Source organism: Terrabacter sp. NPDC000476, from assembly GCF_040300125.1.
Lineage (GTDB): Bacteria > Actinomycetota > Actinomycetes > Actinomycetales > Dermatophilaceae > Terrabacter.
The window spans coordinates 167,083-223,211 of record NZ_JBEPDF010000002.1 but is presented as its reverse complement, the minus strand read 5'-3'; the positions used below and the strand labels follow the sequence as shown (position 1 = coordinate 223,211).

The window sequence follows — 56,129 nt, the reverse complement described above, 5'->3', positions numbered from 1 at the left end:
GTTGGCCTCGAGGTCTGCGGCCATGCGCTCGGGCACGGCATCGAGCCCGGCGAGGCCGCGGGCGACGTTGTCGAGCGCGAGCATCGAGTGGCCGAAGGCGGTGCCGATGTTGCGCTGCATGCTCGAGTCGGTGAGGTCGCGCTGGAGGCGGCTCTGCACGAGGGTGCCGCCGAGCACGTCGAGCAGCGCGTTGCTCACCTCGAGGTTGGCCTCGGCGTTCTCGAAGCGGATCGGGTTGACCTTGTGCGGCATCGTGCTCGACCCGACGGTGCCCTGGCCGCGCACCTGCGCGAAGTAGCCCATCGAGATGTAGGTCCACACGTCGGTGCAGAGGTTGTGCAGGATGCGGTTGAAGCGCGCGACGTCGGCGTAGAGCTCGGCCTGCCAGTCGTGGCTCTCGATCTGCGTCGTGAGCGGGTTCCACGTGAGGCCGAGGCCCTCGACGAAGGCGCGCGACACGGCGGGCCAGTCGACGTCGGGCAGGGCGAGCGCGTGCGCCCCGAACGTGCCCGTGGCGCCGTTGAACTTGCCGAGGTACTCCTGCCCCTCGATGCGGCGCAGCTGGCGGCCGAGGCGGTGCGCGAGCACCGCGAGCTCCTTGCCCATCGTCGTCGGCGTCGCCGGCTGGCCGTGGGTGTGCGCGAGCAGCGGCACGTCCTTGAGGTCGCGGGCCATCTCGGAGACCTGGTCGACGAGCGCCCGGGCCTTGGGCAGCCACACCTGCTCGACCGCGCCCTTGACCATGAGGGCGTAGGAGAGGTTGTTGACGTCCTCGCTCGTGCAGCCGAAGTGGATGAGCTCGGCCAGCCCCCGGTCCTCGTCCGTCGGGGCGATGGCGCCGAGGCGCTTCTTGAGGAAGTACTCGACGGCCTTGACGTCGTGCACCGTGACGCGCTCGATCTCGCCGAGCTCGGCCACCTCGTCGGTGCCGAAGTCCTCGACGACGGCCCGCAGCGCCGCGACCTCGTCGTCGGTGAGCGGCCGCACGCCGGGCACGACGCCGTGCTGCGTCTGGTGCACGAGCCACTCGACCTCGACGTGCACGCGCTGCCGGTTGAGCGCCGCCTCCGACAGGTGGTCGACGAGGGGCGCGACCGCGCCGCGGTAGCGGCCGTCGAGCGCCCCGAGCGCGATGGGCGGGGTTGCGTCAGCGAGCGAAGCCATGCGCCCATCCTCCCAGAGCCGCGCACCGCGCCCGTATGCCGTCCCGCCCCCGTTGTGACGCCGTGCTGACGCGCCCCCGTCACGGTGTCCTCGTCACCGCGACCGCGGACCGACGCCACCGGCGGCCACCCGGCCGCCCCGCACTGGGGGATCCAGCAATGAACACTCGCATCTCGAAGAAGTCCGTCCTCGCCGTCCTCGCCGTCGGGCTCGCCCCGATTGCACTGGCCGGGCCGGCGCAGGCCGCGACCGTCGTCACGCACGACGGCTGCACGATCACCGTCGACGCGCCGCTCTTCACCAACCACTTCAACGCGGGCGGCGCCAAGCTGTTCGACTACGTCTACCACCTGACCTGTGCGGCCTCGCCGGGCGGCGTCTCCGTCGAGGTCAAGCAGGACCGCGACGAGAGCGACCTCGTCGGGCGCGCCGGCGACCCCGACGCGCCGGACGAGCTCACCGGCTCCTCGACGCAGAACCTGTCGTTCGCCGCGGCGGGCCAGACGCGCAACGTCACCGTTCGGGCGGTGCTGCCCGCGGTCAACGACGACACCGACGTGCCGCTCGAGATGTACCAGGCCACGAAGATCCGCGTCACGAGCGGCGCGGTGCAGGGCAGCTGGTCGGTGCAGGCCATCTCGGCCTCACGCGCCCTCACACCCTGACGCGTCGGGACGGACGTGGACGGCGGCACCCGCGGGCCGGGTGCCGCCGTCCACGGCGTCCGACCCCGCGCCCCCCGGGTGCGGGCGCGTTCGGGGTTGTGGCGTATCAGCGTCCGCGGCCGGCGCACCTAGACCCATGGCTGCCGCCTCCCCTTCCATGGGTTCCCGCGTGCTCGTCGTCGCCGCCGCCGGCTACGGCGTGACGACCCTGCTCGAGCGGCTCCGGCCCGACGACGGGCTCTCCACGACGGCCGCCGCCGTCGCGGCCTCCGGGCTGCCGCCGGGTGGCTGGGTGGGCATCGACCGGCTCGACGAGCTGACCGCCGACGCGCGCCGCGCGGTGCTCGAGCAGGTGGCGCTCGCGCCGGGGCGTCCCGTTGCGCTGGCCTCGCGGCACCCGCTCGCGCCGCACGAGCGCGCCCTGCTGACCGGCGTCCTGCACGAGCGGGGCCCCGGCGACCTCGCGCTGACCCCTTTCGCCGTCGCGACCTGCCTCGCGCAGGAGCACGGCCTCCACGACTCCGAGACCGCCGTCGAGGTCGCCCGCCTGACCGCCGGCTGGCCCGCTCTCGTGCACCTGGCCGGCGACCTCCTCGCGCGCGAGGCCGCCTCCGGCGCGGCCTTCGCGAGCCCCGCCCTCGCCGACCGGCTCGCGGCGCCCGGCACCGCTGCGGCGGCGTGGCTCGCCGGCGACGTGCTCGCGGGCCTGCCCGAAGGGGTGCGGTGGGCCCTCACGGCCGTCGTGGGGCTCGGGCCCGTCACCCAGGCGCTGTGCGACGCCGTCGCGGTGGCGTGCGGGCGCGATCCCGGCTCGGTCGCCGGGGCGGTCGACCACGCGGCCCGCACCGGCCTGCTCGTCGCGCACCCCGCGACCGGGCGGTCCGTGCTCGTGCCGCTGCTCCACCGCGTCCTCGCCGACCGGGCCCACTCCTGCCCCGATCGTCCGCCCGGTGCCCGGATGCCGGGTGGCGCGGACCGTGCCGCCCCCGACCCGGCGGCCGTGCTCCGGGCGGCCGCCCGGGTGCACATCCGCGACGGCGCGTGGCTCGCCGCGGCCGAGGCGTACCGAGCCGCGGGAGGCGCCGCGGACGTCGCGGCCGCCACCGCACTCGTCGAGTCGCACGGCGAGGACATGCTGCGGGCCGGTGACGCCGCCACCGTGGTGCGCCTCGTCGACGCGCTCGTCGCGTCAGGAGGTCCGGACCGCGGCCGCGGCCAGGGGTGTGGCCGGGGGTGCGGTCAGAGGTGCGGCCGGGGGTGTGGCCGGGGGTGTGGCCGGGGGTGTGGCCGGGGGTGTGGCCGGGGGTGCGGCCAGGGGTGCGGCCGGGGCACGTGCGAGGGGGCCCGTCCGGCATACGGCAGCGGGCTGCCCGAGCGCGTGCAGCTCGTGCTCGCCGACGGGCGGCGGCGCGCCGGTGACCTTGGCGGTGCGGGACGGGGGCTGGCGGCCCTCGTCGAGAGCGCGGGGCGCGCGGGCTGGACCGCGGGGCTCGTCGCGCGACTCGCCCAGCTGCACTACACGCGCGGTGAGTTCGACGACGCGCTGGCCGTGCTCGACCGCCCGACGCGGCCGGGCGCGCCGCCGGAGGACGTCGTCGACGTGCTGGCCTGCCGGGTGCACGTGCTCGCTGTGCTCGGGAGGGTCGACGAGGCGGCGGGTGCGGCGGACGAGGCGTTGCGCCTCGCCGAGCGCGACGGCGGCCCCAGACTGCTGGCCACGGCGCACCTCGCCGCGGCCCGGGTCACGCGCGGCGCGCGTGCCGAGGCCCACCACGACGCGGCCCTGCGCGCCGGCACGGCTGCGGGTGACGCGGCGACGACGGCCCGGGTGCTCGCCGCGCAGACCCATCTGCTGCTCGCGGGGGCGCGGTACACGGAGGCCGGCCCAGTGGCCCGGCGGTCGGTCGAGCTCGCCGACGTCGCGAGCCCACCGGGCCTGCGCGCGGTGGCGCTGCACAACCTCGGCGAGGCGCTCGCCCGGGTCGGGGAGCTCGACGAGGCCCAGTGGCAGCTGCAACGGTCGGTGGCGCTGTGCCGGCGCCTCGGCCCGGCGCGCGCGGCGCTCGGCCTCGTCGGCCTCGGCGACCTGCACCGCGAGCTGGGTCGGCCCGAGCAGAGCCGGGCGGCCTACGACGAGGCCGTGCACCTGGCTCGCGGCTCGGGCGACGCGCAGGTCATCGTCGCGGCGCTCTGCGGGCTGGCGCGGCTCAGCGTGCTGCGGCCGACGGGGCACGGGCCGGGGCAGCAGGCCGAGCTCGACGACGGTGCAGGAGCCGTGGAGGTCGTCGCCGCGCTCGACGAGGCGGAGGCCCTCGCACCGGCCGCGCTGCTGCCGGTCGTGCTCATGGCGCGAGGACGCGTGGAGCTCGCCGGCCCCCGCCCGCTCGAGGCGGCCACCACCGCGGCCCGGGCCCTCGAGGCCGCGCGCCGCGTGGGGGCGGCCGACCTGCTCGCCGAGGCCCTCGAGCTGGCTGCGGCGACCGAGACCGACCCGCTGGCGGCCCGGACCCTGCTGACGGAGGCGCGCTCCGTGTGGGCGGCCGGGGGCGCGGTGCCGGCGCTTGCCCGGGTCGAGGTACGGCTCGGCGCGCTGACGTGCGCCGACGGCGCCGAGCGCTCGCGGGGCCGAGCGGCCGCGCGCGTTCTCACGGCGCTCGGCATCGCCCATCCCGACGGGCACCCGCTCGCCGGGCCCGGCCGCCCCGGCAACGGCGCGGACGGGGGCGACGGCACCGTGTCCGTCGACGTGCTCGGCGGGTTCACCGTGCGGGTCGGCGGCACCGAGGTGCACCTGCCGGCCTGGCGGTCGCGGCAGGCCCGCACGCTGGTCAAGGTGCTCGTGGCCGCCCGGGGCCGGGTGGTCTCGCGCGGCCTGCTCTGCGAGCTGCTCTGGCCCGACGACGACCCGGCGCGCACGGGTCACCGGCTCTCCGTCCTCCTCGCCACGGTGCGCGCGGTGCTCGACCCCGGCCGGGGATGGCCCCCCGACCGCTTCGTCTGCGCCGACCAGCACGGTGTGCGGATCGACCCGCGCCACGTCGCGGTCGACGCCGAGGCGCTGCTGCTCGACGCCGCGCACGGTGCGGCCGCGATGGAGGCGGGCGACGGCGAGGTCGCGCGCGAGGTGCTCGCCCACGTAGATGCGCGCTACCGCGGCGACGCCTTCGAGGAGGAGGACTCCGAGGAGTGGGCGCAGCCGCTGCGCGAGCTGGCCCGCTCAGCCTGGTTGCGCTCGGTGCGCCGACTCGCCACGCTCGAGGCGCGTGCCGGTCACGTGCCCGAGGCGCTCGGGCTGCTGACCCGCCTGCTCGCCGTCGACCCGCTCGACGAGCAGGTGCACCGCCGTCTCGTGCTGAGCCTCGTGCGGTCGGGCCGCCACGGCGAGGCCCGCCGCGCCTGGGATCGCTGGGCGCAGGCCATGCGTGCGATCGACGCCCCGCCCCCTGATCCTGCCCTCCTCGCGGAGCGCCGCCCCGTTCTGACGTCGCGCTGACACGCCCGCGCCATCCTTCCCGCATCCCGGCCACCCGGACCTCCGGACCGCCGGACCTGTTCCGCACCACCGACGCCACCTCGCCCGAGGGGCGTCACACCGAAAAGGAATTCCCATGTCACGCAGCACGGCTCGCCACGCCACCCTACGGTTCTCCGCCGTCCGCCTCACCGCGGCCGCCGCCCTCGCAGCAGGGACGGCGCTGGGCCTCGGCTTCGTCGGCACGGCCCCCGCCGTGGCCGTGCCGGTCGACCCGGCGGTTCCCGGCATCGTCTACACGGTGCCGTGCGGCATCCCGTGGACCCACGTCATCCTCGGCACTCCGGGACCCGACGACATCGCCGGCACCCCGGGCAACGACCTCATCGTCACCTTCGGCGGCGCCGACACGATCGACGGCCGCGGCGGGCGCGACTCGATCTACGCCGGCCCCGGTGACGACGTCGTCGTCGGTGGACCGGGCGACGACTGCATCATCGGCGGCGACGACCACGACACGACGTGGCGCTTCTCGTTCTACGACAATGGCACCGACACCGACCAGTCGGTCGAGGCGCGCTACGAGTACTGAGCGGGGTCGGCCTTCCCACCCCCTCCGGCCTGCAGCACGCTGAAGGTCTCGCCCTGCGGGCCGGCCACGAGCGCGATGCGGCCGTAGGGCGAGTCGAACGGCTCGCGCACGAGCGACCCGCCGAGCGCCACGACCCGGGCGACCGCGGCGTCGCAGTCCGCGACCGCGAAGTAGGCCATCCAGTGCGACGGCACGTCGGCCGGCGCCTCCGTGGGGATCGCCCCCACACCGGCGACGGCAGGCCCGTCGCCCGCGCTGTCGGTGCCGTCCTCGGAGGCGTCGCGGGTGGTGGTCGCCGCGGAGTAGCGGAAGCCGCCCGACCCGATCTCGCGCCAGCGGTAGCCGAGCACCGCGGCGTAGAAGTCGAGGCTCGCGGCGTAGTCGCGGCTCATCGACTCGGCCCAGCAGAGGGTGCCGGGCTCCGGGAGGCGGGGGGCGTCCGCGGGGTCGGAGTCGGCGTGGTCGGCGGCGTCGGCGGTCCGCTCGGCGCCGTCGGCCGGCGCGGGGACCTGCAGCAGCCCGTATGCCGCACCGGCCGGGTCCGCGCCGACGCAGAGGCGGCCGATGCCGGGCACGTCGGCCGGGCCGAGGAAGAGCACGCCCCCGGCGTCCGTCGCGCGGGCGGCCGCGGCGTCGACGTCGTCGGTCGCGAGGTGGACGGTCCACGCCGTCCGCTGCCCCGGGTCGCCGGGGTCCTTGGCGAGGACCGCCGCCACCGGGCGTCCACCGAGGCGGGCCACGACCGGTGCGCCCTCCGTGCGGGCATCGTCGAAGCTCCAGCCGAGCAGCGACCCGTAGAAGTCGCGGGCGCGCGGCAGGTCGTCGACGAGCAGGTCGGCCCAGCAAGGGGTTCCGCGCTCGAGCGGGCCGTCGACGACGGGCATGGTGGCCTCCGGTGGTGAGGTGGTGGTGCGGGTGGGATGGGGGTCGGCCGGATCGTCGGCCGCGGCGTCAGTCCAGGTCGGGCACGAGCACCGAGAAGACCTCGCCCTCGGGGCCGCTCAGCACGGCGCCGAGGCCGTAGGGACCGTCGAAGGGTGGCTGGAGCACGCCGGCGCCGAGGTCGACGGCCCGGGCCACGGTGCCCTCGAGGTCGTGGGTCGCGAACGAGGCGACCCAGTGCGCAGGGATGTCACGGGGCCAGTCGTCCTCGATCTCGGCCAGGCCGAAGGCGGGGTTGCCGTCGCCGGTGTGCGCGGTCGCCCAGCGGGGGCCGTCGGGCTCGGTCTCGTCGGTGAACACGTGGCCGAAGACGCCGACGGCGAAGCTCTGCACGCCGGCGTAGTCGCGGGTCAGCAGCTCGTTCCAGGTGAGCGACCCGGGGGCGTCGAGCACGCCGCTGCCGGCGAGGTCGCCCGGCTCCCACACCCCGAAGTAGGCACCGCCGGGGTCGACGGCGATGCTCGTCGTGGCGAGCGCGCCGAGGCGCACCGGCTGCCCGAGGGGCCGGCCGCCGTGGCTCGCGATGGCCGAGCGGGCGATCTCGATGTCGCCGACCCGGAGGTAGGTCGTCCACTGGCTCCGCACGGCGGCTGCGGCCGGGCGGTGGCTGAGGCCCGCGACGGGACGGCCGTCGAGCAGGGCCATGGTGTAGCCGCCGGTGGCCGGGTCGCCGGCCACCCACCGCCAGTCGAAGAGGGAGCCGTAGAAGGCCTTGGCGCGCACGTGGTCGTGCGCGAGCAGGTCGACCCAGCAGGGGGCGCCGTAGGGGTAGTCGGGCACGGTGAGGACCAGGTCTCGCATCGGGTCAGGGCCGCTCCGAGTCGAGCTGACCGGCCAGCCTTCCGTCCAGCTGGTCCCTGACGTGGTGCAGGATGCCATGGCAGGCCGCCTCGACCTCCGCGAAACACCGCGTGAAGTGCTCCTCGCCGCCGTACCAGGGGTCGCCGGTCTCGAGCGTGCCCGCCGCGACGGCCTCGGGGTCGAACTCGCGCACGAGCCGGATCTTGCTGCGGTCGTGCGCCGAGGGGGCGAGCCGGTGCAGGGTGCGCACGTGGCCCTCGTCGGAGGCGAGCACGAGGTCGATGTCGTCGAACTCCGCCGGGTCGAACTCGCGCGCACGGTGCCGGGAGCCGTCGTAGCCGTGCTGCGCGAGCACCGCGACCGTGCGCGGGTCGGCGTGCTCGCCCACGTGCCAGTCGCCCGTGCCGCTCGAGCTCACCCGGACGCGGTCGCCCAGCCCGGCGTCGTCGACCATCCGCTCGAGGATGACGTGCCCCATGGGGGACCGGCAGATGTTGCCGCTGCACACGAAGGAGACGTGGAGGGGGCGCGACGACATGATCCCCATTCAACACCCCGCATCGCACCGGGATCGGTCGAAGACGGCAGCGGATCCGACGCTGTCGGTGGTCGGTGCCACGGTGGGCGCATGACGACGACCGAGACGCCGACCGGAGGGGCCACGGGCAGCCCCGAGGCCCCCGACGGGCCCGAGGCCCTCGAGGCGCGCTTCGCCGAGCTCGTCGCCGCCGGTGACCTCGACGGGCTCGTGGGGCTGTATGCCGTCGACGCGGTCGTCAGCCTGCCGCACGGCCGCGAGGCAGCCGGGCACGCGGCGATCCGCTCGGCGCTGGCCGCGGCGCTCGCCGCCGGGGCGCTGGGTCCGGCGGGCCGTGCGGTGACCACCCGGGCCATCGTCACGGGCGACCTCGCGCTGACGACGTCGACGACCGCCGACGGCGAGGTGCGCACGCAGGTCGCGCGGCGCTCGGCCGAGGGGCGGTGGGCCTGGGTGTGCGACGGCTGGCGGCTGCGCGGGGTGCAGGCCTGCCTGCCCGCGAGCACCGGCCTGCCCGCGAGCACCGTCCTGCCCGCGAGCACCGCGTCGCGTGCCGTGGCGTAGTTTCGCTCCGTGACAGAGCCACCCCCGGGTCACGGCGCGCCGGCCCTCGCGGCGCCGACACGACGCTCGCACCTCGTCGACCCCACCCCGCTGCGGGTCAGCCCGGCCTTCGCGCGCCTCTGGTTCGGCAACACCCTCGCGGGCGTCGGCACCTTCGTCACGAACACGGCCGTCGGCCTGCACATCTTCGACCTCACCCGCTCGACCTTCATGGTCTCGCTCGTCGCGTGGTTCTCGCTCGCGCCGATGGTCGTGGCCGGGCTCTACGGCGGGGCGATCGCCGACCGCTTCGACCGCCGGTCGGTGGCGCTCGTGGCCGGCACCGTGGCCTGGGGCTCGACGGTGGCGCTCGCGTCGATCGCGTGGGCCGACGTGCGGGCGGTCTGGGCCTTCTACGTCATCACGACCGTCAACGCGGTGGCCGCGACGATCGCGTCGGCCACCCGGCAGGCCATCACCCCGCGCCTGCTGCCGGCCGCGATGCTGCCCAAGGCCGCGGCCCTGATGGGCATCTCGGGCGGGATCATGGTCACGGTGGGGCCCGGCGTCGCCGGGGTGCTCGTGGCGCAGGTCGGCTACGCGTGGACCTACACGGTCGACGTCGTCCTCTTCTTCGCCGGCTTCTTCGGCCTCTGGACCCTCCCGCGCATCCGCCCGGAGGGCGGCGCACCGACGACCGGCGGCTTCCGGTCCGTGGTCGACGGCCTCGCGCACCTGCGGCGGGCGCCGAACGTCCGGATGAGCTTCGTCGTCGACATCATCGCCATGACCTTCGGGCAGCCGATGGTGCTCTTCCCGGCCGTCGGGGCGCTCGTCATCGGCGGGGGCTCCGTGACCGCCGGCGCCCTGCTCGCCGCGTACGCCGTCGGCGGCATCGTCTCGAGCCTCGGCTCGGGCCGCGTGACCGGGCTGCGCTGGCAGGGGATCGCCATCCGCAACGCCATCGTCGTCTACGGGCTGGCCGTCCTCGGCTTCGGCGCGGTGCTCGCCGCTGTCCAGCTGACGGACAGTGCGGTCCGGTCCATGGACATCGCCGACGTCAACCGCTGGGCCCTCGCCGCCGGTCTCCTCTGCCTCGCCGTGGCGGGCGGCGCCGACAACATCAGCGCGATCTTCCGCCAGTCGATCCTGCAGTCGGCCGTGCCCGACCACCTGCGCGGGCGCACCCAGGGCGTCTTCACGGTCGTCGTGACGGGCGGCCCGCGGCTCGGGCAGATGTTCGCCGGCACGCTCGCGACGGTCACGGCCACGTGGGTGCCGCCGGTCGTCGGTGGGGTGCTCGTCGTCGTGCTCGTCGTCGTCGCGGTGGCGCGGGTGCCCTCGTTCCGGGCCTACGACGCGCTCCACCCCCAGCCCTGACCGGGGCCCTCGAGCAGGCCTTGAGCAGGCCTTGAGCAGGCCCTGAGCAGGCCCTGAGCGGTCAGGCGTCGGGGTAGCCGGTGGGGTTGGCCTGCTGCCAGCGCCACGTGTCGACGCACATGTCGTCGATCGTGCGCGTCGCGCGCCAGCCGAGCTCCTCGTGCGCCTTCGTCGGGTCGGCGAACGAGGTCGCCACGTCGCCGGCGCGGCGGGCGACGACGCGGTAGGGCAGCTCGCGCCCGACGGCCCGCTCGAAGGCGTGCAGCATCTCGAGCACCGTCGTGCCCTGGCCGGTGCCGAGGTTCCAGATGCCGACCGGCTCGTCGGTCGAGGCGAGCTTCGTCAGGGCCGCGAGGTGCCCGGCCGCGAGGTCCTCGACGTGGATGTAGTCGCGGGCCCCGGTGCCGTCCTTCGTCGGGTAGTCGTCGCCGTAGACCTGGAGGTACTCGCGCCGGCCGACCGCGACCTGCGAGATGTAGGGCACGAGGTTGTTCGGGATGCCCTGCGGGTCCTCGCCCATCGTGCCGCTGACGTGCGCGCCGACCGGGTTGAAGTAGCGCAGGAGGGCGAAGCGCATGCTCGGGTGGGCGACGGCGACGTCGCGCAGGATCTGCTCCTGCATGACCTTGGTCCAGCCGTAGGGGTTGGTCGCCGACGTGGCGCGGTCCTCGGTCGCGGCCTCCTGGTCGGTGCCGTAGACCGTGGCGGACGAGCTGAAGACGAGCTTGTCGACGCCGTGCCGGCGCATCGCCCGCACGAGCGAGAAGGTGGAGCCGAGGTTGTTCTCGTAGTACTCGAGCGGCAGCTCGACGCTCTCGCCGACGGCCTTGAGCCCGGCGAAGTGGATGACCGCGTCGATCTTCTCGTTGGCGAAGAGGTGCTCGGTCTTGTCGTGGTCGGTGAGGTCGAACGCGTGCACCGGCAGGTGGGTGCCGGTCAGTGCCTCGAGGCGGTTGACGACCGCCGGCTTGCTGTTGGCGAAGTTGTCGACGATGAGCACGTCGTGCCCTGCCGCGACGAGCTGGACCACGGTGTGGGAGCCGATGTAGCCGGCGCCGCCGCTCACGAGTACGCGCATGTCGCCACCCTACCGAGCACCCCGCCGGCGGCGGGGCGCCGCTCAGAAGAGGGTCAGCCCGGCCACGGCGAGGGCGAAGAGCGTGAGCGGCGCGACCACGAGCAGGGCCGACACGGCATACATCCCCGCGGCCGCCACCGCGACGGGCAGACCGGCCACGGTGCGCGCGTCGAGCAGGTCGATGCGCGCCCGCGCGGCCGACGTGCTCTCGCGCATCGCCATGGTGCCGGCCGGCTTGGGGCCGCCGGCCATGGCGACGATGGCCCGGCCGGTGCTGACCGCGCCGGCGTCGCGCACCGCGGCCCGGTCGGCGAGCACCTCGATGAGCAGGTTGACCTCGCGCAGCGCCGCGTCGCAGCGCAGCACGGGCGGCACGGCCTCGTGGACCACCGTGAAGAACTCAAGCACGAGGTCGTGGCGCGCGGCGAGGTGGGCGCGCTCGTGCGCGAGCACCGCGCCGAGCTCGCCGGGGGCGAGCCGGGCGAGCGTCCCCTGGGTGACGACGACCCGGCGGTGCACGCCGGGCACGCAGTACGCCGTGGGGGTCGTGTGCTCGAGCACGCGCGTGTCGCGGCCCTGCCCGGCGGCGGGCTCGCCGAGCAGGTCGACGAGGTCGCGGTGCCGTCGTCGCACGAGCCGCAGGTTGCGCCCGACCCGGTCGCCCGCGACGAGGAGCCGCACGGCGACGACGAGGCTGAGCGCCGCCGCGACCACCAGGGTCGGCACGTGCTCCGAGACGCGCACCTCGCGGCCCGCGACGGCCGGCACCGCCGCCGGGGCGGCGAGGAGGGCGGCGAGCACGGAGGCGACCGCCGTCGACTGCCACAGCACGAGGGCGGCGCGCGGCGCCCGCCGCAGGCTCGTGGCGCGGGCCAGCAGGCGCGGCACCGGCCAGGCGAGCAGCACCGCGAGGGCGACGAGCGCGAGGACGGGCAGCATGGCGCGGTCGGCGGTTCGGCTCAGGTGGTGCCGGCGGCGTCGGGCTGACGGGCCTCGAGCTCGGCGAGGGCGGCCTTGAGCTCGTCGAGCTCCTCCGGGGTGGACTCGCCGAGGAAGTGCAGGAGCGCGCTGCGGCGGGTGTCGCCGGCCAGCTCGCCGAGGGTGTGGTGCAGCGTCTCGGACGTCAGCTCGGCCCGAGTCGAGCTGGGCGTGTAGCGCCAGGCGCGCCCGTCGCGCTCGCGGTCGACGAGCCCCTTCTTCGCCATCCGGTCGAGCACCGTCATGAGGGTCGTGTAGGCGAGCCCGCGCTCGACGCCGATGACGTCGTGCACCTCCCGGACCGTGCGCCCACCGGGGTGCGTGTCGGAGGTGGCCCAGAGTACGTCCATGACGGCGCGTTCGAGGTCACCGAGGCGGTTGCGGGGTGTGCTGGGCATGAGGCGTCCAATCTACCGGCCTGGCTGGTCGGCTCCGTGCGGGTGTCCGGGGTGTCCGGGGTGCGCAGGGTGGTCGTTCTCCGGACGGCGCAGCTCGACCACCCGGTCGAAGAGGTCGGCCCCGTCGTCGCGGTGCGTCACGAGGACGATCGTCGGCGTGGCCTGCCCCCTGCCGTCGACCGGGTCCGTACCCATCCGGGTGAGGTCCTCGACGACGGCGCGAGCCGTGGGCGGGTCGAGGTGCGCGACCGGCTCGTCGAGCAGCACGACGGGTCGTCGGCTGAGGTGGGCGCGGGCGATGCCGAGACGGGCGCGCTCGCCTCCCGAGAGGCCGCGGCCACCCGCCCCGAGCACCGTGTCGAGGCCGTCGGGGAGGGCGTCCACGAGCGCCGCGAGACCCGCGGCGGTGAGCGCGCGACCCACGTCGTCGTCGTCCGCGTCGGGCCGCGCGAGGGCCAGGTTGGCCCGCAGGCTCGTGCCGAAGACGTGCGTCTCGTCGTCGACGACCGCGACGCGGCACCGCGTCTGCTCGACCGGGCGCTCGAGCACGTCGGCCCCGCCGAGGCGGTAGGTGCCGCCCGAGGGGTCGAGGTGGCGGGCCAGCACGGCGAGCAGGGTGGACTTGCCGCACCCGTTCGGCCCGGTCACGACCACGCGGCTGCCGGCCGGCACGACGAGGTCGAGCGGTCCGAGGTCGGTGCGGCCGCCCGTCCACGAGGCCGTGAGCGCATGGGTCGCCACCTCGCCGCCGGATGCCGGGTGGCCCTCGTGCGTGCCGGTGGCGCCGTCGGTCGTGGGGTGGTCGGTGACGGCTGGGGTGAGGTCGAGGAGGTTGTCGATTCGCTGCTCGCTGCCGCGGGCCCGGGCGAGCGCGCGCATCGCGTCGACGAGGGTCGTGATGGCGTCGGTCACCGCGACGGGGGTCAGCACGAGCAGCGCCTTGACCGGTGTCGCGACGTCGAGGCCGCTGACGATCGAGGCCGTCACCGCGACGGCCGCGCCGACCACGACGAGGAACAGGGCGGCGGCGCTCGCGCGGCCGGCGCTGATCCGCCGGGTCGCGCGCTCGAGGGCGACGTGCGCCTCGTCGAGCCAGCCGATGGCGGTCGCCCAGCCGCCGACGGCCTGCAGCTCACCGGCCTGGCTCGCCATGAGCTCGCTGACGCGGTTCACCTCGGCCCGGGCCGCGAGCACCTCGGGCAGGGCGCGCGCCTCGAGCCGGACGGCGAGCGCGCTGACGAGGGCGACGACGACCGCGAGCGCGAGCATCACGAGGCCGACGGGTGGCGCGATCGTCGCCGTCAGCGCCACCGCGAGCCCGCCGGCGACCACGGTGGAGATGACCGGCACGCTGACGCGCACCTGCGCGTCGACGGCGTCGGTGAGGTCGTCGACGACGCCGGTCAGCACGTCGGAGCGCCGGCGCCGGCCGAGGCGGGCGGGGGTCAGCGGGACGAGCGCCTCGTACGTCGCGGTGCGCCGCGCCGCGAGGAGGCCGAGCGCGGCGTCGTGGCTCGTCAGCCGCTCCCAGTAGCGGAAGACGGGGCGGGCGATGCCGAAGGCGCGCACCGCGACGATGGCCGTCAGGAGGGTGAGGATGACGGGTCGCTCCGCCGCGCGGACGATGAGCCAGCCCGACGTCGCCGTCAGGGCCATGCCCGAGGCGGTGGCCAGGCCGCCGAGCAGGCCGCCGCGGACGGTGCCGGCGGACGGCCACCACACCCGTCGTCCGGGCCGGGCCCCGACCGGGCGGGCGTGGACGCGAGGGGCGCGGGCAGCGGTGGAGGTCACGGGCTCGTCTCCTCGGTGGTGGGGCGGTGGGCAGCGGCGGTGACCGTGCCGGCGGTGACGACGACGTGCCGGTCCGCGTGCCCGAGCAGCTCGTCGCGGTGGGTGACGGCGACGACGACGCGGCGCTCGGCGAGCTCTGCCACGACGGCGGCGAGCTGGGCGGCTCCCTCGGGGTCGAGGTGCGCGGTGGGCTCGTCGAGCAGGAGCAGCGTCTCGGGCGAGAGCCAGGCCCGGGCGAGGGCCAGTCGCTGGCGCTGTCCGGCGGACAGCCCGAAGCCGTCGTCGCCGAGGTCGGCGGAGAGACCGCCGGGCAGGCTCGCGACGACGCCGTCGACGCCGACCGCGCGCAGGGCCTCCCACAGCCGGTCGTCGGGGGCCGGGTGGCCGATGGTCAGCGCGGCGCGTACCGAGCCCGCGGCGAGGAAGGGTCGCTGCGTCACGTAGTGGCTGGGCGGTGCCTCGACCGCCCCGGCGCTCGGGGTGCGCAGCCCCGCGAGCAGGTCGAGCAGCGTCGACTTGCCGGCGCCCGAGGGGCCGGTCACGACGGTGAGGCCCGGGCCCGCCTCGAGGTCGAGGGCGCGGAGGACGGGACCGGGCGACCCGGCATACGCGTAGTCGACACCGCGCAGGCGCACCCGCGCGGCGTGGCCGGCGGCCCGGCCGGGCGTCGCGTCCGGGGAGGTGGGCGCGGTGAGGTGCGCGAGCAGCTCGTCCAGCGCGACGGCTCCGTCGGCGGCCGCGTGGTACTCCGCGCCGACGCGCCGCACCGGCCAGTAGGCCTCGGGGGCGAGCAGGATCGCGACGAGGCCGGCCCCGAGCGCCATCGAGCCGTGCGAGAGGCGCAGCCCGACGGTGACCGCGACGATGGCGACCGAGATCGTCGCGAGCAGCTCGAGCGCGGCCGAGGAGAGGAATGCGATGCGGAGGGTCTCCATCGTGGCGCGACGGTGTCGCTCGCTCACCTCGCGCACGGTCTGCGCCTGGCGCCGCGCCCGGCCGTAGGTGACGAGGGTCGGCAGTCCGCGCACGACGTCGAGGAAGTGGCCCGAGAGCGAGGCCAGCGCCGCCCACCGGCGCTGCGTCGACTCTGCGGTCGCCTGGCCGATGAGGGCGGCGAAGACGGGCAGGAGGGGGAGGGTGAGCGCGACGACGAGCGCGCTCGGCCAGTCGACGACGACGAGCGTGCCGATGGCGAGGGCGGGGACGACGGCGGCCGTCACGAGCGTCGGGAGGAAGCGGGCGGCATACGGCTCCACGGCCGCGGCACCCGAGGTGGCGAGCGACACGGCGGCGCCCGGCTCGAGGCGGGCGTCGGCAGGCACCGTGCCCCACCGGCGGAGCAGGGCCGCGCGCAGGGCCGACGAGACGCGCACCCCGGCCCAGGCGGCGACGCGTTCCGTCACGGCGGCGAGCCCCGCGCGCACGGCGAAGAGGGCGAGCAGCCAACCGAGCGGGCCCGTGAGGTCGGTGCCGTCGACGACGGCGACCACGACGGCCGAGAGGGCGAAGGCCGAGGCGATCGTCGCGATCCCGCCCGCGATGCCGGTGGCGGCCAGGACCGCGACCGGCCTCCGGGCGGCAGGCGCCGCCCGGAGGAGTCGCGGGTCGAAGGGCTTCACGACGAGACGGTCTCGCGGGGGGCGTCCTCGGGGATGTGGTGCACGGTGAGGCGCTTGCGGAAGACCCAGTAGGTCCAGCCCTGGTAGAGCAGGACGATCGGGGTGAAGACGAGCGCGACGATCGTCATGACCTTGAGCGTGTAGTCGGTGCTCGACGCGTTGTCGACCGTGAGGCTCCACGCCGGGTTGGTCGTGCTCGGCATGACGTTCGGGAAGAGCACGAGGAAGTACGTCGCGACCGCCATGGCGATCGTGACGGCGGTGCCGAGGAAGGCCCAGCCCTCGCGGCCGGCCCGGTTGGCGGCGAGTCCGCCGAGGAGCGCCGCGGCGGCGACCACGGTCGTCACCCACGAGGCGAGCTTGCCGTCGGTGAGGCCGATCCAGACGAGGAGCACGACCGCGAGCACCGCCGCGACGACCCCGACGCGCTCGGCGATGCGGCGCGCCTCGTGCCGGATCGTCCCGTCCGTCTTGAGCGCGATGAAGATCGCGCCGTGGGTGAGGAAGAGGGCGACGAAGACGAGCCCGCCGAGCAGACCGGCCGGGTTGAGCAGGGTGAGGACGTTGCCCGTGAACTCCTTGTCCGCGTCGATCGGCACACCGCGCACGATGTTCGTCAGGGCGACGCCCCAGAGCAGGGCCGGCACGAGGGAGCCCCAGAAGATGGCCTGGTCCCAGCGGGCCTTCCACTGCGCCTCCGGCCGCTTGTGGCGGTACTCGAAGCCGAGGTTGCGCACGATGAGCGCGACGAGGATGAGCAGCAGCGGCAGGTAGAAGCCGCTGAACAGCGTTGCGTACCAGTGCGGGAAGGCCGCGAAGGTGGCGCCGCCGGCGGTGAGCACCCACACCTCGTTGCCGTCCCAGACCGGGCCGATCGTGTTGAGCAGCACGCGGCGTCGCTTCTCGGCGTCGGCCGCGTCGGCGGCGTAGCGCCGGCCACCGAGGACCGGCAGCAGCATGCCGACCCCGAAGTCGAAGCCCTCGAGCACGAGGTAGCCGGTCCACAGCACGCCGAGGAGGATGAACCAGACGGTTGCGAGATCCATTGCAGCTCAGTCCTTCTCAGTAGGCGAAGACGAGGGGTGCGTCCTCGTCCCGGTCGGCGGGGTCCTGCGGCTGCTCGAAGGGCTCGGCGCCCTTGCGCACGTAGTGCAGGAAGAGCTTGATCTCGACGACGGCGAGCGCGCCGTAGAGGAGCGTGAAGACGACCATCGAGGTGATCACCTCGCCCATGGAGACGCTCGGCGAGACGCCGTTGGCCGTGGTCATGAGCCCGAAGACGAGCCAGGGCTGGCGGCCCACCTCGGTGAAGATCCACCCGAAGCTGTTGGCGAAGACGGGCAGCAGCGGGGCGGCGATCGCCGCCCAGGCGAGCCACCTCGCCGTGGGCGTCCGGCCCTTCCGCGTCATCCACAGCACCGCGAGCGCGATGGCGACCATCGCCATGCCGAGGCCGATCATGAGGCGGAACGACCAGTACGTGGTCGGGATGTTCGGCACGTAGCTCGTGGCGAGGTCGGCGACGCGGGGGTTGCCGCTCGCGCCGAACGTCGCGGCGTACTCGGCCTTGAGGTCGTTGATGCCGCGCACGGCGCCCTTGGCGTCGCCCGTCGCGAGGAAGCTGAGCAGGCCGGGGATCTCGATGAGCGCGTTGGCGTGCGAGCCGTCCAGCGAGCCGATCGTCAGCACCGAGAAGGGCGCTCCCACCCCGGCGGGCACCGACTCGTAGAGCGCCTCGGCGGCGGCCATCTTCATCGGCTGCACCTCGGTCATGATCTTGCCCTGCACGTCGCCGGTGGCGATGACGCCGACGGCGGCGACGAGGCTGAGCACGGCGCCGATGCGGGTCGCCCGGCGGTACATCGGCGCGTCGGTGCGGGCGACGTCCTGCGCGTCGTCGGCGGCGCGCCGGGCCTCGCGGCGCATGAGCCACAGCGAGACGCCCATGATGACGGCCGCGCCGGTCATGTAGGCGGCGAAGATGACGTGCGGGAAGGTGATCAGCTGCACCTTGTTCGTCAGCACCGCGACGAAGTCGGTGAGCTCGGCCCGCTTCGTCGTCGGGTTGTACGTGTAGCCCACCGGGTGCTGCATGAAGGAGTTCGCGGCGAGGATGAAGTACGCCGACAGCACCGTGCCGATGTGCACGAGCCACATCGTCGTCGCGTGCAGCTTCTCCGGGATGCGTCCCCAGCCGAAGATCCACAGGCCGAGGAAGGTCGACTCGAGGAAGAAGGCGAGCAGCGCCTCGACCGCGAGCGGGGCCCCGAAGATGTCACCGACGAAGCGGGAGTAGTCGCTCCAGTTCATCCCGAACTGGAACTCCTGCACGATGCCCGTGACGAGGCCGAGCGCGAAGTTGATGAGGAAGAGCTTGCCGAAGAACTTGGCCAGCCTCATCCACTGCGGGTTGTGCGTGCGCACCCACGCGGTGTGGAACACGGCGACGACGAGGGACATGCCGATCGTGATCGGCACGAAGAGGAAGTGGTACACGGTGGTGATGGCGAACTGCCACCGTGCCAGGTCCGTTGCATCCATGAGGGCTCCACGAGGGGTCAGCACCAGAACTACATGACGTAGTAGATCCTAGGGCGACGATCGTCCTCCCGGCCACGCGAACGCCCGATTCCACGGGTGATGCCGGTCACGGGCCGCTGCGGCTTGACGCGCTTTGTACCAATGGATTGAATGATTGCGACAAAGCGAGCCGACGACGGAGGGTGACATGGACGCTCGGGTGATCACGTGGTTCCTCGGACCGGTGGTGCTGCTCGCGCTCGTGGTGAATGCCGCGCGGTGGGTCGGCGCGCGCCGGCTCGACCCGTTCGCCGGCCGGGCCCGCCGTCGCGCCGCGCTCGGCTCGCTGCTCGGTGCCGTGCTCGCGTATGCCGTCGCGCTGGGCGGCATCGACCGCACGGGTGAGACGGGGGCGGCGTCGGGGGAGGGCGCCACGGCGCACCCGGGGCTGCCTGCGCTCGCCGCGGTCGCGGGCATCGTCGTCGCGGCGCTCTTCGAGCACTGGGTGCCGCGCGTCGCCCCGACGGGAGCGCGCCGCGAGGCCGCCCTCGGCATCCGGCGCGGCACCGAGTCGGTGCGCCTCACCCGCTACGTCGTCGGCGGGCTGGTGCTCGCCGTCGTCGGCCTCGTCGTCGGGTGGGTGACGTCGGGACCCGACGGACGCACGGGTGCGCGCAGCTGGGAGGGCGTCGTCGTCACGACGACGCAGGCCTACCCCGGCCGGGCGTTCACGCTCGGCACCGTCCTCGCCCTGGTCCTGCTCGTCGCCGTGACCGCGTGGGCCCTGCGCGACGTCGACGCCCGGCCCGCGCTCGTCGACGACCCCGAGCTCGACCGCGCGCTGCGGCTCGGGGCGCGCATCCGGGTGCTGCGCTGGTCGGCGGCGGGGGCGCTCGTCACCGCGGCCGGCCTCTGCCTCACGATCGGGCCCAACCTCAACGACGTGACCCAGCGCCTGCGCGGGGCCGTCGCCGTCGCCGGGAAGCCCGACGCCCCGCTCGCGCCGGGTGACTGGACCCAGAACGTCGCCTTCGCCATGACCGCGCTCGGCTTCGCGGCCCTCGCCGTGGCGCTCGCCGCCATCCTCTGGGACGCTCCGGTCGTGCCGCGCTCGCGGCAGGGCGGCGCGGCGGCCCCGGAGGGCCCGGGCGTCGCGACCCCGCCCGCCCCGTCGTCGGCACTGGCGCCGGCGGCGTCGGCGTCGACCGGCGATCCCGTCTCGCGGAAGGGCGGTGGGGCACCGTGACCGACGACCTGCGCATCGTCGTCGACCTCGACGCCGCCGAGCCCCCGTTCGAGCAGGTCCGCGGTCAGCTGGCCGGGCTCATCGCGACGGGGCGCCTGCTGCCCGGCGACCGGCTGCCCACGGTGCGGGCGCTGGCCGCCGACCTCGGCCTCGCCGCGAACACCGTGGCCCGGGCCTTCAAGGAGCTCGAGGCGGCCGGGCTCGTCGAGACGCGCCGTCGGGCCGGAACCGTGGTCGCGTCCGGCGAGCACACGGCCGACGTGGCCGTGGCCGCGCTGGCCGCCAAGTTCGCGGCCGCCGCCCGCGACGCCGGGCTCGACGCCGCGGCCGCCATCGACCTTGTCCGGGCGGCCCTGCGTGCTGGCTGACGACGGTCGCCGTCTCGGGCTCAGTCGTGCCGGCGCGACCGGGCGGCCGCGGACACCTGCGGTGCCGGTCGCGCCTCGGTGGCCGCGTCGGCCGAGCGCCACGGGTGCACGAGGCGCGCGACGGTGAAGCGGCTCGACCGGTCGTGCCGCTCGCCGCGGGGCAGGCGTGGGCGGCGCGGCCCGGTCGGCTGCGCGTGCAGCGGCTGCTGGTTCCAGGCACCGGCGATCCGGCCGGCCTGCGGAGGAAGGCCCATGGTGTGCTCCTGACGGGATGCGGGCGGGTGGGGCAGGGCTCGTGGGGCGCCCTTTCCGTCAGAGGGCGTCGGCGCGGCGGTGATACGAGCGGCGCCGCGCTCCGCGGGGTGGCGCCGCTCGCGCTGGTGGTGGTCCTCGGGGCGTGCACGAGCGCGGGTGCGCTGTCGCCGCGGCCCACGTCCGACGTGCCGTCGTACACGACGATCCCCGACCGGGCCACCGTGACCGTCGACCGGCTCGAGCCACCGGCCCAGACCGACGCCGAGGTCGCGCGCCTCGAGGTCGACGACGCCGACGGCGACCGCTACAGCGGCAGCAGCTCGGTGACCGGCACGACGTCGGGCCGTGCCGACGCGCGCTACCGCCTCCTCGGGCGGTGCCTGCCCGACGAGGTCGGCGGTCGCCTCGTCGTGTCGGTGCTCGGCCCGCCCCGGCCGGGTGCCACCGCCGGCGCGCCGTCGAACCCGCTGTCGGGCAAGCGGGTTGCGACGTTCACGGTGCCGTGCGACGGGGGCGAGGTTCGACTCCTGCTGCCGCGGCTGCCGGCCCGCTCGGGCGAGCTGACGGTGTCGCCGGCCACGCGCTCGGTGTCGGTGGGGTGGGTCGTGCTCACCCGCGCCCGCTAGGCAGAGTGCGGAGGCGGCATACGACCGAGAGGTGCGGAGGACGACGCGGTCAGGGGCGCGGGCGCTCGTCGACGATGCGGCGGGCCTTGCCGATCGAGCGCTCGATCGAGCCGGGCTCGCGCACCTGCACCCGGCAGGTCGTGCCGATGTGCGTCTTGACGGCGTGCTGCAGGGTGCGGGCGATCTCGTCGGCGGCGCCGGCGTCGAGGCGCTCGAGGGGCTCGACGAGCACCGTCAGCTCGACCATCCGGCCCGGCTGCGTCAGCACGCACTGGAAGTAGGGCGAGAGGCGCGGCTCGGCGAGCACGTGCTCCTCGATCTGCGTCGGGAAGACGTTGACGCCGCGGATGATCATCATGTCGTCGGTGCGGCCGGTCACCTTCTCCATCCGGCGCATCGAGGGCACCGCGGTGCCCGGCAGCAGGCGGGTCAGGTCGCGCGTGCGGTAGCGGACGACCGGCATCGCCTCCTTCGTCAGCGAGGTGAACACGAGCTCGCCGACCTCGCCGTCGGGCAGCACCTCCTCGGTGACGGGGTCGATGACCTCGGGGTAGAAGTGGTCCTCCCAGATGTGCAGGCCGTCCTTCGTCGTCGCGGCCTCCTGGGCGACGCCGGGGCCCATCACCTCGGAGAGCCCGTAGATGTCGACGGCGTCCATGCCGGTGCGGCGCTCGATCTCCTGGCGCATCGCCTCGGTCCACGGCTCGGCCCCGAAGATGCCGACCCGCAGGCTCGTCGAGGCCGGGTCGATGCCTTCGCGCTCCATCTCGTCGAGCAGGCTGAGGAAGTAGGACGGCGTCACCATGATGACGCGCGGCCCGAAGTCGGAGATGAGCTGCACCTGCCGCTCCGTCATGCCGCCGCTGACCGGCACGACGGTCGCCCCGAGCCGCTCGACGCCGTAGTGCGCGCCGAGGCCGCCGGTGAAGAGGCCGTAGCCGTAGGCGACGTGCACGATGTCGCCCGGGTGCCCGCCGGCGAGGCGGATCGAGCGGGCCATGAGGTCGGCCCACGTGTCGATGTCGCGCTTCGTGTAGCCGACGACGGTCGGGCGGCCCGTCGTGCCGGAGCTCGCGTGCACGCGCACCACCTGCTCACGCGGCACCGCGAACATGCCGAAGGGGTAGTTGGCCCGCAGGTCCGCCTTCGTCGTGAACGGCAGCCGAGCGAGGTCGCCCAACGTCTCGATGTCGTCGGGGTGCGCGCCCGCCGCGTCGAAGGCCGCGCGGTAGTGCGGCACGTGGTCGTATGCCGTCCGCACCGTGCGCTGCAGCCGCTCGAGCTGGGTGGCCCGGAGCTCCTCGAGCCCGACGTCGGGGATCTCGTGGTCGGGCAGGCCGGTGCGTCGCTGGGGTGCCGGTGACTCCGTCGTCATGCCCGCCATTGTGCCCACTGCCCGCCCGCCACCGCCGAGAGGCCACGTCGTGCGTCACGACGTGGCCTCTCGGGAGGTGTGGTGCGCGCGCTGCTCAGGCAGGCGGCGCGTCCTCGCCTCGCGCCGCATCCTTCGCGTCCTGCGCGCCCTCGGCGTCCTCGGTGCGCATCCGCTGGAGGAACGACCTCGTGCGCTGGTGCTGGGGGTTGCCGAGCACGTCGCGCGGCTTGCCCTGCTCGACGACGACGCCGCCGTCCATGAAGACGACGTGGTCGGCCACGTCGCGGGCGAACCCCATCTCGTGCGTGACGACGATCATCGTCATGCCCTGGTCGGCCAGGTCGCGCATGACCCGCAGCACCTCGCCGACGAGCTCGGGGTCGAGCGCCGAGGTCGGCTCGTCGAAGAGCATCAGCTTCGGGTCCATGGCGAGCGCCCGCGCGATGGCGACGCGCTGCTGCTGCCCGCCGGAGAGCTGCGCCGGGTAGGCCGACGGCTTGTCGCCGAGGCCGACCTGCTCGAGCAGCTGGACGGCGCGCTCCCGCGCCTGCTTCTTGTTCGTCCCCTTGACCTGGATCGGGGCCTCGCACACGTTCTCGAGGGCCGTCATGTGCGGGAAGAGGTTGAAGCGCTGGAACACCATGCCGATGTCACGACGCTGGGCCGCCACCTCCTTGTCGGTGAGGTGGTGCAGGTGGCCCTCCTTCTCGCGGTAGCCGACGAGGTCGCCGTCCACCCAGATCCGTCCGCCGTCGATGGACTCGAGCTGGTTGATGCAGCGCAGGAACGTCGTCTTGCCCGAGCCGGAGGGGCCGAGCAGGCAGACGACCTGGCCGCGGCGGACGTCGAGGTCGATGCCCTTGAGCACCTCGTTGCCGTGGAAGCTCTTCATGACGTTGACGGCGTGCACGAGCGGGGCCGCCTGTGCTGCAGACGATCCCGTCTGCATGCCGGTCGTGCCGGTGACGTCGTTGCTCATCAGGCGCCTCCCGCCCCGGCCGGGCGCGCGAAGCGCTTGGTGGGTGCCCCGGTGCCGAAGCCACGGCCGAAGCGCCGCTCGAGGAAGTACTGCCCGACCATGAGCACCGACCCGACGATGAGGTACCACGCCGTCACGGCGACGAACGCCGGCATGATGAGCAGCGTCCGGTTGCCGATGGCGCTCGTCTGGTAGAAGAGCTCGGTGATGACCGGGATCGCCGAGAGCAGCGAGGTGTCCTTGACCATGGCGATCGTCTCGTTGCCGGTCGGCGGGACGATGACGCGCATCGCCTGGGGGAGCACGACCCGGCGCATCGCCTGGCCGCGGTTCATGCCGAGCGCGGCAGCCGCCTCGCCCTGCCCCTTGTCGACCGACAGGATGCCGGCGCGCGCGATCTCGGCCATGTAGGCCGCCTCGGAGAGCCCGAGGCCGATGATGCCGGCGAGCAGCGTGCTCGAGAACTGGTTGACGTTGAGGGTGAAGAACGTGAAGTCGCTCGACAGTCCCATGAAGGACGCCAGCTGCTGCCCGAAGGGCACGCCGAAGTCGATCTTGTTGTAGAGGAAGCCGACGCCGCTGCCGATCATGGCGAGCAGCACGAGGCGCGGGATGCCGCGGAAGAACCACGTGTAGACGAACGAGACGCCGCGCAGGATCGGGTTGTCCGAGAGGCGCAGCACGGCGATGATCACGCCGCCGACGATGCCGATGGCCATCGACCCGACCGTGCCGATGATCGTGCCCTTCCACAGGCCCTCGAGCACCGGCGTCTGCTGCATGATCTCGAGCGCCTTGGGGAAGTTCCACCGCTCGTTCGTGACGAACGAGCTGACCATCATGCCGATGAGCACGAGGATCACGGCGAGCGCGACCCACCGGCCGGGGTGCCGCACCGGCCGGGCGTCGATGACGCCCGGCCGTTCTGAGGTCGTGTCGGTCATCGCGACGCTCAGGGGTTGACGGCGAAGTCGTCGATGGCGCCGGCCTCGACGGAGTACTTCTTGAGGGCGGCCTCGTAGCTGCCGTCGGCCTTGGCCGCCTTGAGGGCGTCGACGACGAGGTTCGCGAAGTCGGTCTGGTCCTTCGGGATGACGTAGCCGTAGGGGGCCGAGTCGTAGATGTCGCCGAGGGCCTCGAGCGTGCCGGTCTGCTTGACGGCGTAGAGACCGACCGGGGAGTCGGCGAGCATCGCGACGGTCTTGCCGCTCGCGACGTCGGCGGTCACCTGGTCCTGGCCGGTCTGGATGACCTGCGTGATGGCCGGCTTGCCGCCGTCGGTGCACTTCTTGCTGCGGGCCGCGAGGTCCTCCGCCTGGACGGTGTCCTTCTGGGCACCGACGCTCTTGCCGCAGACGTCGTCCATGTTGACCTTCTCGGGGTTGCCCTTGGCGACGACCCACTGGGTGCCGGCGCTGTAGTAGCTCACCATGTTGACCTGCTTCTTGCGGTCCGGGTTGATGGTGAAGCTCGAGACGCCGACGTCGTACTTGCCGCTCGTGACGCCGAGGATGATGGTGCCGAAGCCGGCCGGGACGTACTCGGTCTTGAGGCCGAGCTTGGCGGCCACGGCGTCGAAGACGGCGACGTCGAAGCCCTCGACGGTCTTGCCGTCGCTCGCGAGCATCTCGTTGGGGGCGTAGGTCGGGTCGGTGCCGACGACGATCTTGCCGGCGGACTTGAGCTTGGCGGGGACCTTCGCGGCGAGAGCCTGGTCGACGCCGCCCCCTGCCGCCGAGCTGCCGGCCGGAGTGCTGCCGCCGCCCGACCCGGGGTTGGTCGACAACGAGTCGGAGCCGCAGGCGGACAGGCTGAGGCCGGCGGCCACGATGCCGGTCACGGCGATGAGGGACAGGCGACGCATGAAGGGTCCTTCCGAACGTGCTGGACGATCTGGCGGGCCGGCGCGACGGTGCCCCGGCTGATCCGCCGATACTGCCACCTTTCCTCGACGCCGCGCAGGGCTGCGACCGAACCGTTAGGCACGACACGGCACCCCGGTGTCGACCGGGGTGCCGTGGCCGTTCGTGCCCCTCGTTCAGGGGCGGATCTTCGTGATCGCGCCGGGGCTCTTCACCTCACCCGTCTGCTGGTCGATCTGTCCCATCGAGCCGACGTAGAGGTAGCCGCCCCACGCCTCCACCGACAGGGGCGAGCTGATCTCGGCCGCGGTCGTGATGCGGCCGTTCTGCAGCTTCGAGACCTTGCCGGCGAAGAGCTCGGTGACGTAGATGGCCCCGTGCGAGCCGAGCGCGAGGTCCGTCGCGCCGAGGAAGCCCGTGGCGCGCCGCGTCGACGAGTGGTTCCACGGGTTCACCATGTAGACCGAGCCGCGGGCGCCGAGGCTCGGGTCCTCCGGCCCGCCCGGCAGCGTCGACACCCAGAGCATGCCGCGCTCGCCGCGCTCGACGTCGGTGGGCACCGGCTCGAACGCGTAGGTGACGCCGGCCACGCAGGGCGGCAGGCCGGCAGCCGTGACCATCTCGGCCGTCAGCAGGATCGGCTGGGGCGGCAGCACGGCGATCACCGAGATCCTCCCGTGCCGGTCGACCTTGAGGATGTCGTTGCCGCCCGCGTCGGCGACGGCCCACGCGCCGTTCCCGAGGGAGGCGACGGCATACGGGTGGGAGTCGATGCCGCCCTTGTACGTCGCCTGGCCGCCGGTCAGGCCGCCGAGGACGTCGCGCGCGCACTGCGGGTCGCTGCTCTCGTTCTTGACGATCCCGTAGGTGCGCCAGCCGTCCGGGTTGTGGCGCTGCTCGTAGGTGCTGAGGTCCGCGACGACGGGCGCCTTGCCCGCGGTGCGGATGGTCAGCGTCGTCGCGCCGTTCGAGTAGTCGGTCGTCGTGTAGGCGTACGACTTCCCGTCGGCGCTCGCGGCGAGCCCGGCGACCTCGCCCGGCATCGGGCCGTGCGCCACCACCATGCTCTTGCCGTGGTGGATCCGGTTGACGGTGCTGGCGGCGCCGTCCGTGTACCAGACGTCCCCCTTGGCCAGGGCGATGGCGAAGGGCGCCCCGACCGTGTCGTCCAGCGTCTGCGACCAGGCCTTCGTCGCGGCCGCGGTGGCGGCCCTCGACGTGGACGCCGACGCGCCCACGGCGGTCGTGAGTCCGAGGGCCGCCGTGGCGCAGGCGGCCACGACAGCGGTGGTGGTGCGGAGTCTCCTGCTCATGTGCGTCTTCTCCCTGTTGACGATTCGGGGCTCCCCGACCTCCCTCGCGCCCCGGCGGCGCCCGTCGGGCGCCTGTTCCGACGGTAGGGACGGCTGTGACGCGCGTCACGTCATTTCTGCACGTCACCCGGGGGATTGGCCCCGTCTGTCCGCAAAGACGAAGAAGATTCCTGCGGGCCGGGCCGATGTGGGGTTTCGGAGAGGGTCCGGTAGGGTGGTGGTAGCGGCCCGCCCAGTTCTGCCTCGGGCTGCTTCTTCTGGTCCGGCTTCTCACGCCGACCCCGTCGATTCGCTCTTGCGCCGCGACCCCGTCCACAGCCGATCGGGCTCGCGCCGGGCAGAACGACCTCTTCCACGTACTTGGAGTTCGCCTGTGTCCACTGACACGACCTTTGCCGCCCTGGGCGTGCCCGCCCGCCTCGTCGACATCCTCGACGGGCTCGGCATCACGACGCCCACCCCCATCCAGGCCGCCACGCTGCCCGACTCCGTCGCGGGTCGCGACGTGCTCGGCCGCGGACGCACCGGATCGGGCAAGACGTACGCCTTCCTCCTCCCGCTGCTGACCCGCCTGTCGCAGTCCGGTGGTCGCCGACAGGCCCGCCGGCCGCGCGCCCTGATCCTCGCGCCGACGCGTGAGCTCGTCACCCAGATCGACACGGCCATGGCGCCGCTCGCGAAGGCCCTCGGCCTGACGTCGCAGACGATCTTCGGTGGCGTCGGCCAGAACCCGCAGGTCCAGGGCCTGCGCGCGGGCGTCGACGTCATCGTCGCCTGCCCCGGCCGCCTCGAGGACCTCATGCAGCAGGGCCACGTCTTCCTCGACGCCGTCGAGATCACGATCCTCGACGAGGCCGACCACATGGCCGACCTCGGCTTCCTCCCCGGCGTGCGCCGGATCATGGAGAAGACGCCGCGCGACAGCCAGCGCCTGCTCTTCTCGGCGACGCTCGACGGCGCGATCAACGTCCTCGTCAAGCGCTTCCTCACCGATCCCGTGACGCACGAGGCGGATTCGGCCCAGTCGCCGGTCTCGACGATGAGCCACCACGTGCTCCACGTCGACAACGGCTCGCACCTGCCGGTCATCCTCGACCTCACCGCGGCCCCCGGCCGCAAGGTCGTCTTTACTCGCACCAAGCACCGCGCCAAGAAGCTCGCCAAGCAGCTGAACGCCTCGGGCGTGCCGGCCGTCGAGCTGCACGGCAACCTCAGCCAGGGCGCGCGCACGCGCAACATGGACGACTTCCACTCGGGCCGCGCGCAGACCCTCGTCGCCACCGACATCGCCGCCCGTGGCATCCACGTCGACGACGTCGCGCTCGTCATCCACGCCGACCCGCCGGTCGAGCACAAGGCGTACCTGCACCGCTCCGGTCGCACCGCGCGTGCCGGCAACGACGGCACCGTCGTCACGATGATGCTCGACGAGCAGGTGCGCGACGTGCGCGACCTGACCCGCAAGGCCGGCATCAAGCCGACGACGACGCGCGTCCAGCTCGGCCACCCGCTGCTGACCGAGCTCGCCCCCGGCGACCGGTCCTACGCCGGCGGCCTCGTCCGCGAGGAGGCGCCCGCGGGTGCCGGCGGCGGACGCGGCGGCAACGGCGGTGGCAACGGTGGCGGGGGCGCCGGTGGTGGCCGCGGTCGCGGTCGTGGCCGCAGCGGCGGCGCCGCGGGGGCCGGTGCTGCCGGTGGCCGTGGCTCCGGTGCAGGAGCCGGACGCTCCGGCGGCCGTGGCTCCGGGCGGGGCCGTGCGGGTCAGGGTGCCGGCGGCCAGTCCGCCGGCTCGGCCTCGGGCGGCGGCCAGGGCGGTGCCCGCTCCGGCGGCGCCCGCCGCGGCGGCTCGGCCACGGTCTACTCCACGAGCAGCGGCGGCAGCGCCGCGTCGTTCTCCGCCGGCACGCGTGCCGGCAACCGCCGCTCCCGCTGACCCCAACCGTCGAAAGGCCAAAGTGTGCGGCCTCTCAACCGTCGAGAGGCCAAAGCTCGAGGCCTCCCCACCGTCGAGGGGCCAACGTTTGAGGCCTCCCACCCATCGAGAAACCACAGTTCGCGGGGTCCAGGGCGCCGAGCGGCCGAGGCTGGTCGCGAACGAACCTTGGCCTCTCGACGGGGTGGGACCCACGAAACCTGGCCTCTCGACGGGGTGGGACCCACGAAAGTTGGCCTCTCGACGTCGGGAGACCCGCAATATCTGGCCTCTCGACGGTTGAGAGGGCGGGGTGGGGGAGGTCAGGTGCGCTCGAGGGTGCGGCTCCGGCCGCGGAACTCGGCGACGACCTGACCGTCGGCCGCCCGCGTCACCGTGACGTCGGTGATGCCGCTGCGCCCGGAGGTCGACCGCACCCGGCCCTCGGCGACGAGCACGTCGCCGAGGCGCGCCGGTGCGGTGAACGAGACGTCGGCCCCCGCGGCCACCGTGAGGCGCCCCTGCGAGTTGCAGGCCAGCGCGAAGCACGAGTCCGCGAGGGTGAAGACGATGCCGCCGTGGCAGATGCCGTGGCCGTTGACCATGTCGTCGCGCACCGTCATCGTCACGACGGCGTGGTCGCCCTCGACGGTCGTCGCCTCCATGCCGAGGGCGCGCGAGGCCGCGTCGTCGGCCCACATCCGGCGCGCGAAGGCGATCCCGTCGCCGTCGCTCACCCGAGGCTCCCGTCGGTGAGTGCAGGGCTCGGGCGGTAGCGGCCGCCCGGGAAGGCGGCGTCGAGCTCGGCGAGCTGCCGGGCCACGACGTCGAGGCCGATCTCGCGCCCCCACTCGATCGGGCCACGCGGGTAGCGGGTGCCGAGCCGCATGGCCGTGTCGACGTCCTCGGCTCCCGCCTCGCCGCGCGCGACGAGGTCGACGGCCTCGTTGACGAGCATCGCCAGCGTGCGCGCGAGCGGGTCGGTCTCGACCGGACCGCCGACGAGCCGCTCGGCGAGCGCGAGGTCCGGCTCGGCCCCGACCGCTGCGCCGTCGGCGTAGTCGTAGACCCCGCCACCGGACTTGCGCCCGAGCCGGCCGCGCGCGACGAGGTCGCGCTGCAGCTGCGTGGGCGCGTACCGCTCGTCGTGCCCGGTCTGCTCCCAGACGGAGGTGCCGACGGCGAGGTTGACGTCCTGCCCGATGAAGTCGGTCAGCTCGAAGGGACCCATCGGGAAGCCCCCGCGCTCACGCAGGATCCAGTCGACCGTCGCGGCGTCGGCGACACCGCTCTCGACGATGCGCTGCGCCTCGCCGTAGAAGGGCCGCGCCACGCGGTTGACGATGAAGCCCGGGGTCGAGCTGCACCGCACCGGGGTCTTGCCCCACGCCGTCATGAGCATCGTCGCGTGCTCGACGAAGGCCCGGGCCGTGCGCGCGCCGTGCACGACCTCGACGAGCGCCATGACGGGCGGCGGGTTGAAGAAGTGCAGCCCGAGCACCCGCTCGGGCTCGGCGACCTCGTCGGCGATCGCGTCGATGTCGATGCTCGACGTGTTCGTCGCGAGCACCGTCGTCGCGGGCTGGAGGTCGGCGAGCTCGGCGAAGATCCGGCGCTTGAGGTCGAGGTCCTCGGGCACGGCCTCGATGACGAGGCCGCACTCGGGCAGCGCGTCGAGCGAGCCTGCCGGGGTGATCCGCCCGAGCACCGCGTCCGCCTCGTCGGCCCCGAGCCGTCCCTTGTCGACGAGTCGGCGCAGCGCCGACCCGATGCCACCGACGGCCCGCTCGGCCGCCCCCGGCACCGCGTCGACGAGCGTCACGGCGTGGCCCGCGCGCGCCGCCACCTGGGCGATGCCGGCACCCATGGCCCCCGCCCCGACGACGCCGACGGGGCCGAACGCGGACGCCTCGTGGGTGTCGGGCCCGGCCTGCTCGGGCAGGTCGGCCGGCGTGCGGTCGGGCGGCGTGCGGTCGGGCTCGGTGACGTCCGTGTCCATGCCCGCCATCCTGCCGCCTCGCCCGCCCCGGGCGCGCGGCGGGCGGCCACGGGAGGGCACCCGACGGCATACGGCGGCGTGCGGCGCCGGGGCTAGCATCGACCCCGTGACTGCACCGGCAACGACGCCCACCCACCCCCTGCTCGACGCGCACGCGGGAGTCCTCGACGAGATCCGTCAGGCCCTGGCGAGCCGCGGCTGGTTCTCCCGCTACCCCGAGTCGCCCAGCCCGCGCGTCTACGGCGAGACCGCCGCCGCCGACGGGCTCGCCGCGCACGAGGCGCACCTCGGCCGCCCGTATGCCGCCCTGTCGGGTCAGCCGACCGACGGGACCGTCGTGGGCAGCGAGGTCTCGCCCTACGGACCGACGCTCGGGGTCACCTACCCGGCGCTCGACGTCGACGCCGGCCTGGCGGCGGCGCGCGCGGCGATGCCGGCCTGGCGCGACGCGGGCCCGCAGCTGCGGGCGGCCGTGTGCGTCGAGATCGTCGACCGGATCAACCGCCGCAGCTTCGAGCTCGCCAACGCGGTCATGCACACGTCGGGGCAGCCCTTCGTCATGTCGTTCCAGGCGGGCGGCCCGCACGCGCAGGACCGCGCCCTCGAGGCCGTCGCCGCCGGGCTCGTCGAGCAGGAGCGGGTGCCGACGTCCGTCGTGTGGGAGAAGCCGGGCCGGGACCGCGAGGGCAACCCGGCGCCGACGCGCGTGCAGAAGGACTACCGCCTCGTGCCCCGTGGCGTGGCGCTCGTCATCGGCTGCAACACGTTCCCGACGTGGAACGCCTACCCCGGCATCTTCGCCTCGCTCGTCACGGGCAACGCCGTGGTGGTCAAGCCGCACCCGCGGGCCGTGCTGCCGCTCGCGATCTCGGTCGAGGTCGCCCGCGAGGTGCTCGCGGAGGCCGGCTTCGACCCCGCCCTCGTGCAGCTCGCCGCCGAGGCGGACGGGCAGGGCCTGGCCAGGACCCTCGCCGAGCGCGACGAGGTCGCGATCATCGACTACACGGGCGGCCCGGGCTTCGGGGCGTGGCTCGAGGAGTCGGCGGCCGCGCACGGCAAGCTCGTCTACACCGAGAAGGCGGGCCTCAACTCCGTCGTCGTCGACTCGACAGACGACCTGCGCGGGATGCTCGGCAACCTCGCCTTCAGCCTGACGCTCTACTCCGGCCAGATGTGCACGGCGCCGCAGAACGTCTACGTGCCCGAGGGCGGCATCGAGACCGACGAGGGCCACCTGAGCTTCGACGAGTTCGGCGACCGGCTCGCCGGCGCCGTCGCCCGGCTCACCGGCGACGACGCCAAGGCGGTCGAGCTGCTCGGCGCCACGGTCAACGACCAGGTGCGCAGCAACGCCGAGTCGCTCGCGTCGCTCGCCGCGGGCGCGGACGGCCGGGTCGTGCTGGAGTCGCGCCGGGTGCCCCACCCCACGTGGGCCGACGCCGTCGTGCGCGCGCCGGGTCTCGTGGCGCTCGACGTCGCCCGGGAGGACGTCTACACCGAGGAGTGCTTCGGACCCGTCGGCTTCCTCATCCGCACGAGCTCGACCGAGCAGTCGCTGGCGCAGCTCGCCGACACGGTGCGCGAGCACGGTGCGATGACGGCCGCCGTCTACTCCTCCGACGAGGCCGTGCTCGAGGCCGCCCGCGACGCCGCGGCCGAGGGCGGCGTGGCCCTCTCGGAGAACCTCACCGGCCGGATCTTCGTCAACCAGACGGCGGCCTTCTCGGACTACCACGGCACCGGCGCCAACCCCGCCGCGAACGCCGCCTACACCGACGCCGCCTTCGTCGCGAACCGCTTCCGCGTCATCACGTCGCGTCGGCACGTCTGAGCACCGGTGGTCCTCGCGCCCACCTCCGTCGACCGCTCGACCCTGCAGCGCCGGGTCGTGCGCACCCTCGTCGGCTCCCAGGTCCTCAGCGGGGTCGGCCTCGCGAGCGGGATCGCCGTCGGAGCCCTCCTCGCCGAGGACCTCAGCGGCAGCGAGGCGCTCGCAGGGGTGGGCACGACCGCGCAGGTGCTCGGCACGGCGCTGCTGACCATCCCGGTCGCGCGGGCCACCGCTGCGCGCGGTCGCCGCGTCGGCCTGCGCTGGGGTCTCGCGGTCGCGTTCCTCGGGGCGGCGCTCGTGCTCGTCGCGGCCGTGGTGCGCTCGTTCCCGCTCTTCGTCGTGGGGATGTTCCTCTTCGGCGGGGGCACCACCGCGAACAACCAGACGAGGTATGCCGCTGCCGACCTCGCGACGCCCGCGCGCCGCGGGCGCGACCTGTCGACGGTCGTCTGGGCGACGACGATCGGGTCGGTGGCCGGCCCCAACCTCGTGGGCCCGGGTCGGGCCCTCGCCCGCGCCGTCGGGCTGCCCGAGCTCGTCGGCACGTTCGTCTTCTCCCTCGTCGGCTTCGCGCTCGCCTGGGTCGTCGTGCACCGCCTGCTGCGGCCCGACCCGCTCCTGACGGCCCGTGCCCTCGACGCGGCCGCCGACGCGGAGGCCGGCCGCGCCGCGGCCGAGGTCCCCGCTGCGACTGCGGCCGCCGCAGCGGCGCCCGCCGGAGCCGGTGACACCGCTCCCGCGGGAGCCGGTGACGCCGCTCCCGCGGCGGTGCTCGCCGACCACGACGGCTCGATGCGCCGCGGGCTGCGGATCGCGCGCAGCAACCCCCGAGCCCTGCAGGCCATGGTCGTCATGGCGCTCGGTCACCTCGTCATGGTCAGCGTCATGGTGATGACCCCGATCCACATGAAGCACGGCCACGCCGAGCTCGAGGTGATCGGTTTCGTCATCTCGGTGCACATCCTCGGCATGTACGCCCTCTCGCCGCTCGTCGGCGCCGCGGTGGACCGCTGGGGACCGGCGTCGGTCGCCGTCGCCGGTGGGGTGGTGCTGACGGTCGCGTCGGCGCTCGCGGCCCGCTCGCAGGCCGGCTGGTCCGGGCTGCTGCTCGTCGCCCTCTTCCTGCTCGGCGTGGGCTGGTCGTGCACGCTGGTCTCGGGCTCGACGCTGCTGACCTCGTCGGTCGCGACGCAGGAGCGGCCGGCCGCGCAGGGGCTCGCGGACGTGCTGATGGGCCTCGCGGGAGCCGGTGGGGGCGTGGTGGCCGGCGTGGTCATCGGCGGGCTCGGCTATGCGGCGCTCGCCTCCGGCGCGGCCGTCGTCGGGGTCCTCGTGCTCGTCGTCGGTGCCGCCCGCGTGCGGCCCGCCGACGCTGCCGCCTGACCGGTACGAGCGGCACCCGACGGCCGAGGTGGGCGCGGCCTGCGCCCCTGCCGGGTCGTCAGGCGAAGAGGGTGAGCACGAAGCCGATGAGCGGGAGGGTGCCCTGTGACAGCGCGGCTCGCAGGTAGCTGCGGCCGGTCGTGACGAGCACCGTCGCCGCGGCGACCATCGACCCGGTGCTGAAGAGCACCAGGGTCCTGCCGACCTCGGGGTGGCCGGCCCACCAGAGCACGACGCCCAGGGCGGCGCCGAGCCCGAGGAAGAGGTTGTAGAAACCCTGGTTGTACGCCATCGGCCGGGTCACGTCGGCGGCGGCCTGGTCGGCGACGCCGAAGCGCCGCCAGATCTCGGGTCGCGTCCAGGCCAGGCTCTCCATCCAGAAGATGTAGAGGTGGAGCAGGGCGGCCAGACCGACGAACACGCTCGCGACGACGCTCATGCTCGGATCGTAGGGCCCACGGACTCGCCGGGCACGCACCCACAGACTCCGGCCCTTCGACGGCCACCCACGCGCAAAGGGTGGCCTCTCGACGGTTACGCACCCACAGAGGGTGGCCTCTCGACGGGCACCCACCCGCAAAGGGTGGCCTCTCGACGGTTGGGGGGCGGGGGTCAGGCGGTGACGCGCAGGGTGCTCGTGCGGTCGGGCCTGACGAGCACCTCGATGCGGTCGGCCACGCGGGACTTGAGCTCGGAGACGTGGCTGACGATGCCGACCGTGCGGCCACCCTCGCGCAGACCCTCGAGGGTGTGCATGACGTCGTCGAGCACGTCGGGGTCGAGCGTGCCGAAGCCCTCGTCGACGAAGAGCGTGCCGAGGTCGACCCCGCCCGACTCCGCGCGCACCACCTCGGCCAGCGCGAGGGCGAGCGACAGGGAGACGTAGAAGGTCTCGCCACCGGAGAGCGTGCCCACGTCGCGCACCTGGTTGGTGTGCATGTCGTGCACGCGCACGCCGAGCCCGGACTTCGCGTTGCCCTTCTTCGCGTCGGTGTGCTCGAGCGTGTAGCGCCCGCCGGAGAAGCGGCCGAGCTCGGTGTTGGCGGCCGAGAGCACCTCGGTGAACCGGCGGATGAGGACGTACTTGGCGAGGTCGAGGTTGAGCTGGTTGTCGCCGTTGCCGGCGACGAGCTGACCGACGCGCACGGCGTCGGCGGTCTCGGCGATGACGGCCGCGTTGCGCTCCAGCGCGTCGCGCAGGTCGGCCACGCGGCGCTTCGTCCGGGCGACCTGGTCGCGCAGGCTGCCGTGCTCGTTCGTCGCCGCCTCCATCTCCTTCTTGGCGGCGGCCGCGAGCGCCTCGAGCTGCTCGATGTCGTCGAACAGCGCGTCGAGCTGCACGTCGGCCAGCTCGGGACCCGTCAGCCCGGCCCGCACCTGCGTGCAGGCCCGCTCGAACGCGGCGATCTCCTCGGTGCGCGCCCGGATCCACTCGCTGCCGCGGTCGGCGGCCATCCACTGCTCCACGTCGGCGAAGCCGAACTGGGCGAGGTCGGCGTCCCGGGCGGCGGTGTCCTCCGCGACCGCGGCGGCGGCCACGTCGCGTCGGCCGAGGGCGTCGACGAGCGCGTCGACACGGGCGGCCGCCAGCACGAGCGCGTCGCGCCGGGCGGTGACGCTCTCGTGGCCGTCGCGGGCCGCGTCGACGGCCGCGGTCTCCTCCGCGAGGCGGGCCTCGAGGTCGGTGACGGCCTGCTCGGTGCGGGCGAGGTCGGCGCCGAGCAGCCCGGCCTGCGTCGTCAGCGCGTCGACGCGCTCGCGCAGCTCGGCGAGACGCCGTGACCCGCTCTCGGTGTCGGCCTGGGCCTGGGCCGAGGCGGCGAGCTCGCGCGCGGCGACCTCGGCGCGGTCGCGGGCGGTGTCGACGTCGAGCCCGTCGCTCCGGGCCGCCAGCTCGCGCACCTCCGACCGGAGGGCGCCGAGCGACTCGGCGGCCTGCGTCGCGCGCTGCCGCAACCCCCTGACGCGCGCCTCCTCGGCCTCGATCTGCTCCGGCGTGACCGCGTCGTCGGTGGGGCGGGCCGGGGAGGGGTGCTCCACCGACCCGCAGACGGGGCAGGGCTCGCCCCCGACGAGGGAGAGGCCGAGCTCACCGGCGATGCCGTCGATGCGGGCCAGGCGCAGGCTCGCGAGCGAGGTCTCGGCCGACGCCACGTGGGAGAGCGCGTCGGTCACGCTCGCCTCCAGGGCCGCCACCCTGGCCGCCGCGGCCTCGTGGGCGAGCGCCGCGTCGAGGCGGGCCCGGGCGCGCTCGCCCTCCTCGGCCCGGCCCCCGCGGAGCGCGGCCACCCGGCGCGACTCGGTGAGGGCCTCGTCGTGGGCGGCGATCGTCGCCGGCAGCGCCTCCAGCTCGGCCGTCACGGCGGTGGCCGAGCGCAGGATGCCGTCGCGGTGCGCGCGCAGGCGCAGGAGCTCGGCCGCGCGGGCCGCGAGACCGGCCTCGAGCGCGAGCGCACCGGCCAGCGAGCCGACGACCTCGCGCGCCTGCGCCGCGGCCTCGCGCAGGGCGGCCGGCCCGCGGTCGCGCAACCCGGCCTCGACGAGGTCTCGGGCGCGCCGCAGCTCGCGCTCGGCCGAGCGCAGGTGACCCTCGGACTGCGCGAGCGTGCGCACCGCCCCGGCCACGGGCTGCGCCTGCTTGGCCCGGTCGACCTCCGCGGCCAGCTCGGCGAAGCGCACCGCCTGCTTGCCGAGGTCGTGCTCCTGCTGCTGCAGCTGCAACAGGCGCTCGCGCCGCTGCATGCGCAGCCGGGCGTCGCTCACCATGTCGGCCATCTGCTTGTGCGTCTCGATGGCCTCGCGGCTGGCCTTGCCGGCGTGCCGCTCCCGCGTCGTCAGCTCGTCGACCACCTGGGCGAGCTCGCCGGTCAGCGTCTCGGGGGCCGTCCGGCTCAGGGCCTCGAGCACGTCGCGGCGCTCCGGCTCGAGCCCGGCCGACACCGCGAGGGCGTGCACGGCGAGGCGGATCTCGTCGACGGCGGACTGCCGGCGCGCCGTGGCCGCGCGGCCCACCTCGACGATCTCGTCCTGCACGCGCCGGAAGAACGCGGTGCCGAAGACCTTCTCGAGCAGCTTGCCCTTGTCCTCCGACTTTGCCCGCAGGAAGGTCGCGAACTCACCCTGCGGGAGGATGACGGTCTGCACGAACTGGTCGCGGGTGAGCCCGACCGCCCGGGTGATCTCGTCGTCGCAGTCGCCGATGTTCGTCGACAGCAGCTCGCCGCCGACGAGGTCGTCCGGGGTCTGCAGCCGCCAGAGCTTGATCGTCGGCTGCTGCACCGTGGTGCCGGTGCCCCGTGACTTCGGGCGCTCGAAGCGGGGCGTGCGCTGCACGCGGTAGAGGCCCGACTGCGTCTCGAAGACGAGCACGACGACCGGCACGGTGCGCGGGTCGGCGTGGTGGGAGTGGATGCGCTCGACGTCGGCCGAGGCCTGCGCGACCTTGCCGTAGAGGGCGAAGGTGATGGCGTCGATGATCGTCGACTTGCCGGCTCCCGTGGGCCCCTCGAGCAGGAAGAGGCCGGCGCGCCCGACGGTCGCGAAGTCGATGACCTCGGTGCCGGCATACGGCCCGATGGCGGTCATCGAGAGGTGGTGCAGCTGCATCTCAGCTCGCCTCCTGCGCCTCGGCCCGGTGCTGGGCGGCCACGGCCGCCTCGTAGCCGGCCTCGAAGACGTCGACCTCGCCGCCGCTCGCCTCGGTCTTGGTCACGTAGGCGATGAAGTCGGAGCCGAGCTCGCGGGGGTCGCGCTCGCTGACCACGGTGGTGCCGCCGCGGCCGCGGTCGACGGCGCCCGCCGGCTCGTGGAAGACCTGCAGGGCGTGGGGGAAGCGGGACCGGAGCCGGTCCATGAGCGAGTCGGGGCGCACCCGGTCGGTGACGGTCACCCGCACCCACGCCTCCTCCGCCGCGGCGTGCTCCGGCGCCTCGAGCAGCTCGTCGAGGCGACCGCGCAGGGTGGCCATGGCCCGGGGCTGCACGACCTCGACGGGCGTGACGCGGGCCGGCCCCGTCGCGTCGAGGTCGACGAGCAGCACGACCTTCTGGTGCTCCTGCTCCGAGAAGGAGTAGCGCAGCGGCGAGCCCGAGTAGCGCACGACCGACCCATCGGCCGACTCGGGCGCCTGCGGCCCGTGCAGGTGGCCGAGGGCCGCGTAGTCGATGCCGCGGAACACCGTGCCCGCGACGCGGTCGACGCCGCCGACCATGATCGAGCGCTCCGAGTCGCTCGGCTCGGCGCCGGCGACGAACGCGTGGGCGAGCACGACCGAGCGCACGCCCGGCCGCCCGGCGAGGTCGGCCCGGATGCGGTCGCACGCCGCCCCAACGACGGCCTGGTGCGAGCGCGGCAGCGGCTCGCCACCACCGGACAGCGCGACCCGGGCGTGGTCGGGGTCGAGGTAGGGGATGCCGTAGACCGCGGCCCGCACGCCGTCGCTGCCCTCGAGCAGGAGCGGCAGGTCGAGCCGGCCGAGGTCGGTGACCATGCGGATGCGGTCGCGGAAGAGGGCCGAGCCGTAGCCCAGCCGGATGGCCGAGTCGTGGTTGCCCGACGTCACGACGACGGTGGTGACCGCCGCGAGCCGCGAGAGCGTCCACTCGAAGAGCTGGACCGACTCCACGGGCGGCACGCCGCGGTCGTAGACGTCTCCCGCGACGAGCACGGCGTCGACGGGCACGCCGTCGGGCGGGTCCTCGACCAGCTCGCAGAGGCGCTCGAGCACGGCCGTCTGCGCCTCGTGCAGGTTCACGCCGTGGAGCGTGCGCCCGAGGTGCCAGTCGGAGGTGTGGAGCAACCGCATGACTCGACGGTAGGCGCACCCGCCGACAGCCTCCTCACCGACACCCCGGCCGGCGTGCGATCGCCGGCACGGCGGTGTGCGGGAGAGGTCAGTCGGACTTGACGAAGCTGAGGATCATCGAGACGAACGTGACGATGAGGGCGCCGAAGACGGCGTCCCAGAAGAAGTGGTCGACGTGGAAGGCGAGGTCGAGCTTGCCGGCCAGCCACGAGGTCAGCTCGAGCATCAGCGCGTTGACGATGAAGACGAAGAGGCCGAGCGTCAGGATGATGAACGGCATCGACAGGAGCTTGGCGACCGGCCGGATGAAGGCGTTGACGATCCCGAAGATCAGCGCGACGAGGACGACCGTCCAGAAGATGTTGCCCGTGCGGCCCTCCCCGAACGAGATGCCGGGGAGCGCCCAGGCCGCCACCCACAGGGCCACGGCGTTGATGACCGTCTGCAGCGCGAAGTTGAGGAGCATGCGCTCAGTGTTCCACGGCCTCGGGCACGCCGTCGGGAAGCCCGGGGTGCTCGTCGCCGGGGATCCGCGGCTGGAACATCGCGTTGAGGCGCAGCAGGTCGGGCTCGACCATCTTGAGCGAGCCGACCGCCTCGGCCACGGGCACGCGCTCGATGCGCCCGCGCTGCAGCGCGACCATCTGGCCCCAGGCGCCGTCGAGGGCGGCCTCGACGGCGGAGACGCCGAAGCGGGTGCCGAGCACGCGGTCGAACGCGACGGGTGACCCGCCGCGCTGGATGTGGCCGAGCGCCGTCATGCGGCTCTCGATGCCGGTGCGACCCTGGATCTCGCGGGCGAGGATCGAGCCGATGCCGCCGAGGATCTGGTGGCCGTACTTGTCCACCTCGGGTGCGGGGATGTCGATGGTGCCGGCCTTGGGCAGCGCGCCCTCGGCGACGACGACGATGGTCGCGAAGCGGCCCTTCTTGTGCCGGTGGACGATCCGCTCGCACACCTCGTCGATGTCGAAGGGCTCCTCCGGCACGAGCGTGATCGCCGCGCCGCCGGCCAGGCCCGACCAGATGGCGATGTGCCCGACGTGCCGACCCATCACCTCGACGACGAGCACGCGGTGGTGCGACTCGGCGGTCGTGTGGAGCCGGTCGATCGCGTCGGTGCAGATCTGCACGGCGGTCTGGAAGCCGAACGTCATCTCGGTGAGGGAGATGTCGTTGTCGATGGTCTTCGGCACGCCGATGACGGGGAAGCCGTTCTCGTGGAGCCGGTTGACGACGCCCATCGAGCCCTCGCCGCCGATGCCGATGATGGCGTCGAGCCCGTGGCGGTCGTAGGCCTTGCGCACCCGCTTCAACCCGTCCTCGTGCGCGAAGGGCTGGTCGCGGCTCGTCCCGAGGATCGTGCCGCCGAGCGGCAGGATGCCACGGCAGCGGTCGACGTCGAGGATCTCGTAGTCGTTGTCCATGACGCCGCGCCACGCGTTGCGGAAGCCGATGACGGTGCTGTCGTAGGTCACCTCGGCGGCGCGGGTGGCGCCGCGGATGACGGCGTTGAGGCCGGGACAGTCTCCGCCCCCGGTGAGGATGCCGATGCGCATGGTCTGACTTTCGGGAGAGTGGGCGAGCAGGATGTCGAGGCGGCGCTGACACGACGGTGTGAGCCTAACCACACCGGGGCCGCGGCGTCAGGCAAGCGTCCATGGGGCGGTCGTCCCCGTGGACACTGCCTCTACAGTTCGAGTATGAGCGAGACCGTCGACACCGCCGAGAGCCCGAGCGAGCGCGTCACCGAGAGCGCGCCCCCGCGGGAGGCGTATGCCGCGCCGGAGTCCACCGTGCGCCTGCGCGCGGTGCTCGCGCAGATGCCCGACTACAAGCCGGGCAAGGCTGCCGTGGCGCCCGCGGGCGTGACGGCGTACAAGCTCAGCTCCAACGAGAACCCGTACGGTCCGCTGCCCTCGGTGCTGGCGGCGATCGGCGACGGCGCGACCACGGTCAACCGCTACCCCGACATGGCCGTGACTGCGCTGACGGAGCGACTCGCGGAAGCGCTCGACGTGCCCGCCGAGTGCATCGCGACGGGCACCGGGTCGGTCGCCGTGCTCGGGCAGATCATCGATGCCGCGTGCGACGCCGGCGACGAGGTCGTCTTCGCCTGGCGCTCCTTCGAGGCCTACCCCATCGTCACCCAGCTCGCCGGGGCCGAGCCGGTCATGGTGGGCCTCGACGACCGGGCCCGGCACCGGCTCGACGCCATGCTCGCGGCGATCACCGACCGCACCCGCGTCGTGCTCGTCTGCACGCCGAACAACCCGACCGGGCCGTGCGTGCACCAGGCCGAGCTCGAGGCCTTCCTCGACCGCGTGCCCAAGGACGTCGTCGTGGTCGTCGACGAGGCGTACGTCGAGTTCGTCCGCGACCCCGAGGCCGTGCGCGGCCTCGAGGTCTGGCGCGAGCGCCCCAACGTCGTCGTGCTGCGCACCTTCTCCAAGGCGTACGGGCTCGCGGGGCTGCGCGTGGGGTATGCCGTCGCGCACCCGCCCGTCGCCGCCGCCCTGCGCAAGACGGCGACGCCCTTCGGCGTCAACTCGCTCGCCCAGGTGGCTGCCATCGCCTCGCTCGACGCGGTCGACGAGCTGACCGAGCGGGTCGAGTCGCTCGTGGCCGAGCGCGACCGGGTCGTGCAGGCCCTCACCGACCAGGGGTGGACGCTGCCCCGGTCGGACGCGAACTTCGTGTGGTTCCCGCTCGGCGCCGACTCCACCGCGTTCTCGCAGGCGTGCCAGGAGGCCGGCCTCATGGTTCGCCAGTACGGCGACGACGGGGTGCGCGTCACGATCGGCGAGGTCGAGGCCAACTCACGGCTCGTCGAGGTGGCCCAGCGCTTCGGCGCCCGCTGACGGAGGTCGCGGATGGGCACGGCGCGTCACACGCTCGCCGGTCGCCGGCCGGCCGCGGGTGCCGCGCTGCTCGGCGTCCTCCTCGTCGTGCCGTCGGTCGCGTCGCCCACGTGGGAGATGGCCGTGGCCGACCGCGAGCACGGCTCGCTGCTCTCGCGCCAGTGGGAGTGGAGCTGGGGTCGGGTGCGGCTGACCGGGCTCGAGGGCGTCGAGCTGAGCGACCAGTGGAACCCGGTCGGCCTCACCGTCCTTCTCCTGGTCCTCGCCGCAGCGGTCGTCGGAGTCGCCGCCTGGGCGGTGCGCCGCTCGTCGTGGAGCCAGGCCGTCGCGCTCGTCGCCGTCGGCCTGCTCGCCGGCCGCGTGCTGACGACCGTGTCGGCGCGGATCGGGCGCTCCCTGAACGAGGTGGACCGCGGCGCGGCCGGTCTCACGGTCCGGACCGACATGACCTCCGCGGGGTCGCTCGAGAGCGCGGCCGCGGTCGTCCTCGTCGTGGCCCTCGCCCTCCTCGTGACGGCCACCGTGCTCGACCCCGGGCGCACGCCGCCCGGGCTGGGCGCGACGTCCGGGCCGAACGCGGCGCCCGAAACCGATGCCGGCCCCGCCGGTGCCCGTGCCGGCGTCGCCGGGCTCCGGCCCGCGGGTGAGCACCTGACGACGCCGCCCGTGTCGTTCGACGAGACGCGGGCCGGCGCGGCAGACTCGTCGGACCGCACGCCGACGTCGGGCCCGCCCGGCAGGACAGGGGGACGCTCGTGACGGACGTGAGGGGGAAGGTGGTGCCGGGGCGGCTCGTGGGCGCCCTCGTGGGCCTGGCTGGGGTGCTGGCCGCGGTCCCGACCGTCGTGCTGCCGACCCAGGCCATCACCAACAACCCGGCGGGGGATGCCGGCTCGTTCACCGTGCCGGACTTCGAGCAGTCGTACTGGAGCTGGGGACGCGTCGCCGACACGACCCCTGGGCTCGAGGACGCCGTCACCATCGGCAACGTGGGCGGCCTCGTCGTCCTCGTCCTCGCCCTCGCCGCTGGACTCGCCGGTGCCGCGGCCTACGCCTTCCATCCCGGCACGGAGGGGAGGGTCCTCGGTGCGGCCGGACTCGCCTGGGCCGCGTCCCAGCTCGTCGGGAGCACCGCCCGTCGGCTCGGCGACACGATCTTCGGCTTCTTCGGCCAGGGCCAGTTCGCCCTCGAGACCCGACCCGCAGGCGTCCTCGAGGTGGTGGCGGCCGTGCTCCTCGTCGTCGCGACCCTCCTCGTCGTGCTGCGGCCGCTCGCCGCGGTCGTGCGGTCCGGGGTGACCCGCGTGCGGCGGCTCTCGCGTCGAGGGGCGGCTGCCGAGGAGCCCGGTGCGGGAGACCTGCCCGCGCGAGAGACGCCCCGCGTCGGCATCGCGAGGATCCGCGACGTCGCACCCGGCTCCGGCCACGGTGGTGGACAGCCTGCCGCGACGCGCTGGGGCGGGTCACCGTCGGGCGTCGGCTTCTCCGACGCCGGCCCGGACGCCGGGCGGGACGGGCAGGCCGGTGGCACCCGTCAGGATCCCGGCGCCGACTCCGGCCGGTTCCGACCGCCACGATGACCGAGGCAGCCCGCCGCGCTTCCGCGCTGCCCGACGGGGTGGCGCGTGCCCTGCGCGTCGGCGGTGCCGCGACCGGCCTCGTCGGGGTCGCCCTGGCTGCCACGACGACCGTGTGGCCCACGAAGATCCTGGCGCTGCGGGTGCCCGAGGTCGGTGACTTCACCCGGGGCTCGGAGCAGTGGCTCTGGTCGTGGGGCCGCGACGTCGTCCACTACGTCACCCACGGCCTCGTGCTCGCCGACGACCCGGGTCCCCAGCCGGTGGCCCGTCTCGTCCTCCTCGTGGCGGTCCTCGTGGTCGCGGCTGTCGGCCTCGTCACGTGGCTCGTCGTTCCGGGACGGCGTGGCGAGGTCTGCGCGGGGGTCGGGCTCGGAACCGCCGTGGGGACCGTCGGGTCGTCGGTCGTGCAGCGGGTCTCCTTCGACGACCGGACGATCGGGCTGCAGCCCGGTCTCGTCTCGGTGACGACGACCGCGGGATGGCTCGAGGTGGTGGCGGTGGCGCTGCTGCTCGTGGCGCTCGGCCTGCTCGTCGTGCCGCTGCTCCTGCCGGGGGCCACGTCCGCAGCCGTCGTGGGGGTGCGGCGCCTGACCGCGCGGACCACCCAGGCCCGCGTGGGCGTCGTCCGGACGCCGGCCGGAGGCGCCGGCGCGGTGCCCGCACCCCCGCGACCGCGGGCCACGCTGCGCGAGGTCCCGGGCGCGGGCGGCGACGAGGGCGGGACGCGCCCGGCGGTCGGCTTCTCGGATCCACCGCCTGATCCGGGCCCTCCGGCGGCGCCGCGGTCCTAGGGTCTGCCCATGGAGATGCGACTCGAGCTGGTGATGGTCCCCGTGACGGACGTCGACAGGGCGAAGGACTTCTACGTCGACCAGGTCGGCTTCGTCGCCGACCACGACCACGCCGTCAGCGACGAGGTGCGGTTCGTGCAGCTGACCCCGCCGGGCTCGGCGTGCTCGATCGCCATCGGCAAGGGCCTGACGCAGATGCTGCCCGGTGGCCTCGACAACCTCCAGGTCGTCGTGGCCGACGCCGACGCCGCCCGGGCCGAGCTCGTCGCGCGCGGGATCGACGCCTCCGAGGTCGACGACCAGGCGTGGGGGCGCTTCGTCCGCTTCAGCGACCCCGACGGCAACCGCTGGACGCTCCAGCAGCTGCCCGCCTGGTCCGCCGGCGGCTCCGGCGGCTCCGGCGGGGACGACTGACGTGCGGCGGCTCGTCGCCCTCCTGCTCGCCCTGGGGTCGGCCCTGCTCGTCGCGGCGCTCGTGTGGCCGACACAGCGGATGGAGGTCCAGCTGCCCGGAGGCGGGCTCGTGCCGGCCGTCGACATCTGGCTGTGGGGGCGGGTGCGCGTCACGGGCGACCTCGCCGAGGTCTCGGGCCGGGGCTCGACCGCGGTGCTCGTCACCCTGGCGGCCTGTGCGCTCGCAGCGGCTGCGGCCGGGGTGCTCTGGTTGCGCGCGGGTCGTCGGCATCGCGTGGCTCCGGCCGTCACCGTCGCCGTCGTGCTGGCCGCCGTCGCGCTGGGGGCGTTGGTCGTGAGCCTCGCGACCACCGACACCGACGTCGGGTGGTGGGCCGTGGCCGGGCAACCGGTCTTCAGCCGGACCGTCGTCGCCGCCCTGCCCCCGGCCGTGGTGGCACTCTGGGGCCTGGCGCTCGTCGTCATGCTCGGTCTGCTCGTGCGTCGACGTCGCGGGCCCGACGCGGCACCCACGCCTCCGGGGCCGACCGCCGCCTGATCCGGCGGCGGTGTCGGCGCGGGCACCTACGGTCGTCGCATGCTCACCGCCGTCGCCGTGTCCGGCTACCGATCGCTGCGCGACGTGGTCGTGCCCCTGCACGGCCTCGACGTCGTCACGGGCGCGAACGGCAGCGGCAAGTCGAGCCTCTACCGCGCGCTGCGTCTGCTCGCCGGGTGCGGGCGCGGCGACGTCGTGGGCGCGCTCGCGCGGGAGGGAGGCCTGCAGTCGGCGCTCTGGGCGGGGCCCGCCACGCTCGGTGGCGCGCGCGAGCGCGGCCACGCGGTGCAGGGCACCCGGCGCAGCGGTCCGATCAGCCTCCGGCTCGGCTTCGCCTCCGACGACTTCGGCTACCTCGTCGACCTCGGCCTGCCGCAGCAGTCGTCCGGCGCCGAGGCCGGCGCTGCGTCCGCGTTCCTGCGCGACCCGGAGATCAAGCGTGAGGTCGTCTGGGCCGGCCCGGTCATGCGGCCCGGCTCCGTCCTCGTGCGTCGCCGCTGGGGCGTCGTCGAGACGCGCGGTGCGCCGGCCGGTGACGACGGATGGGACTCGCCCTGGGGCGACGGCGGCGGCGACGCTGACGAGTGGGAGTCCGACCCCGCCGAGACGCCGGGGTCGCGCACCGGGTCTCGGGCGGCCTACCGCGACACCGGCACCCCGGATGCCGGCGACGGGAAGGGCGTTCGCAGCCGCGGGGCCCGCGGCGCGCAGGCCGGCGCAGGGGCGCGCGCGGGTTGGACCGAGCTGACCCGGTCGCTGCGGCCGTGGGAGAGCATGCTCACCGAGCTCGCCGACCCAGAGCGCGCCCCGGAGCTGCTCCGGGTGCGCCGCACGATGCGGGCCTGGCGGTTCTACGACGGGTTCCGCGCCGACGCCGACGCACCCGCGCGCACGCCGCAGGTCGGCACGCGCACGCCCGTGCTCGCCGACGACGGCCGCGACCTGGCGGCCGCGCTGCAGACGATCCGCGAGCAGGGCGGTCGCGAGCTCGACCGGGCCGTCGCCGACGCCTTCGACGGGGCGATCCTCGACGTCACGGTCGACTCCGGACGCTTCGACGTCGCCCTCCACCAGCCCGGCATGCTGCGCCCCCTCTCCGGGGCCGAGCTCTCCGACGGCACCCTGCGCTACCTGCTGCTCGTCGCGGCCCTGCTGACCCCGGACCCGCCTCCGCTCGTGGTGCTCAACGAGCCGGAGACCTCGCTCCATCCCGACCTGCTGGCGCCGCTCGCCCGGCTCGTCCGGGCGGCGGGCGAGCGGAGCCAGGTCATGGTCGTCTCGCACTCCGACCAGTTGATCCGCGCGCTCGGGGTGGTGCCCGACGACGCCGACCCCGACGGCGACGACCGCCCCGCCGGCCTCGGCACGGCGCCGCGCGGCGTCACCCTCGTCAAGGACCTCGGCGAGACCTTCGTGCAGGGCCAGGGCCTGCTCACGACCCCGCCGTGGACGTGGGGCAGCCGCCGCTGACCCGGGCGGGCGCGTCGGGAGGCGGGCGCGGTGGTGGCGGACGGCATACGGCGACGGCATACGGAGACGGCGGTTGCCGGACGGGGAGCGGGACGGCTTCGGGAAGCGCCCGCGTCCCGCATTGTGAGATTCGCAGGCCTCTCCGGTAAGTTCCGGTCCGAGGACCAGGCACGTGTCCGTCGTCACGAACGGCGGGCCTGCGCCCCAGAAGCCGACGAGCGGGTGACCCCCGTCCGCGGGCCGAACGAGTAGGCCGGTCTCACCGGCGAAGGAGCCCCAGTGAGCGACAAGGTTGTCGCCGAGCTGCAGGAGCCGACCCCCGCGGTCGGCGACGGTGGCCCGGACATGATCCAGCTGCTGACCCCCGAGGGTCAGCGCGTGTCCCACCCCGACTACGACAAGTACGTCGCGGACCTGACCCCCGAGGACCTGCGCAGCTTCTACCGCGACCTCGTCCTCATCCGCCGCCTGGACGCCGAGGGCTACGCCCTGCAGCGCCAGGGCGAGCTCGGCCTGTGGCCGAGCCTGCTCGGCCAGGAGGCGGCGCAGGTCGGATCGGGTCGGGCGCTCAAGCCGCACGACTTCGTCTTCCCCACGTACCGCGAGCACGGCGTCGGCTTCGTGCGCGGCATGGACCCGCAGAGCTCGCTGCAGCTCTTCCGCGGCGTCAGCCAGGGCGGCTGGGACCCGCAGGAGAACAACTTCCACCTCTACACGATCGTCATCGGGGCCCAGGCGCTGCACGCCACGGGCTACGCGATGGGCGTGCGGATGGACGGCAACGTCGGCACCGGCGACCCCGACCGCGACACCGCGGTGATCTGCTACTTCGGTGACGGCGCCTCCTCGCAGGGCGACGTCAACGAGGCGTTCGTCTACGCGGCGAGCTTCGACGCACCGGTCGTCTTCTTCTGCCAGAACAACCAGTGGGCCATCTCCGAGCCCGTCGAGAAGCAGACCCGCATCCCGCTCTTCCAGCGGGCGCGCGGCTTCGGCTTCCCGGGCGTGCGCGTCGACGGCAACGACATCCTCGCGACGTATGCCGTCACGCAGCACTGTCTCGACGAGGCGCGCAACGGCAACGGCCCGCTCCTCATCGAGGCCTACACGTACCGCATGGGTGCGCACACGACGGCCGACGACCCGACGAAGTACCGCGTCTCGGCCGAGGTCGAGGAGTGGAAGTTCCGCGACCCGATCCTGCGCCTCAAGACCCTCCTCGCGCACGAGGGGATGGCCGACGAGGCCTTCTTCGCGTCCGTCGACGAGGAGGCCGACCGGTTCGCCGCCGAGCTGCGCGAGGGCTGCGTGACGATGGAGACGATGCCCGGCGCGACGATGTGGGACCACGTCTACGCCGAGGACCACCCCGTCATGGAGGCGGAGCGCGCCGCCTACCTCGCCTACAAGGCGAGCTTCGAGGAGGCGAACTGATGGCCGGCCAGCTCGAGAAGGTCACGCTCGGCAAGAGCATCACCAACGGCCTGCGCAAGGCCATGGAGGCCGACCCCAAGGTCGTGCTCATCGGTGAGGACATCGGCAAGCTCGGTGGCGTCTTCCGCATCACCGAGGGCCTGCAGAAGGACTTCGGCGAGGACCGCGTCATCGACAGCCCGCTCGCGGAGTCCGGCATCGTCGGCACCGCGGTCGGCATGGCGCTGCGCGGCTACCGGCCCGTCTGCGAGATCCAGTTCGACGGCTTCGTCTACCCGGCCTTCGACCAGATCGTCAGCCAGGTCGCCAAGATGCACGCTCGTGCCCTCGGCGCCGTGAAGATCCCCATGGTCATCCGCATCCCGTTCGGCGGCGGCATCGGCAGTCCGGAGCACCACTCCGAGAGCCCCGAGGCCTACTTCGCCCACACCGCGGGCCTGCGCGTCGTCGCGTGCAGCAACCCCGAGGACGCCCACTGGATGATCCGGCAGGCCGTCGCGTGCGACGACCCGGTCATCTTCTTCGAGCCCAAGCGGCGTTACCACGACCGTGCCGAGTACGACACGTCGGCGACGTCGGCCCCGCGGGGGCTCTTCGAGGCCAACGTGATCCGCGAGGGCACCGACGTGACGCTCGTGGGCTACGGGCCCGTCGTCAAGACGATGGTCGAGTCAGCCGCCGCGGCGGAGGCGGAGGGCACGAGCATCGAGGTCATCGACCTGCGCTCGCTCTCCCCGCTGCCCATCGACGCGATCGTCGCGTCGGTGCGCAAGACCGGCCGGCTCGTCGTCGTCCACGAGGCGAGCAGCTTCCTCGGCATGGCGTCGGAGATCTCCGCGCAGGTGACCGAGCAGTGCTTCTACGAGCTCGAGGCCCCGGTCATCCGCGTCAACGGGGCCAACATCCCCTACCCCCCGAGCCGGATGGAGGAGGAGTTCCTCCCCGACCTCGACCGCATCCTCGACGGCGTCGACCGCGCGCTCGCGTACTGAGAAGGGCTGCCACACATGGCCATCAAGACGTTCAACCTGCCCGACCCCGGTGAGGGCCTCGTCGAGGCCGAGATCGTCGAGTGGAAGGTGTCGCCCGGCGACACCGTCAAGGTCAACGACATGGTGCTCGAGATCGAGACCGCCAAGTCGCTCGTCGAGCTGCCGATCCCGTGGGCCGGCACTGTCAAGGAGCTGCTCGTCGAGGTCGGCCAGACCATCGACGTCGGCACGCCGATCATCTCGGTCGACGACGGCCTGGGCGGCGAGGAGGCCCCGGTCGCGCCCTCGATCCCCGGCGAGAAGGCCGAGGGATCCGAGGCGATCCTCGTCGGCTACGGCGCCAAGGCCGGCGCGACGGCACGCCGTCCCCGCAAGGGGCAGGCAGCCGTTCCGGCCGCGTCGTCGGCCCCGACCGAGACCGAGCAGATCGCGGCGGCCGCCCCGGTGGCCGAGCCGGTCGCTCCCGCTCCCCGCGTCGAGTCGCCGGCGCCGGCCGTGCCGTCTGCCGCGCCGTCCGTCGTGCCCGCGGGTGGACGCCCCCGGGCGAAGCCGCCCGTGCGCAAGCTCGCCAAGGACCTCGGCATCGACCTCGCGAGCGTCACCCCGACGGGCGCCGACGGCGTCATCACGCGTGACGACGTGACGAACCACGCGAGTGGTGCGTCCGTGAACGGCGCTGCAGCGCAGGCGGACTCGACGGCTACACCGGCCGCGACGGCATACCGAATGCCGTTCGGTGCGGGTGAGCGCGAGGAGCGCATCCCGATCAAGGGCGTGCGCAAGATGACCGCGCAAGCGATGGTCGGCTCGGCGTTCACCGCGCCGCACGTCACCGAGTGGATCACCGTCGACGTCACGAAGACGATGGAGCTCGTCGACCGGCTCAAGGGCAGCCGCGAGTTCAAGGACGTCAAGGTCACGCCGCTGCTCGTGCTCGCCCGGGCGCTCGTCCTCGCGGTCAAGCGCAACCCCGGCATGAACGCGACGTGGGACGAGGCCAACCAGGAGATCGTCCAGAAGAACTACGTCAACCTCGGCATCGCAGCGGCGACCCCGCGTGGCCTGATCGTCCCGAACATCAAGGACGCCCACGCCCTGACGATGCTCGAGCTGGCCCAGGCCATCGGGCAGCTCACGGCGACGGCCCGCGAGGGACGCACGCAGCCCGCCGAGATGTCGGGCGGCACGATGACGATCACCAACGTCGGCGTCTTCGGCGTCGACAGCGGCACCCCGATCATCAACCCGGGGGAGTCGGCGATCGTGTGCTTCGGTGCGATTCGCAAGCAGCCGTGGGTCGTCACCGACGCCGACGGCAACGACGAGATCGCGATCCGCCACGTCACGCAGCTCGCGGTCAGCTTCGACCACCGGCTCATCGACGGCGAGCTCGGCAGCCGCTTCCTCAGCGAGCTGGCCGCGATCCTCGCCGACCCCGCGCAGGCCCTCGTCTGGGGCTGACCACCACCTCAACCGTCGAGAGGCCACTCCCTGCGGGTGTGGCGCGCTCGAGAGGCCAGTTCTCGTGACGGGAACTGGCCTCTCGACGTGTTCGGACCCGCACGAACTGGCCACTCGACGGTGTAGGGGCGGCGGGTCAGGTGGTCAGGAGGATCCCGCCGAGGGCGAGGGTCGACACCCAGGCAGTGGCGAGCCCGGCGAGGACGAAGGGGCGGGCGCCCACGCGACGCAACGCGGCGACGCGCACGCCCGTGCCGAGGGCGAACATCGCCATCGTCAGCAGGGCGGTCTCGGACAGCCGCGCCGCGGTCAGCACGCCCTGCGGCACGAACCCCGTCGTGCGCACGAGCACGAGCGCGACGAACCCGACCACGAAGAGCGGCACGAGCGGCGGCTGACGCCGGCCGGCACCGGGCCCACCCGGCGCCCCACCCTGCGGCCCACCCTGCTGGGCGACCTGCCGGCGGGCGACGCGACGCTCGTGCACGCTGATCGCGGCGAGCACCGGGGCCAGCAGCAGCACCCGGCCGAGCTTGACGACGACCGCGACCGCCAGGGCCCCGCCGCCGATGACCCCGGATGCCGCGACGACCTGGGCGACCTCGTGGATCGAGGCGCCGGCCCACATCCCGGCCAGCGTGGCGTCGAGGCCGAGCGCCCCGGCGAGGATCGGCAGCAGCGGGATCATCGCCGTGCCGAAGAGCACGACGAGCGCCACGGCCGTCAGGAGCTCCTCGTCGTCGGCGTCGACGACCCCGTCGACCGCTGCCGCCGCCGCGGCCCCGCAGATCGAGAACCCACCGGCGACGAGCAGCGTCTGGGTGCGGCTGAGCCCGAGGAGCCGGCCCGCCACGACGGTGCCGACGATGCCGAGCACGACCACCGTGACGACGACGGCGATGACGCCCGCGCCCAGGCCGAGCACGTCGGACAGGGCGAGCTGGAGCCCGAGCAAGGCGACGCCGACCCGCAGCAGCCGACGGGCCGCGACCGCGAGACCGGCCTCGAGGCGCGGGACGACACGGTCACCGGGCGCGCCGAGGTTCGCGAGCCCGGCGCCGAGCACGATGGCGAGCAGCAGCGGGCTCACCGAGGGCAGCAGCTGCGCCACGCCGAGGGCGAGTGCCGACACGGCGGCCGCGACGAGCAGGCCGGGCGCGACCCGGCGCGCCCCGTCCTGCACGCCCCGCGCCGCCGGCACCGCAGCCGGCACCGCAGCCGGCACCGCAGCCGGTGCCGCCGCCGGTTCTGCTGCCCCGGGCTCCGGAGCAGAGGTGCAGGGTGTCGTGCGCGCGATGGCCATGCTCCCAGCCTCGCGTGCGGCACGGGACCGCGGTAGCCGTCGCCTCCGCATTCATCCATATCGATCGGATATGCCGGTGCGACGAGTCATATGCTCGGCGCATGTCCCGCACGTGGCCCGACCTCGCGGTCCTGGCCGTCCTCGTCGGCGTCGACGACCTCGGCAGCCTGGGTGCGGCTGCCCGCCGCGAGGGCATGGCGCAGCCCAACGCGAGCCGTGCGGTGCGTCGGCTCGAGGCCGAGCTCGGCGTGCCGCTGCTGCGTCGGGGGCCGCGTGGTTCGCTGCTCACCCCGCAGGGCACCGTCGTCGTGCACTGGGCGCGCGAGGTCCTCGCCGGCGCGGGCCACCTGCTCGACGCGGCCGAGGCGTTGCGCGAGGAGCACCGCTCGGAGCTGTCGGTCGGTGCGAGCATGACCATCGCCGAGCACCTCGTCCCGGGCTGGCTGGGTGAGCTGCGCCGGCGGCACGACGAGCTGCGCATCCAGCTCCAGGTGCACAACTCGAGCGAGGTCGTCGAGCTCGTCCTCGCCGGCCGGTGCCACGTCGGCTTCGTCGAGTCCCCGGGCGTCCCGCGCGGGCTGCACAGCGCGACGGTGGCCCACGACCGCCTCGTCGTCGTCGTGACCCCCGACCACCCGTGGGCGCGTCGGCGGCGGCCGCTCCGGGCCGAGGAGCTGGCCGCCACGGCCCTGGTCGTGCGAGAGCAGGGCTCCGGCACCCGCACCACCCTCGACGACGCCCTGCGCGACCTCGCGCGCCCCGAGCCGCTCCTCGAGCTGTCGAGCGGCGCCGCCGTGCGGGCGGCGGTGCTCGCCGGCGTGGGCCCCGCGGTCGTCAGCATCCTGGCCGTGCGCGAGCAGGTCGAGGCGGGAACGCTGCGCGTCGTCGACGTCGAGGGCCTCGTGCTGGCCCGGCGCCTGCGGGCGGTGTGGCGTGAGCCGCGTCGGCCGACCGGGCCCGCCGGCGACCTCGTCGCGACGGCGCGCCGGCTCGGTCAGCTCGTGAACGCCTGACGCACGACGAGGTCCATCGCCCGGTCGGGCAGCAGTCGACGGGCGACCACGGCGGCCCGGGCGCCACGTCCGGCGGGGTAGCGCGCGGCCGGGTTCGTCGCCTCGAGGGCCGTCAGCACCTTCTCGGCCACCGCCTCCGGCCCCGAGGTCATCCGCGAGCTGTCGACGCGTTCGAGGAGCACGGCCATCCGCCGGGCCGCGTCCTCGTAGACGGTGCCCACCGACCGCTCGACGAGGCTTTCTCGCGCGATGGCGTTCCACTCCGAGACGATCGGCCCGGGCTCGACGATGACGACGTCGATGCCGAAGGGGGCGAGCTCGATGCGCAGGCTGTCGCTCAAGCCCTCGACGGCGAACTTCGTGGCGTGGTACCACGCACCGAGCGGCTCGTAGATCTTGCCGCCGATGCTGGAGATGTTGACGATCCGTCCGCGCCGCCGCGTGCGCAGGTGCGGCGTGACGAGCTGGGTCAGCCGCGCCAGGCCGAAGACGTTGACCTCGAACTGCCGGCGCGCCTCGTCGATCGGCACGTGCTCGACCGGTCCGTAGGAGCCGTAGCCCGCGTTGTTGACGAGGGCGTCGATCTGGCCCTGCTCCTCGATGATCCGGTCGATGCCGGCGACCATCGAGGCGTCGTCGGTGACGTCCATCGCGAAGGTCGTGACCCCGCGCGCGGCGAGGCCCGCCATCCGCTCGACCCGGCGGGCGACGGCATACACGGTCCACCCCGACTCGACGAGGTGGACGGCGATGGACTCTCCGATGCCGGACGACGCGCCGGTGACGAGGGCGACCTTGGTCATGCCGACACGGTATGCCGTCACGCCCGGCCCCCTGCGCGCCGCCCCCACGCCCGGCCCCCCACCCACGGCCCGCCAACCGTCGAGAGGCCACCCCTTGCGGGTGCGCCGACGTCGAAGGGCCAGAGCTCGTGACGAGTCCTGGCCCTTCGACCGACCGAGACCCACGCGAAGTGGCCTCTCGACGGTTGGGACGACGGCGGGTCAGCGGATGGCGGCCTCCGCCTGCTCGACGACCCGCGCGTTCTGCCGGTCGACGAGGTAGGCGGCCGTGAGGTCGTCGCCGACGGCCGCGAGGAGGCGGATGTCGACGGCCTCGTGCCGCTCGGCCACCGTGGGCTCGCGGGTCGACATGACGGTGTCCGCGTCGCGCTCGGCGACGGCCGTCGTCAGCTCGCGCTTCAGCTCCTCGTCGAGGATGCCGCCGGGCACCTTGGCGCGCGCCGCCACCTCGACGGCGAACCGCTCGGTCTCCGCGGCGAGCGTGGCGTCCTCGGTCGTCAGCATCCGCGAGGTGCGGTGCAGCAGCGCTGCCCCGGCGTCGAGGTCACCCTCGCCGAGCCGGGTCACGGCCCGGGTCAGCAACGGACGGTCACCGCGGAGCGCGGAGTCGGCGAGCAGCCCGAGCCGCAGGCCGAGCAGCCGCTCGTGGGTGCGGGTGTTGCCGGCCTCGCGGCCGAGCGGCACCTTGAGCTCGTCGTCGACGGCCGACTGCGACATCGTGTCGAGCAGCTCGATGCCTGCCTCGTCGGGGGTGTGGACGGTGTCGCGCAGCGGCACCTCCTTGATGAAGAGCGCGGCGAGCAGGGCGAACGCGAAGGGCACGAGGCCCCAGACGAACACGGTGTGGAGCGAGTCGGCGAGACCCTGCTGGACACCCGTCGCGACCTGCGGGGGCAGCGTGGCCAGCGCCGACGGGTCGAGCACCGAGCCGGCGCTGATCTCCTGGCCCGAGGCCTGCATCTGCTTGACCACCGAGGCCGGCAGGTGCGAGGCGATGTTGCCGGCGAGGCCGCTCGTCATGATCGTGCCGAAGACGGCCGTGCCTACGGTCGAGCCGACGTTGCGGAAGAACTGGGTCGAGGCCGTGGCGACGCCCAGGTCCTTGCGCTGCGAGGAGTTCTGGATGATGAGCGTGAAGACCTGCAGGGCCATGCCGAGCCCCACGCCGAAGACGATCATCGACAGGGTCAGGTCGACCTGGCTCGAGCCGTAGTGCAGCTGGGTCAGCAGCCAGAAGCCGACACCCATGATGAGGATGCCCGCGATGGTCTGCAGCTTGTAGCGGCCGGTCTTGGTGATGACGAGGCCGGAGATGATCGACAGGCCGATCATGGCGACCGACATCGGCATGAGGATCAGGCCCGAGTTGGTGGCGGACGCGCCGAGCACGCCCTGCGCGTAGACCGGCAGGTAGATCATCGCGCCGAACATCATGACCGAGACCATGAAGGCCGCGATGTTCGAGAGCGTGAAGAGCGGGCTGCGGAAGAGCCGGAGCGGCAGCACCGGCTCGACGGCCTTGCGCTCGATGGAGATGAAGACGCCGAGCATGACGACGCCGGCGACGTACATGCCGATGATGGCGGGGGAGCCCCAGTCGAGCGTCGTGCCACCGAGCGAGGTGGGGACGAGCAGCAGGATGAGCGTCATCGACAGCGCGGCGATGCCGGCCTTGTCGACGACGGTCTCGCGCGGCGTGTGCTCGAGGTGGAGGAAGCGGCTGATGCCGAAGAAGGCGAAGACGCCGACGGGCAGCGTGATGAAGAAGAGGTAGCGCCAGCCCCAGTTGTCGGTGACGAAGCCGCCGACGAGCGGTCCGAGGATCGAGGCAAGGCCGAAGACGCCGCCCATGAGGCCCTGGTACTTGCCACGCTGGCGCGGCGGGATGATGTCGCCGATGATCGTCTGCGACAACGGCATCAGCGTGCCCATGCCGGCGCCCTGGATGGCGCGGGCGGCGATGAGCCACCAGAAGTTCTGCGCGAAGCCGGAGAGGATCGAGCCGGCCATGAAGACCACGAGCCCGCCGAGGTAGAAGCCGCGGCGGCCGTAGAGGTCGCTCATCTTGCCGACGATCGGCACGGTGATCGCGCTGACGAGCATCGCGGCGGTCGCGAGCCACGAGTAGTGGTCGATGCCGCCGAGCTCGGCGACGATGCGCGGCATGGCGGGTCCGACGATCGTCTGGCTGATCGACGCGACGAGCATGCCGAGCATGAGCGCGATGAAGATGTTGCGCGTCGAGCGGTCGAGGCCGGCGGGCTTCGCCGCGTGCTTGGCCTCGTGGCGCGCACCGCGGGTCTGCGGCTTGGGGTCGGTGGCGGAGTTCGTAGCTACCCCCTGGGTCGTCTGTGGCATGCGAGCCACGGTACGCCGATTGTGCAGTGACTGCAAAATTGCAGTCCATGCAGTGAGCGTGTCACCATGGGTGCATGAGCACGGACCTGCTGACCGACGAGTCCTGCGGCCTGCGTGAGCGCAAGAAGCGCGAGACGCGCCGCGCGCTCAACCTCGCGGCCCTCGACCTCGTGGAGGAGCGCGGCTTCGCCGCCGTCACCACCGAGGAGATCGCCACGCGCGCCGGTGTCAGCGCCCGCACGTTCTTCAACTACTTCCCGTCCAAGGAGGCGGCCGTCATCGGCACGACGGCCGAGGAGCTCGAGTCGTACGCCGCCGCGCTCGAGGAGGAGGTGGAGGGCGAGTCACCGCTCGACTCCCTCCGCCGCATCCTCGCGGGCATGCTCGCGCCGGCCTCGATCGACCGCGAGCTGCGGGCCAAGCGCCGCCGCATCCTGCTCGGCGAGCCCTCGCTCGCCCCCGCCCTCGTGGGCAACAACATCCGCATCGAGAACGCGCTCACCGCCGCGCTCGAGCGCCGCACCGGTGTGCGCGCCGGCGCCTCGCTCGAGCCGCGCCTCACCGTCGCCGTGGCCATCGCCGCGGTGCGCGCGTGCATCGAGCACCAGCAGAACGGTGGCTCCGGCCGCCTCGAGCGCAACATCGACCAGGCGTTCGACCGCATCGCGGCCGGCCTG

The 56,129-nt window shown here is 74.0% G+C and carries 50 protein-coding genes (2 of these 50 only partly in view); 23 read left to right on the top strand and 27 right to left on the bottom strand.

Annotation, left to right across the window (positions count from 1 at the left end):
• Positions 1-1,164 carry the 5' portion of an adenylosuccinate lyase gene (gene purB / locus ABT295_RS13460; RefSeq protein WP_352394915.1) on the bottom strand. The gene continues 249 nt to the left of window position 1, outside the view, so only the first 1,164 of its 1,413 coding nucleotides appear in the window; it begins with the start codon at positions 1,162-1,164; its stop codon lies off the left edge, out of view.
• A 158-nt stretch (positions 1,165-1,322) separates the two neighbouring features.
• On the opposite strand from purB, the gene ABT295_RS13455 reads away from it, so the two are divergent.
• The 3 genes from ABT295_RS13455 (at position 1,323) to ABT295_RS13445 (ending at position 5,893) form a co-directional block, all read left to right on the top strand.
• A complete protein-coding gene (locus ABT295_RS13455; RefSeq protein ID WP_352394914.1) occupies positions 1,323-1,829 on the top strand; it encodes a hypothetical protein in 507 nt (168 codons plus the stop codon).
• 157 nt (positions 1,830-1,986) lie between these two features.
• A complete protein-coding gene (locus ABT295_RS13450; protein ID WP_352394913.1) occupies positions 1,987-5,322 on the top strand; it encodes an AfsR/SARP family transcriptional regulator in 3,336 nt (1,111 codons plus the stop codon).
• Between the two features lie 115 nt (positions 5,323-5,437).
• A complete protein-coding gene (locus tag ABT295_RS13445) occupies positions 5,438-5,893 on the top strand; it encodes a calcium-binding protein (protein WP_352394912.1) in 456 nt (151 codons plus the stop codon).
• Here ABT295_RS13445 and ABT295_RS13440 read toward each other — a convergent pair.
• From ABT295_RS13440 to ABT295_RS13430, 3 genes are all read right to left on the bottom strand, one after another.
• Positions 5,881-6,777 (bottom strand): VOC family protein, encoded by an 897-nt coding sequence (locus ABT295_RS13440; protein WP_352394911.1) that lies wholly within the window; start codon positions 6,775-6,777, stop codon positions 5,881-5,883. The two genes, ABT295_RS13445 and ABT295_RS13440, sit on opposite strands and share 13 nt — an antisense overlap.
• Before the next feature lie 67 nt (positions 6,778-6,844).
• Positions 6,845-7,636, bottom strand: a complete 792-nt coding sequence (locus ABT295_RS13435; protein WP_352394910.1) for a VOC family protein — start codon at positions 7,634-7,636, stop codon at positions 6,845-6,847.
• A gap of 4 nt (positions 7,637-7,640) precedes the next feature.
• Positions 7,641-8,174 (bottom strand): low molecular weight protein-tyrosine-phosphatase, encoded by a 534-nt coding sequence (locus tag ABT295_RS13430; protein WP_352394909.1) that lies wholly within the window; start codon positions 8,172-8,174, stop codon positions 7,641-7,643.
• Positions 8,175-8,264: 90 nt separating this feature from the next.
• Between ABT295_RS13430 and ABT295_RS13425 the strand changes: the two genes are divergently transcribed.
• The gene (locus tag ABT295_RS13425) at positions 8,265-8,738 is read left to right on the top strand and encodes a nuclear transport factor 2 family protein (RefSeq protein ID WP_352394908.1); all 474 of its coding nucleotides are present in this window, start codon (positions 8,265-8,267) and stop codon (positions 8,736-8,738) included.
• 9 nt (positions 8,739-8,747) lie between these two features.
• Positions 8,748-10,097 (top strand): MFS transporter, encoded by a 1,350-nt coding sequence (locus ABT295_RS13420; protein ID WP_352394907.1) that lies wholly within the window; start codon positions 8,748-8,750, stop codon positions 10,095-10,097.
• Between the two features lie 61 nt (positions 10,098-10,158).
• Here the strand turns inward: ABT295_RS13420 and galE are convergent, their stop codons facing one another.
• Genes galE through ABT295_RS13385 form a run of 7 tightly spaced genes read right to left on the bottom strand, consistent with a single transcriptional unit; the run spans position 10,159 to position 18,502 of the window.
• Complete coding sequence (gene galE, locus ABT295_RS13415; RefSeq protein WP_345507931.1) at positions 10,159-11,175, bottom strand: UDP-glucose 4-epimerase GalE; 1,017 nt, start codon at positions 11,173-11,175, stop codon at positions 10,159-10,161.
• A 42-nt stretch (positions 11,176-11,217) separates the two neighbouring features.
• The gene (locus ABT295_RS13410; RefSeq protein WP_352394906.1) at positions 11,218-12,114 is read right to left on the bottom strand and encodes a M56 family metallopeptidase; all 897 of its coding nucleotides are present in this window, start codon (positions 12,112-12,114) and stop codon (positions 11,218-11,220) included.
• 20 nt (positions 12,115-12,134) lie between these two features.
• Positions 12,135-12,551, bottom strand: coding sequence for a BlaI/MecI/CopY family transcriptional regulator (locus tag ABT295_RS13405; protein ID WP_345507933.1), 417 nt, complete (start codon positions 12,549-12,551; stop codon positions 12,135-12,137).
• A gap of 12 nt (positions 12,552-12,563) precedes the next feature.
• The gene (cydC, locus tag ABT295_RS13400; protein ID WP_352394905.1) at positions 12,564-14,342 is read right to left on the bottom strand and encodes a thiol reductant ABC exporter subunit CydC; all 1,779 of its coding nucleotides are present in this window, start codon (positions 14,340-14,342) and stop codon (positions 12,564-12,566) included.
• Positions 14,339-15,961 carry a thiol reductant ABC exporter subunit CydD gene (cydD, locus tag ABT295_RS13395; RefSeq protein WP_352394904.1) on the bottom strand — a complete coding sequence of 541 codons (1,623 nt, stop codon included), beginning with the start codon at positions 15,959-15,961 and terminating at the stop codon, positions 14,339-14,341. Before cydD ends, cydC begins: the two co-directional genes overlap by 4 nt.
• Positions 15,958-17,007 (bottom strand): cytochrome d ubiquinol oxidase subunit II, encoded by a 1,050-nt coding sequence (gene cydB, locus ABT295_RS13390; protein ID WP_352394903.1) that lies wholly within the window; start codon positions 17,005-17,007, stop codon positions 15,958-15,960. The genes cydD and cydB overlap by 4 nt, the downstream gene beginning before the upstream one ends.
• Before the next feature lie 16 nt (positions 17,008-17,023).
• Positions 17,024-18,502, bottom strand: a complete 1,479-nt coding sequence (locus ABT295_RS13385; protein WP_352394902.1) for a cytochrome ubiquinol oxidase subunit I — start codon at positions 18,500-18,502, stop codon at positions 17,024-17,026.
• A gap of 187 nt (positions 18,503-18,689) precedes the next feature.
• Between ABT295_RS13385 and ABT295_RS13380 the strand changes: the two genes are divergently transcribed.
• Positions 18,690-19,727 carry a hypothetical protein gene (locus ABT295_RS13380; RefSeq protein WP_352394901.1) on the top strand — a complete coding sequence of 346 codons (1,038 nt, stop codon included), beginning with the start codon at positions 18,690-18,692 and terminating at the stop codon, positions 19,725-19,727.
• Positions 19,724-20,095 (top strand): GntR family transcriptional regulator, encoded by a 372-nt coding sequence (locus ABT295_RS13375; RefSeq protein ID WP_352394900.1) that lies wholly within the window; start codon positions 19,724-19,726, stop codon positions 20,093-20,095. Before ABT295_RS13380 ends, ABT295_RS13375 begins: the two co-directional genes overlap by 4 nt.
• A 20-nt stretch (positions 20,096-20,115) precedes the next feature.
• Here the strand turns inward: ABT295_RS13375 and ABT295_RS13370 are convergent, their stop codons facing one another.
• Positions 20,116-20,349, bottom strand: coding sequence for a hypothetical protein (locus tag ABT295_RS13370; RefSeq protein WP_352394899.1), 234 nt, complete (start codon positions 20,347-20,349; stop codon positions 20,116-20,118).
• A 108-nt stretch (positions 20,350-20,457) separates the two neighbouring features.
• On the opposite strand from ABT295_RS13370, the gene ABT295_RS13365 reads away from it, so the two are divergent.
• Positions 20,458-20,976 carry a hypothetical protein gene (locus ABT295_RS13365; RefSeq protein WP_352394898.1) on the top strand — a complete coding sequence of 173 codons (519 nt, stop codon included), beginning with the start codon at positions 20,458-20,460 and terminating at the stop codon, positions 20,974-20,976.
• Positions 20,977-21,025: 49 nt separating this feature from the next.
• Here the strand turns inward: ABT295_RS13365 and paaK are convergent, their stop codons facing one another.
• The 5 genes from paaK to ABT295_RS13340 form a co-directional block, all read right to left on the bottom strand.
• Positions 21,026-22,351 (bottom strand): phenylacetate--CoA ligase PaaK, encoded by a 1,326-nt coding sequence (gene paaK, locus ABT295_RS13360; RefSeq protein WP_352394897.1) that lies wholly within the window; start codon positions 22,349-22,351, stop codon positions 21,026-21,028.
• A 94-nt stretch (positions 22,352-22,445) separates the two neighbouring features.
• Positions 22,446-23,330: an amino acid ABC transporter ATP-binding protein gene (locus tag ABT295_RS13355; protein ID WP_502991149.1), complete on the bottom strand. Its 885-nt coding sequence runs from the start codon at positions 23,328-23,330 to the stop codon at positions 22,446-22,448.
• Positions 23,330-24,274: an amino acid ABC transporter permease gene (locus ABT295_RS13350; RefSeq protein WP_352394896.1), complete on the bottom strand. Its 945-nt coding sequence runs from the start codon at positions 24,272-24,274 to the stop codon at positions 23,330-23,332. Before ABT295_RS13350 ends, ABT295_RS13355 begins: the two co-directional genes overlap by 1 nt.
• Positions 24,275-24,282: 8 nt before the next feature.
• Positions 24,283-25,194, bottom strand: a complete 912-nt coding sequence (locus tag ABT295_RS13345; protein ID WP_352394895.1) for an ABC transporter substrate-binding protein — start codon at positions 25,192-25,194, stop codon at positions 24,283-24,285.
• Between the two features lie 174 nt (positions 25,195-25,368).
• Positions 25,369-26,505 carry a ScyD/ScyE family protein gene (locus tag ABT295_RS13340; protein WP_352394894.1) on the bottom strand — a complete coding sequence of 379 codons (1,137 nt, stop codon included), beginning with the start codon at positions 26,503-26,505 and terminating at the stop codon, positions 25,369-25,371.
• A gap of 373 nt (positions 26,506-26,878) precedes the next feature.
• Between ABT295_RS13340 and ABT295_RS13335 the strand changes: the two genes are divergently transcribed.
• Complete coding sequence (locus ABT295_RS13335) at positions 26,879-28,438, top strand: DEAD/DEAH box helicase (RefSeq protein ID WP_352394893.1); 1,560 nt, start codon at positions 26,879-26,881, stop codon at positions 28,436-28,438.
• 302 nt (positions 28,439-28,740) lie between these two features.
• On the opposite strand, the gene paaI is transcribed toward ABT295_RS13335, so the two are convergent.
• On the bottom strand, positions 28,741-29,118 hold the full coding sequence (gene paaI / locus ABT295_RS13330; RefSeq protein ID WP_502991177.1) for a hydroxyphenylacetyl-CoA thioesterase PaaI: 378 nt from the start codon (positions 29,116-29,118) through the stop codon (positions 28,741-28,743).
• 32 nt (positions 29,119-29,150) lie between these two features.
• Positions 29,151-30,416 (bottom strand): 3-hydroxyacyl-CoA dehydrogenase NAD-binding domain-containing protein, encoded by a 1,266-nt coding sequence (locus tag ABT295_RS13325; protein WP_352394891.1) that lies wholly within the window; start codon positions 30,414-30,416, stop codon positions 29,151-29,153.
• Between the two features lie 106 nt (positions 30,417-30,522).
• Between ABT295_RS13325 and paaN the strand changes: the two genes are divergently transcribed.
• Positions 30,523-32,247, top strand: coding sequence for a phenylacetic acid degradation protein PaaN (paaN, locus tag ABT295_RS13320; RefSeq protein ID WP_352394890.1), 1,725 nt, complete (start codon positions 30,523-30,525; stop codon positions 32,245-32,247).
• A 6-nt stretch (positions 32,248-32,253) separates the two neighbouring features.
• On the top strand, positions 32,254-33,630 hold the full coding sequence (locus ABT295_RS13315) for an MFS transporter (RefSeq protein WP_352394889.1): 1,377 nt from the start codon (positions 32,254-32,256) through the stop codon (positions 33,628-33,630).
• Positions 33,631-33,688: 58 nt separating this feature from the next.
• Here the strand turns inward: ABT295_RS13315 and ABT295_RS13310 are convergent, their stop codons facing one another.
• From ABT295_RS13310 to ABT295_RS13290, 5 genes are all read right to left on the bottom strand, one after another.
• Entirely contained in the window at positions 33,689-34,069 is a 381-nt protein-coding gene (locus ABT295_RS13310) for a DUF1304 domain-containing protein (protein WP_352394888.1), read from the bottom strand.
• Positions 34,070-34,242: 173 nt separating this feature from the next.
• Positions 34,243-37,236: an AAA family ATPase gene (locus ABT295_RS13305; protein WP_352394887.1), complete on the bottom strand. Its 2,994-nt coding sequence runs from the start codon at positions 37,234-37,236 to the stop codon at positions 34,243-34,245.
• 1 nt (position 37,237) lies between these two features.
• Positions 37,238-38,434: an exonuclease SbcCD subunit D gene (locus tag ABT295_RS13300; protein WP_352394886.1), complete on the bottom strand. Its 1,197-nt coding sequence runs from the start codon at positions 38,432-38,434 to the stop codon at positions 37,238-37,240.
• An 88-nt stretch (positions 38,435-38,522) separates the two neighbouring features.
• Positions 38,523-38,900 (bottom strand): phage holin family protein, encoded by a 378-nt coding sequence (locus tag ABT295_RS13295; RefSeq protein ID WP_352394885.1) that lies wholly within the window; start codon positions 38,898-38,900, stop codon positions 38,523-38,525.
• Between the two features lie 4 nt (positions 38,901-38,904).
• Positions 38,905-39,993, bottom strand: a complete 1,089-nt coding sequence (locus ABT295_RS13290) for a 6-phosphofructokinase (protein WP_352394884.1) — start codon at positions 39,991-39,993, stop codon at positions 38,905-38,907.
• A gap of 144 nt (positions 39,994-40,137) precedes the next feature.
• On the opposite strand from ABT295_RS13290, the gene hisC reads away from it, so the two are divergent.
• The 10 genes from hisC (at position 40,138) to ABT295_RS13240 (ending at position 49,975) form a co-directional block, all read left to right on the top strand.
• Entirely contained in the window at positions 40,138-41,295 is a 1,158-nt protein-coding gene (gene hisC, locus ABT295_RS13285) for a histidinol-phosphate transaminase (RefSeq protein ID WP_352394883.1), read from the top strand.
• A 12-nt stretch (positions 41,296-41,307) separates the two neighbouring features.
• Positions 41,308-42,054, top strand: a complete 747-nt coding sequence (locus tag ABT295_RS13280; RefSeq protein ID WP_352394882.1) for a hypothetical protein — start codon at positions 41,308-41,310, stop codon at positions 42,052-42,054.
• A complete protein-coding gene (locus tag ABT295_RS13275; RefSeq protein WP_352394881.1) occupies positions 42,051-42,875 on the top strand; it encodes a hypothetical protein in 825 nt (274 codons plus the stop codon). Before ABT295_RS13280 ends, ABT295_RS13275 begins: the two co-directional genes overlap by 4 nt.
• Positions 42,872-43,666: a hypothetical protein gene (locus ABT295_RS13270; protein ID WP_352394880.1), complete on the top strand. Its 795-nt coding sequence runs from the start codon at positions 42,872-42,874 to the stop codon at positions 43,664-43,666. Before ABT295_RS13275 ends, ABT295_RS13270 begins: the two co-directional genes overlap by 4 nt.
• Before the next feature lie 9 nt (positions 43,667-43,675).
• Positions 43,676-44,080, top strand: coding sequence for a glyoxalase superfamily protein (locus ABT295_RS13265; RefSeq protein WP_352394879.1), 405 nt, complete (start codon positions 43,676-43,678; stop codon positions 44,078-44,080).
• 1 nt (position 44,081) lies between these two features.
• Complete coding sequence (locus ABT295_RS13260) at positions 44,082-44,618, top strand: hypothetical protein (protein ID WP_352394878.1); 537 nt, start codon at positions 44,082-44,084, stop codon at positions 44,616-44,618.
• A gap of 39 nt (positions 44,619-44,657) precedes the next feature.
• The gene (locus ABT295_RS13255) at positions 44,658-46,088 is read left to right on the top strand and encodes an AAA family ATPase (protein WP_352394877.1); all 1,431 of its coding nucleotides are present in this window, start codon (positions 44,658-44,660) and stop codon (positions 46,086-46,088) included.
• Between the two features lie 279 nt (positions 46,089-46,367).
• A complete protein-coding gene (gene pdhA, locus ABT295_RS13250; protein ID WP_352394876.1) occupies positions 46,368-47,522 on the top strand; it encodes a pyruvate dehydrogenase (acetyl-transferring) E1 component subunit alpha in 1,155 nt (384 codons plus the stop codon).
• Positions 47,522-48,514: an alpha-ketoacid dehydrogenase subunit beta gene (locus tag ABT295_RS13245; RefSeq protein WP_352394875.1), complete on the top strand. Its 993-nt coding sequence runs from the start codon at positions 47,522-47,524 to the stop codon at positions 48,512-48,514. Before pdhA ends, ABT295_RS13245 begins: the two co-directional genes overlap by 1 nt.
• Before the next feature lie 15 nt (positions 48,515-48,529).
• Complete coding sequence (locus ABT295_RS13240; RefSeq protein WP_352394874.1) at positions 48,530-49,975, top strand: dihydrolipoamide acetyltransferase family protein; 1,446 nt, start codon at positions 48,530-48,532, stop codon at positions 49,973-49,975.
• Between the two features lie 136 nt (positions 49,976-50,111).
• Here ABT295_RS13240 and ABT295_RS13235 read toward each other — a convergent pair whose 3' ends face one another.
• Positions 50,112-51,278: a YeiH family protein gene (locus ABT295_RS13235; protein WP_352394873.1), complete on the bottom strand. Its 1,167-nt coding sequence runs from the start codon at positions 51,276-51,278 to the stop codon at positions 50,112-50,114.
• 101 nt (positions 51,279-51,379) lie between these two features.
• Here ABT295_RS13235 and ABT295_RS13230 point away from each other — a divergent pair, with 101 nt between their 5' ends.
• Positions 51,380-52,291 (top strand): LysR family transcriptional regulator, encoded by a 912-nt coding sequence (locus tag ABT295_RS13230; protein ID WP_352394872.1) that lies wholly within the window; start codon positions 51,380-51,382, stop codon positions 52,289-52,291.
• Here ABT295_RS13230 and ABT295_RS13225 read toward each other — a convergent pair.
• The gene (locus ABT295_RS13225) at positions 52,273-53,094 is read right to left on the bottom strand and encodes an oxidoreductase (RefSeq protein WP_352394871.1); all 822 of its coding nucleotides are present in this window, start codon (positions 53,092-53,094) and stop codon (positions 52,273-52,275) included. The two genes, ABT295_RS13230 and ABT295_RS13225, sit on opposite strands and share 19 nt — an antisense overlap.
• A gap of 201 nt (positions 53,095-53,295) precedes the next feature.
• The gene (locus tag ABT295_RS13220; RefSeq protein ID WP_502991148.1) at positions 53,296-55,461 is read right to left on the bottom strand and encodes an MDR family MFS transporter; all 2,166 of its coding nucleotides are present in this window, start codon (positions 55,459-55,461) and stop codon (positions 53,296-53,298) included.
• A gap of 65 nt (positions 55,462-55,526) precedes the next feature.
• On the opposite strand from ABT295_RS13220, the gene ABT295_RS13215 reads away from it, so the two are divergent.
• Positions 55,527-56,129, top strand: partial view of a TetR family transcriptional regulator gene (locus tag ABT295_RS13215; protein WP_352394869.1) — the 5' portion only. It continues 6 nt past the right edge of the window; only the first 603 of its 609 coding nucleotides appear in the window; the start codon lies at positions 55,527-55,529; the stop codon falls past the right edge of the window.

Excerpts from the sequence above, each read along its gene's own strand:
- ABT295_RS13455 (WP_352394914.1), top strand. The coding sequence starts at position 1,323 with ATGAACACTCGCATCTCGAAGAAGTCCGTCCTCGCCGTCCTCGCCGTC.
- ABT295_RS13450 (WP_352394913.1), top strand. The coding sequence starts at position 1,987 with ATGGGTTCCCGCGTGCTCGTCGTCGCCGCCGCCGGCTACGGCGTGACG.
- ABT295_RS13445 (WP_352394912.1), top strand. The coding sequence starts at position 5,438 with ATGTCACGCAGCACGGCTCGCCACGCCACCCTACGGTTCTCCGCCGTC.
- ABT295_RS13440 (WP_352394911.1), bottom strand. The coding sequence starts at position 6,777 with ATGCCCGTCGTCGACGGCCCGCTCGAGCGCGGAACCCCTTGCTGGGCC.
- ABT295_RS13435 (WP_352394910.1), bottom strand. The coding sequence starts at position 7,636 with ATGCGAGACCTGGTCCTCACCGTGCCCGACTACCCCTACGGCGCCCCC.
- ABT295_RS13430 (WP_352394909.1), bottom strand. The coding sequence starts at position 8,174 with ATGTCGTCGCGCCCCCTCCACGTCTCCTTCGTGTGCAGCGGCAACATC.
- ABT295_RS13425 (WP_352394908.1), top strand. The coding sequence starts at position 8,265 with ATGACGACGACCGAGACGCCGACCGGAGGGGCCACGGGCAGCCCCGAG.
- galE (WP_345507931.1), bottom strand. The coding sequence starts at position 11,175 with ATGCGCGTACTCGTGAGCGGCGGCGCCGGCTACATCGGCTCCCACACC.
- ABT295_RS13410 (WP_352394906.1), bottom strand. The coding sequence starts at position 12,114 with ATGCTGCCCGTCCTCGCGCTCGTCGCCCTCGCGGTGCTGCTCGCCTGG.
- ABT295_RS13405 (WP_345507933.1), bottom strand. The coding sequence starts at position 12,551 with ATGCCCAGCACACCCCGCAACCGCCTCGGTGACCTCGAACGCGCCGTC.
- cydB (WP_352394903.1), bottom strand. The coding sequence starts at position 17,007 with ATGGATCTCGCAACCGTCTGGTTCATCCTCCTCGGCGTGCTGTGGACC.
- ABT295_RS13385 (WP_352394902.1), bottom strand. The coding sequence starts at position 18,502 with ATGGATGCAACGGACCTGGCACGGTGGCAGTTCGCCATCACCACCGTG.
- ABT295_RS13380 (WP_352394901.1), top strand. The coding sequence starts at position 18,690 with ATGGACGCTCGGGTGATCACGTGGTTCCTCGGACCGGTGGTGCTGCTC.
- ABT295_RS13370 (WP_352394899.1), bottom strand. The coding sequence starts at position 20,349 with ATGGGCCTTCCTCCGCAGGCCGGCCGGATCGCCGGTGCCTGGAACCAG.
- paaK (WP_352394897.1), bottom strand. The coding sequence starts at position 22,351 with ATGACGACGGAGTCACCGGCACCCCAGCGACGCACCGGCCTGCCCGAC.
- ABT295_RS13355 (WP_502991149.1), bottom strand. The coding sequence starts at position 23,330 with ATGAGCAACGACGTCACCGGCACGACCGGCATGCAGACGGGATCGTCT.
- ABT295_RS13350 (WP_352394896.1), bottom strand. The coding sequence starts at position 24,274 with ATGACCGACACGACCTCAGAACGGCCGGGCGTCATCGACGCCCGGCCG.
- ABT295_RS13345 (WP_352394895.1), bottom strand. The coding sequence starts at position 25,194 with ATGCGTCGCCTGTCCCTCATCGCCGTGACCGGCATCGTGGCCGCCGGC.
- ABT295_RS13340 (WP_352394894.1), bottom strand. The coding sequence starts at position 26,505 with ATGAGCAGGAGACTCCGCACCACCACCGCTGTCGTGGCCGCCTGCGCC.
- paaI (WP_502991177.1), bottom strand. The coding sequence starts at position 29,118 with ATGTGGGCCGACGACGCGGCCTCGCGCGCCCTCGGCATGGAGGCGACG.
- ABT295_RS13325 (WP_352394891.1), bottom strand. The coding sequence starts at position 30,416 with ATGGACACGGACGTCACCGAGCCCGACCGCACGCCGCCCGACCGCACG.
- ABT295_RS13310 (WP_352394888.1), bottom strand. The coding sequence starts at position 34,069 with ATGAGCGTCGTCGCGAGCGTGTTCGTCGGTCTGGCCGCCCTGCTCCAC.
- ABT295_RS13305 (WP_352394887.1), bottom strand. The coding sequence starts at position 37,236 with ATGCAGCTGCACCACCTCTCGATGACCGCCATCGGGCCGTATGCCGGC.
- ABT295_RS13300 (WP_352394886.1), bottom strand. The coding sequence starts at position 38,434 with ATGCGGTTGCTCCACACCTCCGACTGGCACCTCGGGCGCACGCTCCAC.
- ABT295_RS13295 (WP_352394885.1), bottom strand. The coding sequence starts at position 38,900 with ATGCTCCTCAACTTCGCGCTGCAGACGGTCATCAACGCCGTGGCCCTG.
- ABT295_RS13290 (WP_352394884.1), bottom strand. The coding sequence starts at position 39,993 with ATGCGCATCGGCATCCTCACCGGGGGCGGAGACTGTCCCGGCCTCAAC.
- hisC (WP_352394883.1), top strand. The coding sequence starts at position 40,138 with ATGAGCGAGACCGTCGACACCGCCGAGAGCCCGAGCGAGCGCGTCACC.
- ABT295_RS13280 (WP_352394882.1), top strand. The coding sequence starts at position 41,308 with ATGGGCACGGCGCGTCACACGCTCGCCGGTCGCCGGCCGGCCGCGGGT.
- ABT295_RS13270 (WP_352394880.1), top strand. The coding sequence starts at position 42,872 with ATGACCGAGGCAGCCCGCCGCGCTTCCGCGCTGCCCGACGGGGTGGCG.
- ABT295_RS13265 (WP_352394879.1), top strand. The coding sequence starts at position 43,676 with ATGGAGATGCGACTCGAGCTGGTGATGGTCCCCGTGACGGACGTCGAC.
- ABT295_RS13255 (WP_352394877.1), top strand. The coding sequence starts at position 44,658 with ATGCTCACCGCCGTCGCCGTGTCCGGCTACCGATCGCTGCGCGACGTG.
- ABT295_RS13245 (WP_352394875.1), top strand. The coding sequence starts at position 47,522 with ATGGCCGGCCAGCTCGAGAAGGTCACGCTCGGCAAGAGCATCACCAAC.
- ABT295_RS13240 (WP_352394874.1), top strand. The coding sequence starts at position 48,530 with ATGGCCATCAAGACGTTCAACCTGCCCGACCCCGGTGAGGGCCTCGTC.
- ABT295_RS13235 (WP_352394873.1), bottom strand. The coding sequence starts at position 51,278 with ATGGCCATCGCGCGCACGACACCCTGCACCTCTGCTCCGGAGCCCGGG.
- ABT295_RS13230 (WP_352394872.1), top strand. The coding sequence starts at position 51,380 with ATGTCCCGCACGTGGCCCGACCTCGCGGTCCTGGCCGTCCTCGTCGGC.
- ABT295_RS13225 (WP_352394871.1), bottom strand. The coding sequence starts at position 53,094 with ATGACCAAGGTCGCCCTCGTCACCGGCGCGTCGTCCGGCATCGGAGAG.